Origin of the sequence: Synechococcus sp. MU1648, assembly GCF_023630615.1 — a bacterium.
GTDB lineage: Bacteria > Cyanobacteriota > Cyanobacteriia > PCC-6307 > Cyanobiaceae > Parasynechococcus.
In genome coordinates this window covers 161289-214788 of record NZ_JAKUHI010000002.1, presented here as the reverse complement: position 1 = coordinate 214788, position 53500 = coordinate 161289, and the positions used below count along the sequence as shown (strand labels likewise).

The 53500-nt window shown below is 58.9% G+C and carries 66 protein-coding genes, 1 tRNA gene and 1 pseudogene (2 of these 68 only partly in view); 27 read left to right on the top strand and 41 right to left on the bottom strand.

Annotation, left to right across the window (positions count from 1 at the left end; all coding sequences use genetic code 11):
• The 3 genes from NCN06_RS04740 to NCN06_RS04730 all read right to left on the bottom strand — a co-directional run.
• A protein-coding gene (locus NCN06_RS04740) for a DUF389 domain-containing protein (RefSeq protein ID WP_226423008.1) crosses the window boundary here: on the bottom strand, positions 1 to 791 show its 5' portion. 412 nt of this gene lie to the left of the window's left edge; only the first 791 of its 1203 coding nucleotides appear in the window; it begins with the start codon at positions 789 to 791; its stop codon lies beyond the left edge, outside the window.
• 13 nt (positions 792 to 804) lie between these two features.
• On the bottom strand, positions 805 to 1599 hold the full coding sequence (locus NCN06_RS04735; protein WP_226398336.1) for a prohibitin family protein: 795 nt from the start codon (positions 1597 to 1599) through the stop codon (positions 805 to 807).
• A gap of 320 nt (positions 1600 to 1919) precedes the next feature.
• Entirely contained in the window at positions 1920 to 2180 is a 261-nt protein-coding gene (locus tag NCN06_RS04730) for a hypothetical protein (protein ID WP_226423007.1), read from the bottom strand.
• A 582-nt stretch (positions 2181 to 2762) separates the two neighbouring features.
• On the opposite strand from NCN06_RS04730, the gene NCN06_RS04725 reads away from it, so the two are divergent.
• Complete coding sequence (locus tag NCN06_RS04725) at positions 2763 to 3056, top strand: hypothetical protein (RefSeq protein ID WP_115024152.1); 294 nt, start codon at positions 2763 to 2765, stop codon at positions 3054 to 3056.
• 6 nt (positions 3057 to 3062) lie between these two features.
• On the opposite strand, the gene NCN06_RS04720 is transcribed toward NCN06_RS04725, so the two are convergent.
• Positions 3063 to 3359 (bottom strand): DUF8638 family protein, encoded by a 297-nt coding sequence (locus NCN06_RS04720; RefSeq protein ID WP_115024151.1) that lies wholly within the window; start codon positions 3357 to 3359, stop codon positions 3063 to 3065.
• A 107-nt stretch (positions 3360 to 3466) separates the two neighbouring features.
• Here NCN06_RS04720 and NCN06_RS04715 point away from each other — a divergent pair, with 107 nt between their 5' ends.
• The 5 genes from NCN06_RS04715 (at position 3467) to NCN06_RS04695 (ending at position 5419) form a co-directional block, all read left to right on the top strand.
• The gene (locus NCN06_RS04715; protein WP_115024149.1) at positions 3467 to 3955 is read left to right on the top strand and encodes a cupin domain-containing protein; all 489 of its coding nucleotides are present in this window, start codon (positions 3467 to 3469) and stop codon (positions 3953 to 3955) included.
• Positions 3956 to 4149: 194 nt separating this feature from the next.
• Entirely contained in the window at positions 4150 to 4356 is a 207-nt protein-coding gene (locus NCN06_RS04710) for a hypothetical protein (RefSeq protein WP_115024147.1), read from the top strand.
• 81 nt (positions 4357 to 4437) lie between these two features.
• Positions 4438 to 4722 carry a hypothetical protein gene (locus NCN06_RS04705; protein WP_115024385.1) on the top strand — a complete coding sequence of 95 codons (285 nt, stop codon included), beginning with the start codon at positions 4438 to 4440 and terminating at the stop codon, positions 4720 to 4722.
• A 95-nt stretch (positions 4723 to 4817) separates the two neighbouring features.
• On the top strand, positions 4818 to 5009 hold the full coding sequence (locus NCN06_RS04700) for a hypothetical protein (protein ID WP_006850529.1): 192 nt from the start codon (positions 4818 to 4820) through the stop codon (positions 5007 to 5009).
• 92 nt (positions 5010 to 5101) lie between these two features.
• The gene (locus tag NCN06_RS04695; RefSeq protein WP_226398333.1) at positions 5102 to 5419 is read left to right on the top strand and encodes a DUF3288 family protein; all 318 of its coding nucleotides are present in this window, start codon (positions 5102 to 5104) and stop codon (positions 5417 to 5419) included.
• Positions 5420 to 6124: 705 nt separating this feature from the next.
• Here NCN06_RS04695 and NCN06_RS04690 read toward each other — a convergent pair.
• The 4 genes from NCN06_RS04690 to NCN06_RS04675 form a co-directional block, all read right to left on the bottom strand.
• A complete protein-coding gene (locus tag NCN06_RS04690) occupies positions 6125 to 6289 on the bottom strand; it encodes a hypothetical protein (protein WP_226398332.1) in 165 nt (54 codons plus the stop codon).
• A 170-nt stretch (positions 6290 to 6459) separates the two neighbouring features.
• Positions 6460 to 6645, bottom strand: coding sequence for a hypothetical protein (locus NCN06_RS04685; protein WP_115024146.1), 186 nt, complete (start codon positions 6643 to 6645; stop codon positions 6460 to 6462).
• A 124-nt stretch (positions 6646 to 6769) separates the two neighbouring features.
• Positions 6770 to 6955, bottom strand: coding sequence for a hypothetical protein (locus NCN06_RS04680; protein WP_250398708.1), 186 nt, complete (start codon positions 6953 to 6955; stop codon positions 6770 to 6772).
• Positions 6956 to 7102: 147 nt separating this feature from the next.
• Positions 7103 to 7303 (bottom strand): hypothetical protein, encoded by a 201-nt coding sequence (locus tag NCN06_RS04675; RefSeq protein ID WP_115024144.1) that lies wholly within the window; start codon positions 7301 to 7303, stop codon positions 7103 to 7105.
• A gap of 644 nt (positions 7304 to 7947) precedes the next feature.
• On the opposite strand from NCN06_RS04675, the pseudogene NCN06_RS04670 reads away from it, so the two are divergent.
• Positions 7948 to 8139: pseudogene (locus NCN06_RS04670) on the top strand (DUF1330 domain-containing protein); the annotation flags it as partial.
• Between the two features lie 436 nt (positions 8140 to 8575).
• The gene (locus tag NCN06_RS04665; protein WP_115024142.1) at positions 8576 to 8782 is read left to right on the top strand and encodes a hypothetical protein; all 207 of its coding nucleotides are present in this window, start codon (positions 8576 to 8578) and stop codon (positions 8780 to 8782) included.
• A 646-nt stretch (positions 8783 to 9428) separates the two neighbouring features.
• On the opposite strand, the gene NCN06_RS04660 is transcribed toward NCN06_RS04665, so the two are convergent.
• The 6 genes from NCN06_RS04660 to NCN06_RS04635 all read right to left on the bottom strand — a co-directional run bounded on the left by NCN06_RS04660 (position 9429) and on the right by NCN06_RS04635 (position 12950).
• The gene (locus NCN06_RS04660) at positions 9429 to 9608 is read right to left on the bottom strand and encodes a hypothetical protein (protein WP_115024138.1); all 180 of its coding nucleotides are present in this window, start codon (positions 9606 to 9608) and stop codon (positions 9429 to 9431) included.
• A 216-nt stretch (positions 9609 to 9824) separates the two neighbouring features.
• Positions 9825 to 10001 carry a hypothetical protein gene (locus NCN06_RS04655; protein ID WP_170952154.1) on the bottom strand — a complete coding sequence of 59 codons (177 nt, stop codon included), beginning with the start codon at positions 9999 to 10001 and terminating at the stop codon, positions 9825 to 9827.
• Between the two features lie 835 nt (positions 10002 to 10836).
• A complete protein-coding gene (locus tag NCN06_RS04650; RefSeq protein ID WP_170952153.1) occupies positions 10837 to 11001 on the bottom strand; it encodes a hypothetical protein in 165 nt (54 codons plus the stop codon).
• A 277-nt stretch (positions 11002 to 11278) separates the two neighbouring features.
• Complete coding sequence (locus tag NCN06_RS04645) at positions 11279 to 11974, bottom strand: ParA family protein (RefSeq protein WP_250398707.1); 696 nt, start codon at positions 11972 to 11974, stop codon at positions 11279 to 11281.
• A 565-nt stretch (positions 11975 to 12539) separates the two neighbouring features.
• The gene (locus NCN06_RS04640) at positions 12540 to 12719 is read right to left on the bottom strand and encodes a hypothetical protein (protein ID WP_115095021.1); all 180 of its coding nucleotides are present in this window, start codon (positions 12717 to 12719) and stop codon (positions 12540 to 12542) included.
• A 157-nt stretch (positions 12720 to 12876) separates the two neighbouring features.
• A tRNA-Arg gene (locus tag NCN06_RS04635) sits at positions 12877 to 12950 on the bottom strand.
• Positions 12951 to 13038: 88 nt separating this feature from the next.
• On the opposite strand from NCN06_RS04635, the gene NCN06_RS04630 reads away from it, so the two are divergent.
• Positions 13039 to 13785 carry a helix-turn-helix domain-containing protein gene (locus NCN06_RS04630; RefSeq protein WP_226398330.1) on the top strand — a complete coding sequence of 249 codons (747 nt, stop codon included), beginning with the start codon at positions 13039 to 13041 and terminating at the stop codon, positions 13783 to 13785.
• 19 nt (positions 13786 to 13804) lie between these two features.
• On the opposite strand, the gene NCN06_RS04625 is transcribed toward NCN06_RS04630, so the two are convergent.
• Positions 13805 to 14041 carry a hypothetical protein gene (locus tag NCN06_RS04625; protein WP_115095031.1) on the bottom strand — a complete coding sequence of 79 codons (237 nt, stop codon included), beginning with the start codon at positions 14039 to 14041 and terminating at the stop codon, positions 13805 to 13807.
• Between the two features lie 19 nt (positions 14042 to 14060).
• Entirely contained in the window at positions 14061 to 14918 is an 858-nt protein-coding gene (rsmI, locus tag NCN06_RS04620; RefSeq protein ID WP_226398347.1) for a 16S rRNA (cytidine(1402)-2'-O)-methyltransferase, read from the bottom strand.
• A gap of 26 nt (positions 14919 to 14944) precedes the next feature.
• On the opposite strand from rsmI, the gene NCN06_RS04615 reads away from it, so the two are divergent.
• A complete protein-coding gene (locus tag NCN06_RS04615) occupies positions 14945 to 15862 on the top strand; it encodes a 3'(2'),5'-bisphosphate nucleotidase CysQ family protein (RefSeq protein WP_226398329.1) in 918 nt (305 codons plus the stop codon).
• A 7-nt stretch (positions 15863 to 15869) separates the two neighbouring features.
• On the opposite strand, the gene NCN06_RS04610 is transcribed toward NCN06_RS04615, so the two are convergent.
• The 14 genes from NCN06_RS04610 to sppA form a co-directional block, all read right to left on the bottom strand.
• On the bottom strand, positions 15870 to 18035 hold the full coding sequence (locus NCN06_RS04610; RefSeq protein ID WP_226398328.1) for a polyribonucleotide nucleotidyltransferase: 2166 nt from the start codon (positions 18033 to 18035) through the stop codon (positions 15870 to 15872).
• A 107-nt stretch (positions 18036 to 18142) separates the two neighbouring features.
• Positions 18143 to 18445: a 30S ribosomal protein S14 gene (rpsN, locus tag NCN06_RS04605; protein WP_115024129.1), complete on the bottom strand. Its 303-nt coding sequence runs from the start codon at positions 18443 to 18445 to the stop codon at positions 18143 to 18145.
• Between the two features lie 57 nt (positions 18446 to 18502).
• Positions 18503 to 19585, bottom strand: a complete 1083-nt coding sequence (locus NCN06_RS04600) for a M50 family metallopeptidase (protein ID WP_226398327.1) — start codon at positions 19583 to 19585, stop codon at positions 18503 to 18505.
• A gap of 24 nt (positions 19586 to 19609) precedes the next feature.
• Positions 19610 to 20887 carry a serine--tRNA ligase gene (gene serS / locus NCN06_RS04595; RefSeq protein ID WP_226398326.1) on the bottom strand — a complete coding sequence of 426 codons (1278 nt, stop codon included), beginning with the start codon at positions 20885 to 20887 and terminating at the stop codon, positions 19610 to 19612.
• Positions 20888 to 20929: 42 nt separating this feature from the next.
• Positions 20930 to 21154, bottom strand: a complete 225-nt coding sequence (locus NCN06_RS04590; RefSeq protein WP_115024124.1) for a hypothetical protein — start codon at positions 21152 to 21154, stop codon at positions 20930 to 20932.
• Positions 21155 to 21169: 15 nt separating this feature from the next.
• Entirely contained in the window at positions 21170 to 22660 is a 1491-nt protein-coding gene (locus tag NCN06_RS04585; protein WP_226398325.1) for a Ycf46 family AAA ATPase, read from the bottom strand.
• On the bottom strand, positions 22657 to 23193 hold the full coding sequence (locus NCN06_RS04580) for a YceD family protein (protein ID WP_226398324.1): 537 nt from the start codon (positions 23191 to 23193) through the stop codon (positions 22657 to 22659). Before NCN06_RS04580 ends, NCN06_RS04585 begins: the two co-directional genes overlap by 4 nt.
• A complete protein-coding gene (gene yidC, locus NCN06_RS04575) occupies positions 23190 to 24320 on the bottom strand; it encodes a membrane protein insertase YidC (RefSeq protein WP_115024119.1) in 1131 nt (376 codons plus the stop codon). Before yidC ends, NCN06_RS04580 begins: the two co-directional genes overlap by 4 nt.
• Positions 24321 to 24376: 56 nt before the next feature.
• A complete protein-coding gene (locus NCN06_RS04570) occupies positions 24377 to 24784 on the bottom strand; it encodes a PH domain-containing protein (RefSeq protein WP_115024118.1) in 408 nt (135 codons plus the stop codon).
• Positions 24781 to 25167, bottom strand: coding sequence for a ribonuclease P protein component (locus tag NCN06_RS04565; protein ID WP_115024116.1), 387 nt, complete (start codon positions 25165 to 25167; stop codon positions 24781 to 24783). Before NCN06_RS04565 ends, NCN06_RS04570 begins: the two co-directional genes overlap by 4 nt.
• A 61-nt stretch (positions 25168 to 25228) precedes the next feature.
• Positions 25229 to 25366: a 50S ribosomal protein L34 gene (rpmH, locus tag NCN06_RS04560; protein ID WP_115024114.1), complete on the bottom strand. Its 138-nt coding sequence runs from the start codon at positions 25364 to 25366 to the stop codon at positions 25229 to 25231.
• A 46-nt stretch (positions 25367 to 25412) separates the two neighbouring features.
• Positions 25413 to 25988, bottom strand: a complete 576-nt coding sequence (locus tag NCN06_RS04555; RefSeq protein WP_250398706.1) for a DUF2808 domain-containing protein — start codon at positions 25986 to 25988, stop codon at positions 25413 to 25415.
• Positions 25989 to 26064: 76 nt separating this feature from the next.
• Positions 26065 to 26448: a chorismate mutase gene (gene aroH / locus NCN06_RS04550; RefSeq protein WP_115024111.1), complete on the bottom strand. Its 384-nt coding sequence runs from the start codon at positions 26446 to 26448 to the stop codon at positions 26065 to 26067.
• Complete coding sequence (sppA, locus tag NCN06_RS04545) at positions 26445 to 27257, bottom strand: signal peptide peptidase SppA (protein WP_115024373.1); 813 nt, start codon at positions 27255 to 27257, stop codon at positions 26445 to 26447. Before sppA ends, aroH begins: the two co-directional genes overlap by 4 nt.
• Positions 27258 to 27310: 53 nt before the next feature.
• On the opposite strand from sppA, the gene NCN06_RS04540 reads away from it, so the two are divergent.
• The 3 genes from NCN06_RS04540 to NCN06_RS04530 are packed head-to-tail and all read left to right on the top strand — an operon-like array spanning position 27311 to position 31162.
• Complete coding sequence (locus NCN06_RS04540) at positions 27311 to 28252, top strand: DMT family transporter (RefSeq protein WP_226398322.1); 942 nt, start codon at positions 27311 to 27313, stop codon at positions 28250 to 28252.
• On the top strand, positions 28249 to 29358 hold the full coding sequence (locus tag NCN06_RS04535; RefSeq protein ID WP_226398321.1) for a glycosyltransferase: 1110 nt from the start codon (positions 28249 to 28251) through the stop codon (positions 29356 to 29358). The genes NCN06_RS04540 and NCN06_RS04535 overlap by 4 nt, the downstream gene beginning before the upstream one ends.
• Positions 29333 to 31162, top strand: a complete 1830-nt coding sequence (locus tag NCN06_RS04530; RefSeq protein ID WP_226398320.1) for an ArnT family glycosyltransferase — start codon at positions 29333 to 29335, stop codon at positions 31160 to 31162. Before NCN06_RS04535 ends, NCN06_RS04530 begins: the two co-directional genes overlap by 26 nt.
• 11 nt (positions 31163 to 31173) lie before the next feature.
• On the opposite strand, the gene NCN06_RS04525 is transcribed toward NCN06_RS04530, so the two are convergent.
• Complete coding sequence (locus NCN06_RS04525; protein ID WP_226398319.1) at positions 31174 to 31695, bottom strand: DciA family protein; 522 nt, start codon at positions 31693 to 31695, stop codon at positions 31174 to 31176.
• A gap of 64 nt (positions 31696 to 31759) precedes the next feature.
• Here NCN06_RS04525 and NCN06_RS04520 point away from each other — a divergent pair, with 64 nt between their 5' ends.
• Genes NCN06_RS04520 through NCN06_RS04500 form a run of 5 tightly spaced genes read left to right on the top strand, consistent with a single transcriptional unit; the run spans position 31760 to position 35793 of the window.
• Positions 31760 to 32533 carry a PspA/IM30 family protein gene (locus NCN06_RS04520; protein WP_115024103.1) on the top strand — a complete coding sequence of 258 codons (774 nt, stop codon included), beginning with the start codon at positions 31760 to 31762 and terminating at the stop codon, positions 32531 to 32533.
• 56 nt (positions 32534 to 32589) lie between these two features.
• Positions 32590 to 32916, top strand: coding sequence for a thioredoxin (gene trxA / locus NCN06_RS04515; RefSeq protein ID WP_170952152.1), 327 nt, complete (start codon positions 32590 to 32592; stop codon positions 32914 to 32916).
• Complete coding sequence (locus NCN06_RS04510; protein ID WP_226398318.1) at positions 32903 to 34093, top strand: aminotransferase class I/II-fold pyridoxal phosphate-dependent enzyme; 1191 nt, start codon at positions 32903 to 32905, stop codon at positions 34091 to 34093. Before trxA ends, NCN06_RS04510 begins: the two co-directional genes overlap by 14 nt.
• Positions 34094 to 34100: 7 nt before the next feature.
• Positions 34101 to 34868, top strand: a complete 768-nt coding sequence (locus NCN06_RS04505) for a biotin--[acetyl-CoA-carboxylase] ligase (protein ID WP_226398317.1) — start codon at positions 34101 to 34103, stop codon at positions 34866 to 34868.
• 34 nt (positions 34869 to 34902) lie between these two features.
• Complete coding sequence (locus tag NCN06_RS04500; protein ID WP_502988824.1) at positions 34903 to 35793, top strand: M23 family metallopeptidase; 891 nt, start codon at positions 34903 to 34905, stop codon at positions 35791 to 35793.
• Between the two features lie 24 nt (positions 35794 to 35817).
• On the opposite strand, the gene NCN06_RS04495 is transcribed toward NCN06_RS04500, so the two are convergent.
• On the bottom strand, positions 35818 to 36546 hold the full coding sequence (locus NCN06_RS04495) for a response regulator transcription factor (protein ID WP_226398316.1): 729 nt from the start codon (positions 36544 to 36546) through the stop codon (positions 35818 to 35820).
• A gap of 85 nt (positions 36547 to 36631) precedes the next feature.
• On the opposite strand from NCN06_RS04495, the gene NCN06_RS04490 reads away from it, so the two are divergent.
• Both NCN06_RS04490 and NCN06_RS04485 read left to right on the top strand, forming a co-directional pair.
• Positions 36632 to 37018, top strand: coding sequence for a PAS domain-containing protein (locus NCN06_RS04490; protein ID WP_226398315.1), 387 nt, complete (start codon positions 36632 to 36634; stop codon positions 37016 to 37018).
• Positions 37019 to 37033: 15 nt separating this feature from the next.
• The gene (locus NCN06_RS04485; protein WP_250398705.1) at positions 37034 to 38224 is read left to right on the top strand and encodes a PAS domain-containing sensor histidine kinase; all 1191 of its coding nucleotides are present in this window, start codon (positions 37034 to 37036) and stop codon (positions 38222 to 38224) included.
• Here the strand turns inward: NCN06_RS04485 and NCN06_RS04480 are convergent.
• The 3 genes from NCN06_RS04480 to NCN06_RS04470 are packed head-to-tail and all read right to left on the bottom strand — an operon-like array spanning position 38166 to position 40834.
• Positions 38166 to 38552 carry a response regulator gene (locus NCN06_RS04480; RefSeq protein ID WP_226409477.1) on the bottom strand — a complete coding sequence of 129 codons (387 nt, stop codon included), beginning with the start codon at positions 38550 to 38552 and terminating at the stop codon, positions 38166 to 38168. The two genes, NCN06_RS04485 and NCN06_RS04480, sit on opposite strands and share 59 nt — an antisense overlap.
• 31 nt (positions 38553 to 38583) lie before the next feature.
• A complete protein-coding gene (locus NCN06_RS04475; protein ID WP_226398312.1) occupies positions 38584 to 39270 on the bottom strand; it encodes an ABC transporter ATP-binding protein in 687 nt (228 codons plus the stop codon).
• Positions 39263 to 40834 (bottom strand): NAD(P)H-quinone oxidoreductase subunit N, encoded by a 1572-nt coding sequence (locus NCN06_RS04470; RefSeq protein ID WP_115024090.1) that lies wholly within the window; start codon positions 40832 to 40834, stop codon positions 39263 to 39265. The genes NCN06_RS04475 and NCN06_RS04470 overlap by 8 nt, the downstream gene beginning before the upstream one ends.
• 111 nt (positions 40835 to 40945) lie before the next feature.
• Here NCN06_RS04470 and topA point away from each other — a divergent pair, with 111 nt between their 5' ends.
• Genes topA through NCN06_RS04445 form a run of 5 tightly spaced genes read left to right on the top strand, consistent with a single transcriptional unit; the run spans position 40946 to position 46904 of the window.
• Entirely contained in the window at positions 40946 to 43645 is a 2700-nt protein-coding gene (gene topA, locus NCN06_RS04465; protein WP_115024088.1) for a type I DNA topoisomerase, read from the top strand.
• On the top strand, positions 43645 to 44076 hold the full coding sequence (locus tag NCN06_RS04460) for a dihydrolipoyllysine-residue succinyltransferase component of 2-oxoglutarate dehydrogenase complex (protein WP_226398311.1): 432 nt from the start codon (positions 43645 to 43647) through the stop codon (positions 44074 to 44076). The genes topA and NCN06_RS04460 overlap by 1 nt, the downstream gene beginning before the upstream one ends.
• Positions 44073 to 44726: a DUF2232 domain-containing protein gene (locus NCN06_RS04455; protein WP_226398310.1), complete on the top strand. Its 654-nt coding sequence runs from the start codon at positions 44073 to 44075 to the stop codon at positions 44724 to 44726. The genes NCN06_RS04460 and NCN06_RS04455 overlap by 4 nt, the downstream gene beginning before the upstream one ends.
• Complete coding sequence (locus NCN06_RS04450; protein WP_226398309.1) at positions 44698 to 45897, top strand: nicotinate-nucleotide--dimethylbenzimidazole phosphoribosyltransferase; 1200 nt, start codon at positions 44698 to 44700, stop codon at positions 45895 to 45897. The genes NCN06_RS04455 and NCN06_RS04450 overlap by 29 nt, the downstream gene beginning before the upstream one ends.
• Positions 45894 to 46904, top strand: coding sequence for a type 2 periplasmic-binding domain-containing protein (locus NCN06_RS04445; RefSeq protein WP_226398308.1), 1011 nt, complete (start codon positions 45894 to 45896; stop codon positions 46902 to 46904). The genes NCN06_RS04450 and NCN06_RS04445 overlap by 4 nt, the downstream gene beginning before the upstream one ends.
• Here the strand turns inward: NCN06_RS04445 and NCN06_RS04440 are convergent.
• Positions 46893 to 48014 carry an aldo/keto reductase gene (locus tag NCN06_RS04440; protein WP_250398704.1) on the bottom strand — a complete coding sequence of 374 codons (1122 nt, stop codon included), beginning with the start codon at positions 48012 to 48014 and terminating at the stop codon, positions 46893 to 46895. The genes NCN06_RS04445 and NCN06_RS04440 overlap by 12 nt on opposite strands.
• A complete protein-coding gene (locus NCN06_RS04435; RefSeq protein WP_226398306.1) occupies positions 48011 to 48559 on the bottom strand; it encodes a bifunctional nuclease family protein in 549 nt (182 codons plus the stop codon). Before NCN06_RS04435 ends, NCN06_RS04440 begins: the two co-directional genes overlap by 4 nt.
• Before the next feature lie 49 nt (positions 48560 to 48608).
• Here NCN06_RS04435 and NCN06_RS04430 point away from each other — a divergent pair, with 49 nt between their 5' ends.
• Positions 48609 to 49262, top strand: coding sequence for a riboflavin synthase (locus NCN06_RS04430; RefSeq protein WP_226398305.1), 654 nt, complete (start codon positions 48609 to 48611; stop codon positions 49260 to 49262).
• Here the strand turns inward: NCN06_RS04430 and NCN06_RS04425 are convergent.
• The 4 genes from NCN06_RS04425 to NCN06_RS04410 are packed head-to-tail and all read right to left on the bottom strand — an operon-like array spanning position 49247 to position 52768.
• Positions 49247 to 49618 carry an AbrB-like transcriptional regulator gene (locus NCN06_RS04425; protein WP_226398304.1) on the bottom strand — a complete coding sequence of 124 codons (372 nt, stop codon included), beginning with the start codon at positions 49616 to 49618 and terminating at the stop codon, positions 49247 to 49249. The genes NCN06_RS04430 and NCN06_RS04425 overlap by 16 nt on opposite strands.
• 54 nt (positions 49619 to 49672) lie before the next feature.
• Positions 49673 to 50272 carry a cytochrome c oxidase subunit 3 gene (locus NCN06_RS04420; protein ID WP_226398303.1) on the bottom strand — a complete coding sequence of 200 codons (600 nt, stop codon included), beginning with the start codon at positions 50270 to 50272 and terminating at the stop codon, positions 49673 to 49675.
• Positions 50269 to 51936, bottom strand: coding sequence for a cytochrome c oxidase subunit I (ctaD, locus tag NCN06_RS04415; RefSeq protein WP_226398302.1), 1668 nt, complete (start codon positions 51934 to 51936; stop codon positions 50269 to 50271). The genes NCN06_RS04420 and ctaD overlap by 4 nt, the downstream gene beginning before the upstream one ends.
• A gap of 1 nt (position 51937) precedes the next feature.
• Positions 51938 to 52768, bottom strand: coding sequence for a cytochrome c oxidase subunit II (locus NCN06_RS04410; protein WP_115024072.1), 831 nt, complete (start codon positions 52766 to 52768; stop codon positions 51938 to 51940).
• Between the two features lie 202 nt (positions 52769 to 52970).
• Here NCN06_RS04410 and NCN06_RS04405 point away from each other — a divergent pair, with 202 nt between their 5' ends.
• Positions 52971 to 53500, top strand: the 5' portion of a protein-coding gene (locus NCN06_RS04405) for a COX15/CtaA family protein (RefSeq protein WP_370629818.1). 400 nt of this gene lie beyond the right edge of the window; 530 of the gene's 930 nt are visible here — the first part of the coding sequence; it begins with the start codon at positions 52971 to 52973; its stop codon lies beyond the right edge, outside the window.

Genomic DNA, 53500 nt, shown 5'->3' with positions numbered 1-53500 from the left:
GATTCAATCTGTTCTTTGGCTGCCTCCTGCTTGAGTTTGAACAGGTGTCGCTCATACCTCTCATAGAGTTTTTGACCCACCAGAACTGCCAAGCCCACGGCTAACAGCACTGGCAGGCGTGAGCGTCGCCGGCGTCTGAGTTTCTCGCGGAAATACGGCTCTCGAATCGCCAGCACACTGATTCCACCAATCAGAATTCCCAGCAGGTTGGCGGCATAGAGAAGTGCAGCCCCTTGAGCGCCGCTCAGATCCTGGGCGGAGAGCATCAATCCCATCACGCACACCGGTGGAACCAGAGCTACGGCGATGGCTGTGCCCGCCATGGAACTCACGGCACCAGGATTCACCTTGGCGTAAGTCGCGACAGCACCCGCTGCCAGCGCGATCCCCAAATCGAGAATATTGGGTTCAAGTCGAGCTGTGACCTGTTCAGGCAGGGCCTCCGCTAAAAGCAAGCCTTGGCTTCGTGCGATGAGGCCCAATCCCATCGACAGGAGCAGGGTGATACCTGCACCAGCTGCCAGGGTGATCAGGGATCGGGACAGCAGCCTGGCTTGCCCGATCAGAACAGCAAACACCGCCACTCGCAGCGGCAGGATCCAGGGGGCAACGACCATGGCCCCGATGACCACAGCGGCGTTGTTGGCAAGCACCCCCAAGCTGGCGATCAGGCTGGCGCCAATGGTCAGAACGATGAAGGATTCGTTCAGCCGTGCTTCGCCGTCGTAACTGCGGTGCAGTGCGTCAAGACGATCTTCCTCTTCGAGAAGCGATTGTTGATCAACCACCACGGCTGTCGTTCCATCAGCTGCGACGCCCCACAATTACTGGAGGCGTGCTGCCGTTGCTTCCCGGAAGTGCCGGTACCACTTCCGTTTGCCCATCCCATTTGTCGAGGAACAGTTTGTAGAGCACTTGGTCGTCAAGGCTGCGATTGAGCGTGTCGTAACGGAGGGCTTCCTGTTCAGCGATCTTGACTTCGGTCTGGGCGCGGAGCAGTTGCTGCTCTGCAATCTGCTTCTGCTCAATGGCGGCGCGATATTCCTCGGCGATCTGCAGCCCTGTGAGGTCCAGACCGCGGACTTCCACGTAATCAAATTTGTCGAGCTCTTCCGCCACAGTTCTCTCCACCAATGCGGAGATGTCGTTCCATTCGGTGGCAATGGTGACGAGCTCGTATTGGGAGAACACTGACTTCAGTGCTTTCAGCAATGACGGCTGGATGATGCGGGGGTAGATCTCACGGTCATTACCGGCGATTGTCCGGTAAATCCGTCCGGCTTCATTGGGACGAACGGCGTATTTCACGGTCGCGGTGGCCTCAATGACTTGGAGGTCCTTAGTGAGGGTGGCGAATTCTTCTGGTTTGACCTGGGTGCGCACATCAAAGGGGTACACCGCTTGAATAAATGGGACCTTGAGATTGAGACCAGGCAGACGCGATCCTCCGCTCACCTTGCCCAAGGTGGTGACCACGGCAACTTTGCCGGCCGGAACGATGAACAGGGCCTGCCCCAATAACAACAATGTGCTGAGAACGACGGCGACCAGCACGGCGAGGCTGTTGGCGGGGTCGTTGATCCGTCTAGGGCTTTGCATCCTTAGGCATGTGCTTGTGCTGATGATGTCGGGTTTGGGCGTGCACCGTTGTCTCAGTGCCTGGTTTTCCACTGAATCGACACCGTCTGGAACTGACTTTCAGGATTCATGCAATCAGAAACCTTCCCAAGACTGGAGAAATTTGGAGAGGATGAAAACACTCGAGATTGTTGATATTGGTGCTGATCCTGATGGTGCAATTAACACTCTGTGTGATCAGTATCCTTGATGAAATTGAGTTTGCCGCCTCTGATGGTGATGCACTTAATGCCTGATTTAGTCCATTTGTCTCGAGTATTGGCCTGGTGTCTGACTGCTTCTTAGTTCATCCAGAGTGATTTGAAGGCGCTTGGATGTGCATCACGCATGGTCATGGAGGTTTCACGGATGAATGTGATGCATGCCTTTGATCCGTCAAAGACTTTTGCTTTGATCATCATCTCCATGGCTTGCTGGAGTGTTTTTCCTTCTCTGAGCGCACCATCGATGACCTTCACCGCCTTGGTGGGTTCACAACGACCGAGCTCCTGAGCGCGGGAGGCAGACGAGATAGCACTTAGGGCAATCGACAGCAGCAGCAATCCGACGAGCGCACGCATTTTGCCTGAATGTTGTTTTGGCTGGATGGAGCCTATGGGGTGTAGATGGATTGATCTAACTCTTTTCTGGTGGAGTTGTCTCAGGATGTCACTGGATTGCTTCACTGCTGAAGCGGTAGTCGGCTCATTGAGCTCAGATCACCAAACACGGTGATCATCTCAACGCCCTGCATGCTGGCCAGGACAAGCTTCTTGGTCTTGAAGGCCATTAACACTGTGTTGGTTTGTCGTTGAACAAGCCATAAAAAAACCTCCGTTGAACGGAGGAATATGCCAAGTAATCCCCATCACCTGGCGTTTCCATAAGTGTAGTGCTTCTCGTCAAGTTTCTGCAGCTGATCCACCACACCTAGTGGGATCAACTTTACGGCGCGCCACGTCTTGGAGGCTTATCCACAGGGCGGTGGAAAAGTCCGTAGAACTTTGTTGTCGCCGTTTCTTCAAATGGCCTGCAATCACTAGGTCTTTCAGGTAAGCTGTGGATATCCCCATCACCCGGCCGCCCGTTCGAGGCGGCTTTTTTGTGTCTGCCCTGTCAGTCTGGGCCTGTATTCCACAAGCCCCATGACGGTGAACCGTGAGCAGGCCAGGGACGCACTGGCGACACTTCTCGAGGTTTTCGCAGGGCCGAACTACTCCGGTGCTTTGCGCGATGGCGATCTCACGACCCGACTCGAGCGATGCACAGGCTGGGTCAAAGCTGAAGCATCAGAGGCAGCATCCCTGATCGAATCTTGCGTTCCCCATGGCAAGCCGATGCTTGCTCAGGCCAGGCAACGACTTGCTGCTCTTCAATCGTTGAAGACTCTGCAGGAGGTTGCTATCCATCATTTCGGCCCGCTGGACGATTCCTGTTGATGGTCGTCAGTCGCGACGCAGCCAAGGGGAAGCATTGCTGAACCAGTCTCCGAGATCATCTTCTGGGTGCTCGGGATCCTCTGGATGGCGTCGCCCCAGGTCGAGGTCGGCGATCAAACCGTCGAGCCCGTGTTGTGCGCCTTCCCGTTGAAAACGTTGCGCTCTGTTCACCCATGTGCTCACGCTGCGATCGCGTTCGGCAAATTTTTGAAGGTAAACACGTTCCTGGAGCGACACAAATTGTCCCTGGGCCAATCGACTGCAGATGTCTTGAAGTTTTAATCGTGTTGATGTGGTCAGCATGATCAGTTCACCTTTCTCAGGTGATAGGGAGTTCCGTTCTTGGCTTCAGTGGCCCAAGACACCATTTCTTGTCCTGGGAAAGGACCTGATTTTCATATCCTGACGGGATGGATCACGATGAAATTTCGAGCCTGACGCCGATCCCATCGCATACGTCCTGGTTGGAACGCTGTGGAACTCTCTTGTGTCCGCAGGACGATCCAGCATTGTTTGGCTCAGTAGATGCTGACCTGTATTTCGATCCCGCAGGTCGGCCGCGTTTTTATGTGATGCGGATCCGCCGCCGTCCGCCTGTTCTCAAGGCGATGACGCGACATCATCGCGTGAGTCAGTGTTTGGGGTCTGCAGATGCACAACCCTGGTGGCTGGCGATGGCCCCCTCAACGGATCCTGGCTGTCCGCCTTCTGCGACCTCCATTGCCCTGATCAAGTTCCAACCTGGTGAAGCGTTCAAGCTTCATCCGGGAACTTGGCATGCCGGACCCTTTATTCATGACCGATCGGCTTTGTTTTTCAACCTCGAATTAAGAACGACCAACGAAGACGATCACAATTCTCTGTCGTTGGGGAAGTCGTTGCATTTGAAGTTGATTTGATGGCCCATGGCCAGGACACCACAGTTGGTTCGCGATGGATTGCCCAGAGCTGTAACAGGCTGAACAGCAGAAAAGAACCTGCATGGCCTAGTATTTACTTGTAGCAATAGCTACAAGCGTTCACTTCGCTACATAGCGAAGCGCAGTTCGACTCAGGGCATGGAACGGGGCCTGAGCTTTCTACGAGGAACACCATGAATGCTCTTCAGCTCCTGAAAGAGCGTGAGCTGCGCGCGCAGCTCCGCAACAACTCCAAGAAGGCAGTGGCCCGCGGATCTGAATCAAGTGATTACACCTCCGCTCACCTCTCTCCGGTCAAGCTGGCTCAAGAGAAAGTCTTCTCAACCCAGTTGAAATACAGAGGGGTGTCTTACGAAGCGATGCGTGCCAATTGGCTTTGATCCCTGTTTCATTCAAGGGATGATGCCCCGCCTAGGCGGGGCTTTTTGTTTGGATGGTCAGACTTCGAATTCAAGTTGACAGTGCCATTTGATGTCGCGACCACAGGATCAATGTCCTATCTGGATGTCAGAGATCAATTGCCATCGATTGACCCCGAAAATCTCTCCCCTCAAGATGTTCTGACCATTCTTCTTCATCTTTTCCATCAACAGCCCGGTTTTGTTGATCGTGGCCATGAGGTGAACAACAAAGAGACGGCGTGGGTCAATGGTTTTCTTTTTCGCCTTCACAATGATGCTGCTACTGAACGGCTCTCCATCGAAGAGATTGGCTCAAGCGTTGACAAAATCTCTGCTTTGCGCTGATTACAACAGCTGATCAAGCGATCCCAACGAGTTTCTGTTGATCCTACTCATGATCGGCATGGCCCTCGAACCTTTGTGCAGTTCGAATGAATGTCATGTTTGCGGTTCAGGAGTTGACAGTGGATGGCTGGTCGAATCGTGCGGAGCATGCCTCCAAAGACAATGCGTTTTGGCATGCACGTGCCCGTAGTGATGCTGATGGGCACACGTATCGATTGATCAGCGAGGAGAAGCATGTTGTTTGCCTGCTCACCAGCCGCGGTTCCGAGTGCTGGGAGCTCGACTGACGTCGTCCTCAGGCTGTCGGGTGCTGTTAGGTGTCATTAGTACTTCGATTTGATGTGCTGCTTTGATCGCCCTGATCGGGCATGATCTTTGCATGACCGACGACACCCAACAGACGCATCCGCTCTACGCCATTGATCGCGATCAGATCGATGCTGTGTTGGGCCACGATGGCGAGCCAGGCCCTCAGCAGCTGACAACGATCGCCGCATTGTTTTCTCGATATGCGGATTTTCCTGGAGCAGATGACATCCGCGATGACTTGCAGAAATGCCTCACGCTTTGGGGGCTTTCTCGCGAAGATCTAAACATCAAGACACGAGAGATCTGGAGAAGCGGCTGGCGTCCAGGACAAGATCCTGTCGCTGAGGGTGTTGGCTCAGGGGCTGACGTTGAAGATGCTGAATCTTGATGCTTTCTGCGATTGGATCGCAGTGAACTTGCTTTAAAGGTGAATATGGAAACTTATTGATTTTCGATGTTGTTTGAGGGCTCTGAATGAAAGCTAAAGCTGGTGACTCACGTTTCTTGCAGGCTTCTCAAGTCAAAGCCAGGGTTCAAGTCTCCAAAGAGGAAGGCCGCCCTTCCCGATAGAAAGACGGCCTAGCTCGCTCGTTTGTGCATGGTTCAACCCATCACTTCAGTAAAGAGAGAGGAGCGAAGCTTCTGGCTCGAGGCGCCCTGGGGCCATGTGCTCTAGGTGTTGGGTCGTTTTCTCCGAGGGCACCTAAGGCGGTGCAAGTGGAGCGTCGATTGGCGTGGCGGACCATTGCGCGCCTACCAAAGGACCAACCCAGGTCATTTTTGAGACTGTTGGAGCAGGGGCCAGAAAGTCAGTCTGCTTCTGGAAACTGCTCGGTTGGACCGTCGTCTTTCATGAACGCCTCCGATCTCAATGCACTCAGTTTTGTGCCTTGAAGGCACAAAGTCATCGGCATTAAGGCGCATTGCCTTGATGGCCTGCGCCATCGATTGTTGGGGTGGCTTGCCTAAAGCAGGCTTTTCCTAGGTGTTCAACATGGGCAGGGACGCCTCCAGCTCTGTCGCGAGACTCCAAGCAAGCTTGAGCTGCCATGGCCAGGGTTGATTGATCAAGGGACTGGGTGTCGACGAGCGATCAGTCGCTTAAGGCAGTTCTCTTGTTTTTGTTTAATCCTGGTTTTCTTGTCGTTGCGTTCGTGCTGCCGGGTTTCGTTGCAGCTTTGACTGCCAGAGAGGCCTCGAGGTGCTGCAGGTGGGCTTCGCGCAATGCAGCTGAGATGTCGAGGGTGTGGTCAGTCATCGATTGGCGTTCCAGGCAGCGTGCGCGGAGCAGCTGGCTGCCTGGAGTGGGCCTACAGGGCTGGAGTCCTTTAAACGCTAGGAAACTGTCAATGGAGCACAAGCTGTCGACAGACCTCGGTCTGGACTTCGACACATCACTGGGCTCGACCTGTTGAGCTGCCAGGCCTCTCAGCGTTGTATCGATGCCTGTTCTGATTCTGTGAGGTACTCCTCAATGAGGGGCGAGCAATCGCCACGCTGAATGGCTGCAATCTCACGTTCAATGTTCTGGATGAAGAGCTGGTTTCCGTTCTTCTTGGCCACCGCAAGCACACGGTTTAGGCGTTCCAGTTCGCTCTGCTGCTCGTCGTTCATGATTGGCTAATGAGCCCGATCCTCAACCTGACAGAGATTGCTCAAGCCGTCTCTGTGCATTGGCTTGATGTGTTGCTGATCTCTACAGATTTTCAGGCCGGTGGTCTACGTCAAGAGCCGCCGCTCATGCAGCTTCTGATGTTGTGTCGTCATACAACGCTTTGAGTTGGTCGAGCTCAACCATCAGATATTGAATTTCCAGCCAGTCTGTCGAAAGGTCAATGGCGGTTTCCAGGCGGTCAATCTGACGCTTGAGAAGCTCCGGCATCGCGCCAAGTTGCTGAATGGTTCTCATGTAACCGTGCTTCACGCTTGACGCAAGATGACCTGCTTACAAGTCATCTTGCGCTGTCATGCTTCGGACTCGAAACCGTTGATTTGTCGATTCAAGATCGATCAGCTCTTGTTTTGTCGCTGGTGTGGCAGTGGTGGCCCTGCTCCCATGAGCTTCTTCGCGTCAGGTGAAGCTTTTGCGGTAGTTGGTTGCGTAGGGGAAGACATATCCACATTCCATCCCCTTGAGTTTCTCCTCCGCCAGGTAAAGGCTGTGCGTCAAGTGGCACTGATTTTCGGCATCGCACACCAGGAATTGGCCTTCTTCAGTTTTTTGGATGGATGAGCCTCGTGGTGTCTGCACAATCAGATCTGCTGGGGGCATCGGACTTGCTTAAGGCGCTCTTGTGTCATGGCCTCGGTGGCTCTCGTCTTGGGGTAGTGAATGCAACGTTTTCAGGTCTTCGTCGCTTCGCACTCTGCAAACACGCCGTCACGACCCCTGAGGAAACCCTGGAGTGGGCAAGTGCTGATGCCGTGAAATCTTCATTTAACTCATCGACTACCCAGTTTTAAAAGCTTTTCTAGCTTCAGCGCTTTCAATAGTTTTAATCCCCATCCTGCTGGAGCAGGTCGGACTATTGACTGCTCAACTTGTAATTGATTGGGGTTGTTTTTTGAGTCAGTCATGATTAATAAAAGGAGCTGTGATGGCAGGTCCCCTATGGATCCCGATAGACCAAAACAAAGCTATGCGGTTTCTCGAATTAACACTGATCAATGTATAAAAGTTCAGCGAGAGAGACTTGCCTTCATGAAGCTGGGTAAGCAAGCTCGCATCGATGTTGACGCCGTGGCACAGCACTGGGATGCCGGACCTGAGTCATGCATTGCTGCGGACATCTCTTGTTGAGCGAAATGGTCAAGGGCTACTGGAGCGTTTCTGGCGCAATCACCAACCCTGAAGGAATGGGGGCGTACATCTCAGCTGCCGAGCCCTATCTGGCTAAGTGCTGAGCTCGATTTCTCTGCAGAGATCTCCAGACGGATGTTCGCGAAGGCAATGCCGGAGATCTGACCGTGATCCTCGAGTTCGAATCACTGGCTGCAGCGAAAGCTGCCTATGAGGCGCCCGAATATCAAGAGATGCTCCAGCTTCGTCAACCCCACAGCAATGTCTCGCTTTCGATCCTTGAAGAAGGTGATCGCGCCGCTCACTAATGAGAGGCGTCGTCGGGGTGGCAGGACTTCCTTTCAGTTCTGTTGCAACCGCGACAGGCGGTAGGGGCGGGGAACGGGAATGATTCCCTCAGTCACCTCAAACCGATGGGATTCCTCGCTGTTGCAGGCTGCATGCTCTTAGCCACTGCCATGTCCGCAGCTTTAACCAGCAAGCCTTCTAAAGCCTGAGGTTGGGAGGGGGCGAGCTTGGCGGCGGCCCCCAACAGATCAGGCCAGCTTCACAACGAAGCGCTGAACAGACCTAGGGCCAACCTAGGTTTTTTTTGTGCTCATGCGTACCAAGCATTAACGCCTAATTAGGCGTCGAGTGGATGCAGCGCCACGCCATTGAGGCGTTGAACAAGATGTTGAACAGGCTGGCGACGGTGTTCACCACCAGTGAGATAAAGCTGTTCCACGGCGTCAGAATGGCGGCATGGGCAAGACCAACGATCTGCATTCATGGCATGAGGGCCTGCGTCAGCCAATGGGAGGTAACCCTCTGCATGAACCCGTCATGGCGGCGATCCACGGCTACAGGTTCAACGATGAGTTCTGGCGTCTTAACGACCAGGGCTATCCAGAGCCTTTGTTGGAGCCCATCCTCGGCCGATGGGAACAGCTGCACGATCCCGAGGATTGAACCTGGCGCAAGTGCTCACTACACAGCGCTCACTACTGAGTACTCACTACAACGTGCGATAACGCCAACCTGACTCCCCCCGTTCAGAAGAGGAGTCAGCTTTTGCTTCGGCGCCCAATGGCAAGGGTTAGGCCATTGGATGGAGGTTTCCTGCGGCGGGAACTTCCTTTAGCAGCTTGGGTTGAAGCAAGGGGGCGTTGGCTTCAGATGACGCGGAGACGCGGTTCAAATGAGCAACGGCAAGGTTGCGAAGTGAGATTGCGCTGATCTGACTCCTCCCCTTCATAAGAGGAGTCAGGCTGTGCATTGCTGTGTCGGCGTTTAGGACGCTGTTCTGACTCCTCCGGTTGAGAAGAAGAGTCAGCTGACACTCAGCGCCCAATGGTTATTGGAGGAACCATTGGATGGAGAGCTCGAAGCTCCAAAGTCACCATCACCCCGGTCATGGTTTAGGTGCCGTTCGAATGAGGCGATGGCAGCGACCAAATGAGCGGCAACGACGTTGTGGCGTTGGTTTTCACCCCCAGTCCGATCGGCACAAAAAAACCGGGTTGTCACACCCCGGCTCATGCGCAGATGAACCTGTTGATCGGCTGACATCCGACGCTCTGCTGGTTCGTGTCTTCTCCCTCAGCCTGATGGTCGATTAGTTGAGGAGTTCCGTCTCGTCGGCCAGCCTCTTATTGATGTGGCGGCGAGTTTCTGCAACGTGGCGATGTTGCGCCCACAACTCCATCACGAACTTGGCGAGCCGTTCCTGTCGCTTCCCTGGCTGCTCCGGCAGCGAAGGGTCCTGCTCTGTCACTTCTGGAAATCCAGCGTTCATCTAGATCGGCTGCTCGTACTCAACCCCTAGCTAGATCTTCCATTCAGGACCACATTCCAATGAGAAGCCCCCGCCAAAGGCAGGGGCCACGGAACGCGTTTCAGGAGTGTCACCTTGTTTCCACTCCCGTGAGGCGATCCTCCTCACAACTTCAAGCTGGCAAAGCTGCTGGCACTGTGACAACAAAAGTGGACAGCTGCTGACTCGTCCAGGCCATCAGCCCTGCTGGTCGGCCTCCTCTTCCTCTGATCGCAGAAATCTCTTGCGTTGAGCCGATTCCAGGCCGGATGTCTCTGCTGTTTCGCGATTAGGTGTGTTGGTGCTGCTCTTCTCGTCCTGCTGCGCAGGTTTGTCGAGCCCCATCAGTAGGGGGTGAATTCCTCTTCGGCTCATTTGTCGTTGGTCGTTATTCAGATCTCGCGTGGTGGCGTTCCGGCCCAACCGCGTGGGATGACGCTATCGACACTTGCGTCGGTCTGTTGGCCTCCGTCTGTTGGCCTTGGTCGGGTGCTGGTCAGGGGGGGCGCTTGCACGATCCCGGTGCGACGAGGTCGCCTAAGAGAGTTACTCGCTATGAGCCCCTAGTTCGTTGGGGGGAGCGACGGAATTTGCAGCGACTTTTCAGGCAGTTTTCGGTATCCGGAAAATCTGCTGAGAGTCAGTCCATTGCTATCGCTGGCAACTAACGAGATGCCTGCCGACCCATAAGTGGGAGAACTCCCAACTGCTCACAAATGTCGATCACGGTGAGCTGTTCTTTCTGTTTGACGAAGGCCGCGAAGCTCTCTACTGGTGGCCGACGAATTAACTCTCAGTGCTATCTGCGATCTTGTCGCGCCAATCAGGCCCCAGCTCTGTGGCCAGATCCTGCTCAACAGAACGGAGGTAACGCTTCCGTTGAGCTGACTCCCAACCCAACCATTTGGGAGCTTGCTTTCGCTGTGTACTTGTCATGCTCAGAGAATCTCAGATCGTTAACCCCGTGCGGGTTAAGAGCAGGTTCTTACCTGGAAAAGCTTTGTCAGCCACTTGCCAACCAGCGCAGAGGCACCCATCACGCCCTTAAGTGCATAGGAGGGGGGCAGCTCCTCATGAAGACACTGTCGGCTCGCCATTGGCAGATGCACTCCAGCTTCACCCGCAGCCCATCCACGTCAACCAAATGCTGTCGCATGTGCTGCAGCCTTATCCCCCCCCAAAAAAAAATTGGGTTGAAGCGCCCGCACCATTAGCCATTGCTCTGCTTGCAAGGGCTTTCACCCCGCTTCAACTTCACCCACATCGCCTTTTCAAGAGCCGTGAGTTTTGGACAGGTTTCATTGAGCACTTCGAGGGCACGAGACTTGGCATCCCGGATGTATCGCGTCGTCCGGTCGAGTTCGTCAAAGGCCATAACTATTCGATAGGTATGGCTATCAAGTTAAAAACTCTGAACAATGCGACTTGCATCAAGTGACACAGAATTGACTCCCCCTGGAGGGATGCTGTGGAAGATCACCTTAAGAAGATGCTATCGATGTGATGCCAACAAAAGCTTTGCAGCGAATGCTCGACTTTGATGAATTCATGAAGACGCTTCAGGGTTCATGCCAGTGGCATGTTGATAGTGTTTTCCTAAGGCGTTACTGGCCAGGCGGTCAGTCGGTTTTGCAGTCAATTTGCAGCCATATTTAAGCGGCTATACGCTGTTCAATGGGTGTGAAGTCCCATCCAATCGGTGACTGAATTTGATTCAGCTTTCGGTGCTCTTCGAATAGATCTTCAATTTCCCTGCAGGCTGTGCAGTATGCCGCCCAACCAATCATTCTTCGTGGATTTGCTCGCCCACGCTTGTCAATCGCTTGATCAACGGTGACTCCTTCTGTTTCCGCTTGTTCAAATGCGCTAAGCAATGGAATTTGTGCATCTATAACCTTTATGTCGAATCCTTGCAGCAATTCTTTGGCTTTTTCTGCTGCAGCTTCTTTGCGTGAATCAACTTTCACAAGTAGTGCAGCGTAGGGGATCTTGTATTGCTTCAGCATCTGTGACATTTCAACAGTTAATTCGATGGATCTGCTCTGCGTAGTAGTGGGCAGCAGAATGAAATCGGCTCCCTCTACTAAGTTTTTCATTTCTTCTTCGTTGCTGCTTGCTTGTCCATCTGTGACAATAATCTCTGCCAATCGAGTGGCTTTGGCTGCCGCTTCAATCGGCACGACTGGGCAGGGCAAGAGTCCTCTGGCGCCATAAGCAGTGGCCGATCTATTGCGGTCGGCATCAACCAGGACTACCCGTTTTTGTTGATGGCTCCAGGTTGCTGCTATGTGAACGCTGCTACACGTCTTGGCAACACCACCTTTCTGGCCAAAAACAGTGATGAACATCGCGCAGCGACTAATGACTCCTTAAAGGGTCGCGTTTTTTTTCTGGAAGGCAATACGTGGGTTGTTGCTGCTTCCGCGATGACAGCGTCAGTCAGCTACGAGTCCCCAAGTCATTTTCAGACAGCACAACCACCTTCCTTAAGAGGTAAGGGCGACTTTTGCGAACTGCCAAAAAAAAGGAGAGGTCCCACCCTCTCCCTGCACGACGCATCACCCCCTCGCCAAAAGGGAGCGATTACACATTGACGTAAGAAATACCTATTAGTGGTTGCCATGACGACCAAAAGAGTACTGAGGTCAGGAACCCACGAAAAAGGAGGCTCCCTATTCCCACCTCTGGTGACCTATTCGCCCCTCCTCGAAGGGATGAGCTGATGGTCGCTATGCAACGGCTCCTATCCCATCGGTAGAAGAGTCCATTGGTTAGTCGTTCCGGAGATTCCTCTCAGGTGGAACCACCGGTCAATTGACCATGTCGTTCCTCGGGCAATGACGTCGTAACCCTGGGCTTGATCGGCTCAGCGCGTGACTTGTTACTGAACTGATCGATCTCTTCGCGGTCTGGTCAGAACAACCAGGCCCCCAACAGCACGCCGATCACCAGACCTTTCAGCCAGACCAGCGCAGCCATCTGGTACTCAGAGAGACCGAGCTTTCCCTTGATCCAGAAGAAGACCTTCTTGTCTGCGAAGACGACAGCGCGGACCGGTTTCCACGGAGCAAGACCATTCAGACGCCAGCTCATCAGCATTTGACGGCAGTTAGTCGCTGTATAGCGACGGCCCTCACAAATCAACCAGTTGGTGGAAAGCAGCTACCGCCAACACCTCAAGAAGCGATGCAAGCTCTGGGCACCCACCTGGCAGAAGGAAATGGGTTGGGCACCTGAGGCTGGAACTGAACGCCCCCTGATGGATTCGAACCATCGACCGACTGCTTAGAAGGCAGTTGCTCTATCCAGCTGAGCTAAGGGAGCAAGCGATCTCATTTTGGCAGGCTGCTTCAGGCGGGCTGGATTTTCATGCCTTTTGCCTCCTAAGGTGATGAGCTGTTGGTCGGCATCAATGGCGCCGCGTCGTCTCAGCGACAGCGAGAAGCAGGATTTGGTCGGTCGCTACAAGGCCGGCGAGTCAACAGCTGCTTTGGCTGAGGCCTACGGCTGCAGCCCCAATACCGTCAGCCGCACGGTGAAGTCACTGCTGCCAGCTGATGCTTATGCCGCGCTGAAAGCCACTCGCCTCAAGGGATCGACGGCCTCTCCCCCGGTCAATCCCGTCATTCAGGCTGAACCGGAGCCCCCTGCTGTTGCATCCCCACAGAAGGAGCCCGAGGATGACTCCCTCACAGCTGATGAAAGCAGTCTGGCCCTCGATGACGCTGATGATTTCGGCGAGGACGCTGAAGAAGAGCTCAACGAAGACGACGACATCGGCATCACTGAGACCTTCACAGAGCTCGTGCCCCTCGTCGGTGTTGGCGACCTCACTGATCGACCGCTGAATCAGGCGCAACCGTTCAGTGTCGATTTGCTCCCCGACAGCGCCTACATGCTCGTCGACAAGGTGGTCGAGCTGGATGCCCGGCCCCTCAAGGAGTTTCCAGAGTTGGGCTTTCTGGATGACGCCGAGCAGACACGCCAGGGGCTGTGTCTGTTTGCGAGTCCTCGAGAGGCCAAACGCCAGTGCGGTCGCAGTCAAAGAGTGATCAAGGTCCCCGATACCGCTGTCTTTCAGCGCACCAGCAGCTATCTGCTTGCCCGAGGCATCACAAGGCTGGTGTTGGATGGAACGCTGATCGCGCTTGACGCCTGAGCGATCCAGCTGAACACCACTAATCGAATCGATCGCGTTGATCGGGAAGCAAGACAGCGGTGCTTGTTCCGCCACTGATCACGCCAATCACCAGCGCTATCCCTACGAGAAAACCGGTGGGAAGAGGAACGGAGCGCTGCCCCCCAAGCTGGAGCGCTTGGCGATCCTGAAGGTTCTGCGCTCCAAGGCAGAGCAGCAGCAGAAGCAGCAGACCACTCCCCAGGCTGATCAGCAGAAGACGCAGGCGAATCAACACAGCACAACCGTCGACAGGCTCAGTTTGACGTGCCCTGGTGCAGGAGGGAATACAGCCGTCGTCTTGACAGGCCTGTGGCCTGGGCCAGTTGCCGTGCCGCGTCACTGGCGGTTGCGCCGGCATCCTGCAACGCCTGCAGTTGCTTGAGCAGGTCACGGTCGTCGGGTTCCTCCGGCTCTGCCGGTTGTGCTCCTCCCAGCACAACAGTGCATTCACCCTGCGGGGGGTGATGCTGAAAGTGCTGCAGGGCTTGTTCCACCGTCGGCCCTACCTGCTCTTCGTGGCGTTTGGTCAGTTCTCGTGCCACCTGAAGGGCACGGCTTCCTCCGCAGTGTTGCTGAAGTTCCTCGAGCAGCGTGATCAGTCGGTGTGGTGCTTCGTACAGCACGGTGGTTCGGCTTTCGTTGCTGATGGCTTCGAGGCGGGCCCGTCGCTCCTTCCCCTTGGCAGGCAGAAATCCTTCGAAGCAAAAGCGTCCGCTGGGCAATCCACTGCTCACAAGAGCAGTGGTGGCTGCGCAGGGGCCTGGAATACAGATCACCGGATGGCCGGCCTGGTGCGCAGCGGCCACCAGTTCTTCGCCGGGGTCGCTGATGCCAGGCAGGCCTGCATCACTGATCACGGCGAGGCTTTGCCCTTCAGCCAGAACATCCAGAAGTTGGGGCAAGCGTGTGCGGGTGTTGTGCTGATGAAAGGACACCTTGCGGGCGCTGGCGCCAAGGTTGCTCAGCAGCTGTCCGCTGTGCCGGGTGTCCTCACAGGCGATTACATCGACGTTCTTCAGCAGATCGCGGGCTCGCGGGGATAGATCCCCCAGATGACCAATGGGGGTGCCCACCAGATAGAGGCTGCCGCCGCTTGGTTCATCCCGCTGCATCACAATGGCGAGCGCCTGCATTGATCATGATGCCCAGCTCTGCCGTTCTCCCCTCCGGCGTCAACCAGGAGGCTCTGCTGACGGAACTTCGTCGCCTCAGCTGGGGAGCAGCCGACATCTTGCGGGCCTATGCCCGCGGTGAGCAGCCCCCTCACGGTTTTCCCAAAGCTTTGAGTGTTGATGACGGCGGAGAGGGGCCGGTTTCTGCGGCTGACCTGGCCGTGAACAAGTGGTTGCTGGATGGTCTGTCCAGCTCCTTTGCGGATGCCGACTGGACGCTGTTGAGTGAGGAGACTGCTAAGGAGCAGCTCACTGAAGGCCAACCACTGCCTGCAGAGTGGCTCTGGATCCTCGACCCCCTGGACGGCACCAAGGATTTCCTGCAGGGCACAGGCGAATATGCCGTTCATCTGGCTCTGGTGCGGGGGCGGCGCCCCGTTCTTGGGGTTGTGCTGTTGCCGGAAGCCGACGAACTTTGGATCGGCATCGTCGGCGAAGGAGCATGGTGTGAAGACCGCCAGGGTGAGCGGTCGCCGGTTCGCTTCAGCGACAGAACCGCGGTTTCGGATCTAATCCTGGTGGCCAGCCGCAGCCACCGCGACGACCGTCTGGTGAAGTTGATTGATGCACTCAATCTCGGCGGTTCCAAAGCAGTGGGCAGCGTTGGCTTCAAGGTGGCCACGATCCTCAGGGGCGAGACCGACCTCTACGTTTCCCTATCCGGCAAGAGCGCTCCCAAGGATTGGGACATGGCGGCTCCGGAAGCGGTGCTGCTGGCGGCCGGTGGTCGCTTCACCCATGCGGATCAGGCCGACCTCACCTACAACACCGGCGATGTCCGTCAGGCCGGTTGTCTGATCGCCAGCCATGGAAAAGCCCACGCCGAGCTCGGAGAGCGTGCGACGCGGGCCATGGCCGAGATCGATCCCGGCTTTCAGGTCTGAGACCTGATCAGCTGAGCGGTGCTACTGGGGTGGGCTGAGGCTCCACCTCGGAGGTCTCACCGGCCTGGGGAACACCGCGCAGGGTGAGGTTGATGCGTCCGCGGTTGTCGATTTCTCGGACCCGCACGGTGACTTCGTCGCCCACCTTCACGACATCCTCGACCTTTTCCACCCGCGCTTCGGACAGCTGCGAGATGTGGATCATGCCTTCCTTGCCAGGAAGGATCTCCACAAAGGCACCAATGGGGATGATGCGGGTGATCGACCCGGAGAACACCTCGCCTTCGTTGACCTTGCGGGTCAGGCCTTCGATGATCTTCTGGGCTTCTTCAGCTGCAGCACCATCGTGGGACGCGATGGTCACGATGCCGCCGTCCTCGATGTCGATCTTGGTGTTCGTGCGTTCGGTGATGCCCTTGATGGTGCGTCCGCCGGGACCGATCACGGTGCCGATCAGCTCAGGATCAATCCTGAAGCTGAGCAGGCGTGGGGCGTGAGGAGAGAGGTTGTCCCGCGGAGTGTCGATCGCCTCGAGCATCTTCTCGAGGATGTGGAGTCGCGCCGGGCGCGCCTGATTGACGGCTTCGGCCACCGTCTTCACTGGCAGGCCGGTGATCTTCATGTCCATCTGCAGGGCTGTGATGCCCTTTTCGCTTCCGGCCACCTTGAAGTCCATGTCGCCGAGGAAATCCTCGATGCCCTGGATGTCGGTGAGGATCCGCACCTCATCGCCCTCCTTGATCAGACCCATGGCAGCGCCACTCACGGGGGCTTTCAACGGCACACCAGCATCCATCAGGGACAGGGTGCTGCCGCAAACAGAACCCATGGAGGTGGAGCCATTGGAGCTGAGCACTTCGCTCACCACACGCACCACATAGGGGAAGGTGTCTTTCTCAGGTAGAACCGGAAGAATGGCCCGCTCGGCCAACGCTCCGTGGCCGATTTCACGACGTCCGGGTGAGCGCATCGGCCGGGTCTCACCGACGGAGTAGGGAGGGAAGTTGTAATGGTGCAGATACAGCTTCTCGGTATTGGGATGGAGGTCGTCCATCTCCTGGGCATCGCTGGGAGTGCCCAGCGTTGCGGTGGACAGCACCTGGGTCAGTCCGCGCTGGAACAGACCTGAGCCGTGCACTCGGCGCGGCAGGACTCCGGCCATGGCACTGATCTGACGCACCTCGTCGAGGCCACGTCCATCGACGCGCTTGCCGTCCTTGAGGATCTGTTGACGCATCAACGTCTTGGTAAGCGCCTTGAAGCTGTTGCCGAGCAACTTCGAGCTGCTGGCCAGAGCCTGGCGGACGGCATGGTCGTCCTTGAGGGCTGCGATGGCTTCTGAAACCTCGCCCTTCACTTTCTCAAGGGCTGTATCCCGTTCCTCCTTGCTCTGATCAAATTTGCTGAGGACAGCGCTGATGGCTTTGGTGCACTGCTTGGCCAGATAGGCGGGAACTGTGCTGTCCTGTTCGGGGGTCTCCGGCTTCACCTGGGTGATGCCCAGATCCTTGAGGAGTTGTTCCTGAGCCTTGATGAGTTCGCAGATCGCTTCGTAGCCGAAATCAATCGCTTCGATCACGTCCTGTTCCGGCAGCTGGTTGGCACCGGCCTCGACCATCACCACGCCGTCAGGGGTTCCGGCGACCACGAGGTCCAGATCACCCCGTTCAATTTCCCGGTAACTCGGATTGAGGACGAAATCGTCCCCCAGCAGACCCACGCGCACCGCCGCCATGGGGCCGTTGAAAGGGATGCCTGCCAGAAGGGTGGCAATGGAAGCGCCCGTTACCGCCAGAACATCGGCGGGGACCCTTTCATCGAGAGACAAGCAAGTGGCCACCACCTGCAGGTCATCACGCATCCAGCTGGGGAACAAGGGCCGCATGGGGCGGTCAATCAGCCGAGCCGTGAGGGTGGCCCGTTCTGGTGGGCGGCTTTCACGACGCATGTAGCTGCCGGGAATGCGCCCAGCCGCATAGAGGCGCTCTTCGTAGTCGCAGATCAGTGGCAGGAAATCAATGCCCTCACGGCCCCCGGAACGGGTTGCTGTGACAAGCACGGCGGTGTCGCCACACTCCACCAAGACGGATCCTCCCGCCTGAGGGGCAAAGCGCCCGGTGGTCAGTCGAATCTCACGTCCGTCAAAGGAGATCGACTGGGTTTGTCCTTGCACGACGTCTTATGTCCTTTTGTCAATCCCAAGTCTGACATTTCATGGCTGCTCTTCACAAGAAAGGGGAGGTCAAACCTCCCCGTGACAACGCCATGGCGAGGAATGGATCACCAGCTGGACTTAACCACGCCGGGCAGTTCTCCTTTATGGGCGCGCTCACGAAGCTGGTTGCGGCAAAGGCCGAAATCCCTATAAACACCGCGGGGCTTGCCTGTGGCCCAGCAGCGGTTGCGAACACGGATGCGTGCACTGTTGCGGGGGAGAGCCTGAATCTTGCGGTGGATCTCAAGACGATCCATCGGATCTTCGGCTGCATTAAACGCTGCCATCAGTGCTGCGCGCTTCGCCGCATAGCGCTCAACCATTTTCTTGCGCTTCACATCGCGAGCGATCATCGACTTCTTGGCCATGCAGCGGGGGGCAGCGAGCGATTGAATCGTCAACGATACACGGGCGCCCTCTCTGCCTCAGCGACCCATCAATTGCTGAACCACGGGCAGCTGACTGGTGTCACGCACGATCAGCACAAGGGTGAGACCCACCAGAAGAAGAAAACCAGATTGTGCAAAGGCCATTTGAATCCGTTCCGAAACAGGACGACCGCGAACGGATTGGATCGCAAGCATCATCATCTGCCAGCCATCGAGCAGTGGCAGCGGGAGCGAATTGAGCACCGCCAGATTGATCGAAATGAGTGCTGAGAAGAGCACCAACCCCGATCCCCCCTGCTGGCTGAGCTGAGCCCCCATTTCAACGATCTTCACCGGACCACTCACCTGGCCTGCCGTGGCTCTGAAGTTGATGAACAGACCGGCGTAGCCACGCACGGTTTGCTGCAGCAGTTGGCTGAACTGGGAGCCGGTGGTGAGAAGGAGTTCCCCGGGATGACGCACTGGGCGCATCGTTCCGCTGATGTTGGCTTGCAGTTGGGCCCCGATTTTCCCCATGCCCTGCTGATCGTCGGGGATCAGTTGAACGGTGGTCGTCTCGTCCCCCCGTTTTCGCTCCACACGGATGGATTGTTGCGGTGCTGCTTTCACATCCCGCACCATTGCCTCGACGCCGCGTTGACCTGCAGTGAGGGGTTTGGTGTTCAGACTGAGGATCTGGTCGCCGGCACGGAGGCCGGAGCGGGCGGCGGCTCCACCAGGTTGCACCTGAACCACCAGGACCCCCGGTTCCGGCGCGGCAGGAACACCGACAAAAGCTGCCTGACCCAACAGCACCACCAGAGCCAACGCCAGATTGGCCATCACCCCCGCTGCAACCACCAGGGCTTGCTGGGGGATCGGCCGGTTGCGCAGCAAATCCGGATCATCCGCTGGGATCGTGCTGTCTTCGTCGTCGTCAGGGAAGGCGACGAAGCCACCAAGGGGAAACAGCCGCAGGGCGTAGGTCACACCGCGACGTTGCCTCTTGATCAGTGCAGGACCGAAGCCGATCGAGAAGCCGCTGACGCGGATGCCCTGGAGCGTGGCTGCAAGGAAATGTCCTGCTTCATGCACCACGATCAGCAGAGCAAGGACCAGGAGGGCCGCCAATACGTTCATATCCCCGTCAGGATTCTGATCGGATCATTCTGGCTGGAGTCGCTCGCGGCCGACGTAAGGCACTAAGGCTTTGGGCAGCAGAACGCTGCCGTCTGCCTGTTGACCGGTCTCCAGCAGGGCCGCCATGGTTCTGCCGATGGCCAGACCGCTGCCGTTCAGGGTGTGGACCAGTTTCGTTGCCTTGCCTTCTTTGGTGCGGATGGAGGAACGTCGCGCCTGGAAATCGCCACAGACGCTGCAACTGGAGATTTCCCGGTAGGCACCCGCCCCAGGCAGCCAGACCTCGAGGTCGTAGGTCCGGCGCGCTGAGAAGCCAAGGTCGGCGGTGCACAGGTCTAAGACTCGATAGGGGAGCTCCAGGGCTTGCAGCACAGCTTCTGCATCAGCGGTGATCTGCTGGTGGGCTTCCTCGGAGTGATCCGGATGTACAAACCAGTACAGCTCCACCTTGTTGAACTGGTGCAGGCGAATCAGACCTCGGGTGTCGCGGCCATAGCTGCCGGCCTCACGGCGGAAACAGGGGCTGTAGGCGGCGTAGCGCAGCGGCAGTTGATCCGCCGGGATGATTTCATCCCGGTGTAGGGAGGTCACCGGCACCTCGGCGGTCGGTGTCAGCCAGAGGTCGTCATCCGCGCAACGGAAGCTCTCCTCAGCGAACTTGGGCAGCTGTCCCGATCCGGTGAGGCTGGCGCTGTTCACAAGCACCGGCGGCAGCACTTCCCGGTACCCCTTGCTCCCATGGAGGTCGAGCATGAAGTTGATCAGGCCACGCTCCAGGCGTGCTCCCTGGCCCAGCAAGGTGACGAACCGGCTCTGAGCGATGCGGACGGATCGTTCGGTATCGAGCAGCTGCAGGCGTTCAGCGATCTGCCAGTGCTCTTCCAGGTTGTCTTCAACCCTTGGGCTGCCCCAGCGGCGCACCTCAATGTTGTCCTCCTCACTGCGGCCGTCAGGGCAGGCTTCGGCCGGCAGGTTGGGGAAACCAAGCAGCTGTTGCTTGAGCTCACTCGACAGCTGCTTTTCCTCGTCCTCAAGAACAGCCACCTTCTGCTTGATGGCATTGCCCTTTTGGCGCAGTTCGGCGACGTCCTCGCCTTTGGGATCGGCACCTGCCTTGATCCGCTGGCCGACCTCTTTGCCGATCTGGTTGCCTTCCGCCTGAAGGCTGCTGCGTTGTTGCTCCAGATCACGCTGTTGCTGAGCGATCAGCTGCAGTTTGGTGAGATCAACCGCCTTGCCTCGTCGCCCCAGTTGCTGGGCGATCGTTTCGGGGTTGTCACGCACAAGGCGCTGATCGAGCACGGTTTCAGGGGGGTCAGCGCCGGCAGCCTATGGCAGGCCGTTTCAGAGCACCTGGCCAACCATCACCGCTGCGATGCCTGAAAACAGGGTGATGCCAAGGGCGGTAAGGGGGCTCTGACCCTGAGCAACGGCCATGGTGGTGATCACACCAGCGCCGAGGCAGGCCACACACAGCTGGGTGGCGATGTCGTTGTGGCGCTCCACGGGAGTCAGGCAATTGGTTGGACCGTAGGGAGAGCGCTGGCTGTCGCCTTGATCCAGCGCCACGTTCGTTACGCCGCGTCAGGCTTCGTTACCTGCAGCAACAGAAGCGGGGCGGGCGCGGCCGCCGGCCGCCCACTGTTTCAGCTTCTCCAGCTGTTCGCTGGCTGTGCGTGAGAGAGGGATCAGCTGGGAGGCGGCACCAATCAGATCCGGTTCCGTCAATTCACGGTTGTCGGCAAAGGCCAGGTGCATCGCCTCGATCACGGTTTGCTCCAGCTCGGCTCCAGAGAACCCATCACTACGGCTCACCACGGTCGCTAGGGGAAGCTTCAGCCCAGGTCGTCTCTGTTCCAGATGCAGCTGAAGGATGCTGTTGCGTTCAGCGCTGCTGGGCAGATCAAGCATAAAAATCTCATCGAAACGCCCCTTGCGCAGCAGCTCTGGTGGAAGTTTCTCGACGCCGTTGGCCGTGGCGACGACGAACACCGGTGACTGTTTCTCCGCCATCCAGGTGAGCACGTTGGCCAGAACCCGCTGGGTTGTGCCGCCATCGCTGCGGCCATCTCCCCCGAAGCCCTTGTCGATTTCATCGATCCAGAGCACGCAGGGCGCCATCGCTTCAGCGCGTTGGATCATTTCGCGGGTGCGTGCCTCGCTGGCCCCCACCAGACCTGCGAACAGACGCCCCACATCCAGACGAAGCAGGGGCATGGACCAACTGCAGGCGATCGCCTTGGCGGTGAGTGACTTCCCTGTTCCCTGGGGGCCAACAAGCAGCACCCCACGGGGGAGAGGCAGTCCGAAGCGCCGCGCATCTTCCGAGAATGCCCTGTGCCGTTGTTGCAGCCAGGTTTTGAGACCCTCGAGGCCACCAATGGCTTCCGTGCCCGCGTCGCTGCGGCAGAACTCCAGCACCTCACTGCGGGCAATGGTCTGGCGTTTTTCCTCGAGCACGTCTTGAAGATCGTCCGGCCCCAGCTGGCCGCGGCGGGCCAGGGAGCGGGCAGCGACCTGGCGAACCCGCATCTCACTGAGCCCACTGCAGGCCTGCGCCAGTTCATCCAACACATGAGCTGGGAGGGGACTGCCGCTGCTGGTGCTGATGCTGCTGATCAGTCGGCGCAGGTCGTCGTTGTCGGGAAGGGGGAGATCCAGAAGGGTGAGGCTTTCTTCGAGATCGCCTGGGGGTGTCCATTGCCCACAACACAGCACCAGAGTGTGTGGTGTTGTGCGTAGCGATCCTTCGAGATTGCGCAGCATCCGGGCGACGCCAGGGTCATCGCAAAAGCGATGAAAATCCTTGGCGAGCAGCAGGGTCGGACTGCCCGCATCCCGTTGCTGGAGCCACTGCAGCATGGCCATCGGTTGACGACTTCCCTGGCCATCGGCATTCACCGGCCCGCTGATGCCATCAATGAAATTCCAGCAGACCAGCTGGCGTGCAAGTCGCTGAGCGGCTTCTCCCAAAAGGCTTTCAACCCGTGCTTCCTCGTTGCTGCGGACCCAGATCAGTGGCGTGCGTGCACGGACCAGAAGGTCGATCTGGTGTCCCCAGGCTGCACTGCTCATTGCTGCTCCAGCCGCTGTTGGAGCTGTTGAAGGGCCTGCCAGCGCGGATCAACCTCCTTCGATGTGGAGTCTGAGGTCACGGGCGTTAGGTTTAAGCCAGGTGGTCCTGGACAGTGATCACCGCAGTGATTCACGACGGGCAGCATCAGATTGAGCTGCTCGAACGCCCATTGCTGGGGATCGAATTCGCCGCGTGGATCGAGAACATCCACCAGACCTTCCATCTCGGCGACCTCTCCAGAATGCTCTAGCTGGTCTGCCGTTGGTGGGGCTGCGCCCAGCCAGATCAATTCAGAGGGGGCGCAGCTGAGGTTTTGATTGAACTGGTTCAGACAGCGATCACAACAGAGGGTCACGATCGTGCTGAGTTTCCCCTGAACCGCCAAGACGTTGCCGCGGTGCTCTGCAGAGACATGGCCTCGTACTGGTGTGAGAGAGGGGAGCTGATCGAGCTCTCCCTCAACCTCCCAGACCTTCGGTGTGCCCAAGGCCCGGAGCTCCTGGAGGGGAACAGGCTCCAGTGCCTCGATCACTTGCCCTTCGGTTCAAACGGCAGCCGTGAACCGCCCGAAGTGGCCGAAACCGTCACCGTTTTCTGAGCCATCTGCTGGTCCAGGATTTTCTGAAGGTTGTCGGGCAGTGCCTCTTTGCTGAGGATGAAGGTCTGCAGTGCCTGGAACACGTTGGCGATCAGCATGTAGAGCAGAACGCCGGCCGGGAGTGGGAAGAACAAAAACATTCCCGTGATCATCACGGGGGTGATTTTGTTGGCTGTGGACTGCTGGGGGTTGGCAGGCATCCCCATGCCCGACAGCAGTTGGGAGATGAACAAGGTGATGCCGAAGCCGGCAACAAGAATGGCGATATCCCAATTGATTGCACCATCGGCATAGAAGCCGACCTGGCCCAGGGCTTTGATGAACAGGAAGCCGCTGCGGGCTGCCAGGCCTGGAATCTTCGCTTCAACGGTGGCATCGCCGGCGGCGATTGCCTTGATCGTGCCGTCATCGCTGACGCTCACGATGTCATCACCCTTGGTCACTTCCCACCTCGGGGCGAAGCGTCCAGAGTTTTCAACGCCGGTGAGAACGTCACTGAAGGCTCGACCATCCTTCGTGTGAAGGTTCACCATGGCACTGTCGCCAACGCCTATTTTTGTGCCCCGGGGCAGGCTGGCAATCACCGGAACGTGGTCGGTTTCGCTAATGAAGATCGAATGGCTGGCGCTGTTGAACGGCTTGGGTTCAACCGCAGCGATCTGGTCCGCCGGCATCACCTTCATGTTCAAGGTGTACGGAACGTCCGCGAACGGCGAACCCCGCAGCGTTGCAAACAAAGCGAACAGGATCGGCATCTGCACCAACAGCGGCAGACATCCCGCCAGGGGGCTGCCGAACTCCTTCATCACATTGCCCAGTTCCTCTTGCTGCTTCTGAGGGTTGTTGGCAAACCGGCTCTTGATTTCAGCCTGTCGTTTCTGAATCACGGGCTGAGCGATACGCATGCGCCGGGCGCTGCGAATCGATCCTGCGCTCAGGGGATAGAGCGCGATCCGAATGACGAGAGTGAGGGCGACGATGGCCAAGCCATAGCTGGGCACCAATCCGTAGAAGAAGTCCAGGATTGGAATCAGCAGGTTGTCGGAGATGTATCCGATCACGTTGAAGAAACGGGGGGGCGGGACGTTGTGAGGCCAGTGTGCATGAACAGCTGCACTCAGGCGGCGAAACCTTCAGTCGATTTCTGCTGGGCATTTGCAGCCCGGCTGCTGATTCGCTCGAGGATGTAGGCCTCCACCTCCCGGAAACGAGGCATCGAGCGCATTTCGAGCCTGGCGCCATCCTGGAGAACCAACACCATGTCTCCCCAGGCGCCAAAGCCTCTGGGAACGGTGCGGACCTCGGTGATCTGGGAATAAACCACTTGGGTTTTGTCTTTTCCCATCCAGCCGCCCGTCACCGAGATCCGGCGACTGGTGATGCGGAAGCGCAGCCACAGGGCACGCACAACGGCGCCGATGGTGAATGGAAGACCGATCAGCGTGAAGCCGAGCAGAATGTTGAAGATCAGGTCTCCGCGGGCTGGTCCACCGTCGTAGTGGACATCTTCCTGAATGCTGGTCATGGATCCAGTCCGGCGCTTCTCAGAAGACTGTCGCATTCTTCGAGCAACTGTGTGGGTTCGGCTTCCGCGGCTTCCGGACGAAGGCTGATCAAAAGCCAGCGCCCTGCCAGATCGCTACGTCGTTCGAAACGTCGACGCAGGTGCGTGTGCAGAAGTCGCCTGAGACGGTTTCGCTTGACGGCGCGCTTGCTCACCTTGCTGCTGATCACCAGAGCGCAGCGACAGGACTGATCCTGGATGCCCCGCAGCTCTCGACGAAGCAGATTGGAGTCTCCTGCGGCAACGCGCAGAACCATCAAGGTTCCGTGTTGGCGCTTTGAGGATCGGTGCAAGCGGTTGAAGCATCGATGCCCGCGCAATCGCATGGAGGCGGGAAGGACCATCAACCAATCCTGTTGAGTGGGGTCGAAGACGGGATGAACCCCCTGGATTCATCCCCAACGATCAGGCTGCGAGACGAGCGCGGCCGCGTTTGCGACGTGTACGGATCACGCGACGGCCGGTGTGGGAGCGCATGCGTACACGGAAACCCGAGACGCGCTTCCTCTTGCGGCTTGTTCCTCCGAGGGTGCGCTTAGTCATGGACGTCTCCTGGCTACCGGCCGATCTGAATCTGGGATTTTATCAGTCAGTCCACATCAATCAGCCAGCTGCCGCGGTAGCCGGACATCGGCACATCTCCGGGAGCCTGCACCAGGGCGTTGAACTGATACATGCGCTTCCCCTGGGGATTGAACAACTTGATGGAAAGCGAGTAGTCGCCGTCTGAAGGCAGCGGTGTGTCGGGGAAGACTTCAATCGCTGTCTGGTCTTCGTTGACCTGGATGACGGCTGGGATCTCTTCGAGGCACTTGCTCCGGCTCATCATGCCGCCAACGGTGGTACGGCACAGGCGCATGCGGTGGGGTTTCAGCTTGGAGTCGAAGTAGTCCGGCACGGTGATGGTGAGTTTGAGGATCGCTGTCTTGCGGTCTTTTTCACGCAAGGTCAGAAACCATTCAGAGCGGTCGCTCTCGATGTTGGAGGTCTGGTAGTAGTACAGCTTGCGGTAGTCGCGGTCCGTGTCCCAGCGGAATTCCATCAGGCCAGGAGTGCCCTGTGCGTTCGCGGTCTGCTCTGAAATGCCGGTCAGTGTTGAGCCAATCAGCAGGGCCGCTGCAGTGCCGGCTCCAGCGAGCAAACGTCTTGTAGTGGAACGGGCCATAGGAAACGTCTCGTTAAATGGGATTCTCCTGAGTCCAATCGCTGGGCGGTGAATTCAGGGGCCGGAGGGTGATCTGTCAGTTGTGACCAGATCTATCTGGTCGTAGCCGCTGTGCGTCGCCTTGATAGGGGTGCATGGGCGTCTGGTCCTGAGGAATCCAGGCGTGGGCCAGAACACGGATGCAGCGAGGGAGATCTCCTTGGACGGCCATTTGTTGGCAGTCGAGCAAGGCCACCGTGTCCCAGCCGGGGCGTCGCCGGGCGATGGCGGCTGGGAAGCAGGCGTCCAGGTCGGCTGTAACCGAGAAGGTCACTGAAACCAACTGGTCTGGGGTTAGCCCATTGCGATCCACCAGGGCGTCCATCAACGCGCTCACAGCGGCTTTGATGGCGTCCGTGCTGTTCTCCGTGCAGGTGGTGGCCCCACGCAGGCCTCTCAGAACGAGGGGAGAGCTGGTCATGGGCGGTAAAGCCAGAGCACCTGACCGCTTCCCATCAACTCGAGCGACAGGCGCTGCTGAAGTTGATGCAAGAGCTGGGATCCCGGCAGCAGACCGCTGAGTTTTCGGCGTTGTTTGCCCAGGGTGACGGGACGGATGTCGTCCTCGTCGAGCTCTGCCAGCTTCGCCGCGAGGCGCCGGGCATGGTCTTCGTCCCCGAGTTCATCAACCAATCCCAGGGCCTGCGCCTGTTCACCGCTGAACACCCGTCCATCGGCGAAACGCTTCACCGTCTCCACCTCAAGGTTTCGCCCCTTCGCCACAACGCCCACAAATTGGCCATAACTGCTGTCGATGAGTTCCTGAAGCAGAGCGCGTTCCGCATCGCTGAGCGGGCGATCAGGGGAAAGGATGTCCTTGAACGGACCACTCTTCACTGTGTCGAAGCGAATTCCAATCCGTTCGAACACCTTGGAGAGGTCGTTGCCCCGCAGGATCACACCGATTGAACCGGTGATCGTGCCTGGATTGGCAACGATCTTCTCCGCTGCGACGCCGATGTAGACACCACCGGAGGCGGAGATGTTGCCAAAGCTGGCCACCACGCGACAGCCCTGTTCTCTGAGCCGCAGGAGGGCCGCATGAATTTCCTGGCTGTCTCCAACCGTGCCGCCTGGGCTGTCAATTCGCAGCAGCAAGGCTGGAAATTCCCTCTGCTTCACCTCCCGCAGAGCTTTCAACACCCGCTGCCGGGTGGCACCCGTAATGGGGCCGTCAACAACGATGCGAGCCATTCGTCGTCGGGATTTGCGCCGCCAGGGCCAGAACATGTTGCGCATCTGCATCACTCCAGATCTTAAAAAGAGCACCCAAGCGCCCATTCATGCCGTCACTGCGACTCTGGTTTCTGATGGTGCTGCCCTTCGCGCTCTGGGGAACCGCCATGACTGCCATGGCTCCTTTGCTCGATAGCGCTGGCCCATGGCTTGTCGCTGGCTTGCGACTGGTCCCAGCAGGTTTGGCCCTTCTGCTCTGGGGGCAGTGCACCGGTCGTGGCCTGACGATCGATTCGCGCGACCTGGTTTGGTTCGTCCTGTTCACCTTGGTGGATGCCACCTTGTTTCAAGGGCTTTTGGCGCGGGGGTTGGAGGGGACTGGTGCGGGTCTCGGTTCTGTCTTGATTGATTGCCAGCCTCTGCTGGTGGCCTTGATGGCTCGCGTTCTGTTCACGGAGTCGATCAATCCCATCGGCTGGATGGGGCTGGCCATTGGTCTGGCAGGCATCGTCTGCATCGGTTTGCCCGCTGAGCTGCTGGGTCACTGGTGGCTGCTGGCTGACCCGCCATTGGTGCAGCAGCTGTTTCAGCCCGGCGAGGGCTGGATGTTGCTGGCGGCCGTCGCCATGGCCGCTGGAACGGTGTTGATTCGCTTTGCCTCACGCCACAGCGATCCGGTCACCGTGACGGCATGGCACATGTTGCTGGGGGGACTTCCTCTGCTTTTGGTCCATGCCCTGCAGCGAACTGATGCTGGTCTGGCCTGGACGGCAACAGACTGGACGCGTATGGGCTACGCGAGCCTTCTCGGAAGCGCTTTGGCCTATGGGCTGTTCTTCTGGTTCGCCAATCAACGCGATCTCACCAGTTTCAGCAGCCTGGGATTCCTGACACCGGTTTTCGCGCTGGCCACCGGAGGTTGGTTGCTGGGCGAGCGCCTTGATCTGCTCCAGTGGATTGGTGTTGTGATGGTGCTGGTGTCGGTGATCTTCGTGAGTCAAAGGCGAAGAATCTGGGAGCCGCTGTCGATCACGGACGCCTCTTCATGACGGCTGCTCCGCTCCATCTCGTCGTTGTCAACACGCCAATCGGGGCCCTCGGCAGTGGCGAGGGAGGTGGTGTGGAGCTCACCCTGCGATCGCTGGTTCAGGGGCTAGTACGGCGTGGTCACAGGCTTACCGTTGTGGCCGCCAAAGGCTCAACACTTCCCGACGATTGCAGCGGTGTTGAGTTGCTGGAGGTGGAGGGTGTGAATCAGCCGAGCTGGCAGCACGTCGCAGAGCTTGCACCGGTCGAGATTCCCCGCAATGGTCTTTTGCCTGCTCTTTGGGAGACCGCCCTCGATGCAGGTCAATCAGCCGATGCCGTGATCAACGGTGGCTACGACTGGCTGCCGATCTGGCTGACGCAACGGGTCAGCGCCAAGCTCTTTCATCTCATCAGCATGGGGGATGTGGCTGCGGTGATGCGCGATGTGATCGAAGCTGTCGCCGCCTGGGACCCGCACCGCCTCGCTTTCCATACGCAACGCCAGGCCGCTGATTTTCAGCTGCCAGCTCCCGCCAATGTTGTGGGCAACGGATTTGACTTGGCCAACTACACCTTTCAGACGCAGACGAATGGCCCCCTGGGCTGGGCGGGGCGCATCGCTCCGGAAAAGGGGCTGGAGGATGCGGCTGCTGCGGCCGCTGCCCTAGGAGAACAGCTTCTTGTTTGGGGGTTGCGAGAGGATGAGGTCTACGCCCGGCAGGTGCAAGCGAGTGTTCCTGAAGGCACGATCGATTGGCGCGGTTTTCGATCGACCACAGAGCTTCAGCAGGAGTTGGGGCGCTGCCGCGCTCTGGTCAACACACCGAAATGGAATGAGGCCTACGGCAATGTTGTGGTGGAGGCCCTGGCCTGTGGTGTTCCGGTTGTCGCCTATGACCGCGGCGGACCGGGGGAACTGATCTGTTCAGGCCGCACGGGCTGGCTGGTTCCTCCCGACGATGTTGACGCTCTTACGGAGGCCTTGCGACATGTCGGCAGCATTGAGCGCTCCGCCTGCCGCAGCTGGGCTGAGGCCCATGCCTCCTGCGAGGTCTTTAGCCAGCGTGTTGAAGCCTGGATTCGAACAGGACTGATGGCGGATGTCAGCATCACCCCCAGGCGCTGAGAGTTCCTTGTCGGTCAATGTTTCAGGACGACAGCGACACCAGGTTCTGGCGTTTGTTCTGGCCCTGGGACTCGTGATCACGCTCTGGGGGCTGGGATCCACCGGCGTCGTGGATGAAACACCGCCATTGTTCGCCGCAGCGGGGCGGGCCATGGCCGACACCGGCGACTGGCTGACGCCTCGGGTCAACGGCTTGCCTCGTTTCGATAAACCGCCCCTGGTGTACTGGCTGATGGGGTTCGGTTACGCCCTCCCCGGACGTGAAGTTTGGGATCCTCTCGGAAGTTGGGCGGCACGACTTCCTTCCGCCTTGGCCACGGTCGGGCTGATGCTTGGCATCGCCGATACCTTGCTGCGCTGGCCGTTCCCCGGTGATGCGCGTCCCCGCTGTACAGCTCTGATTGCATCGCTGGCATTTGCCTTCTCGCCCCTGGTGCTCGTCTGGAGCCGCACCGCGGTGAGTGATGCCCTGCTATGTGGCCTGCTGGGTCTCAGCCTGTTGCTGCAGTGGCGTCGTTTTGCCGCCCCTCAAGAGGTGGCGTGGTGGCCGGCTTGGGTGATCCTCGGTTTCGCGGTTCTGGCCAAGGGGCCGGTCGCTGTTGTGCTTTCAGGACTCGCTCTGCTGATGTTCGCAGCGTTGCGACGGGATCTCGTTCAACCCTGGCAGAGGCTGCGACCGTTGCCTGGGTTGCTGCTGACGGCCCTGATCAGTCTTCCCTGGTACGTCCTAGAGCTGCTGGTGGAAGGACAGCCTTTCTGGGACAGCTTTTTCGGCTACCACAATCTTCAACGGTTCACGTCCGTGGTGAATGATCACCTCCAGCCTTGGTGGTTTTTCGGCCCGGTAATGCTCGTGGCTGCGCTGCCCTTCACGCCATACCTGTTGTTGGGGCTGGCGCGGGTGCCTCGATCGCGGATTGCACCGGAGGATTCATTGCAGCAATTCGCTGCCTGTTGGCTGTTGGCGGTTCTGCTGCTGTTCACCACAGCAGCCACAAAATTGCCGAGTTATTGGTTGCCCGCCACCCCTGCGGCGGCCCTCCTGGTGGCCCAGGCCACGCTGGGCTCATCGCGTTGGCAACGGCTGGCCTGGGGCACCAGCCTGGCTCTGATCGCCGTCCTGGCTGGTGGCTTTTGGCTGGGATCGCTCTGGGTTCCGCTGATCGACGATCCAGAGATGCCGACGTTGTCGGCGGATCTGTTGGCCAGTGGTCTTTTGGGGCATGCCGCCATCTGGTTCAGTGCAGCAGCAACTCTTGGGACGTTGCTGCTGCTGCAGCGACGCTCCGCTGGTCAGGCGTTGCTGGCCATGCAGGCCTGCCTGCTGGGCTTTCACCTCACGGCTCTGGTGCCGATTGCCGAACTTGCAGACCGTCTGCGTCAGCGTCCGGTCCGCGACGCTGCAGCATTAATGCTGTCGCAACAGCGCAGCGGAGAACCAATGGCCATGGTTGGCGCCATGAAGCCTTCGCTGCACTTCTACACAAGACAGGTGATCTTGTATGAGGGGCAATCCGATGGCGCCCTGGTCAACATTGCGGATCGCCTGGCCCATGAACAGCGGCGGGGATGGCGGGGATACCCCCTCGGCAGCCCGGGTGCATCCAGCACCGTGCTGGTGCTGATCGATCGCGGGACGGCACAACGTGATCACTGGAGCGACCTGCAACCTGAGCGGCTGGGACGCATTGGGATTTACGACGTGTGGCGTCTGGACCGCAGTCGCCTTGAGCAACGGGCAAGAACCCTGCAGGACGAAGGTGTTGAGGCCGACTGGCGAGAGCCGCGTCCTGAGCGTTTCTGAGCAGTAGAGCTCTATGACTCAGACAACGTCTGACGGTGGCAGAACCCGCAGTGCCCCCAGAGCTTCATTTCGCCGTTGGGTGCCGGTCTACCGCAGTCAGGGCAGGCCCCCATGCCATGGACATCCGTGCGACTTGGATGTTGGGCCCAAATGCTGGCTTCGCTCTCCAGAACTGGGGCTTTATTGGAATGGTGTTGCTGGATGCGCAGATCACGCACCGCATGGCCGGCTTGATGCAGGGCGCTGATCAGTTGGGGGCGGTTGTAGAGGAGAGCCTGGCGCCATTGGGGATGGCTGGCTCCCACAGTCAGCACTCCACGTTGCAGCGATAAGGGGCGGCAGTGAGGAGCCAGTTGGGCGCCTGCCACCCGGGGCCAGTCCTGCCACAGCGCGGCCAGATGATCGTCTTTGCGCCACTCCCTCTGAAGCGCGCCCAGACAGGTTTTCAAAGGTTCTGCAGGCGGCGGGGGCGCTGATTGGAGCAGTTCCAGGCCCGGGAGACGCCGCCGTTGGGAATCAGGTGCAACCGCCATCAATTAATCCTAGGCAGAACCGTTGCGAGAACCTCGCTAATCTCAGCGCGTCTGAGGCCAAGTAATGGGTTTCTTTGATCGGCTGAGCAGGCTGGTTCGCGCCAATGCCAACGCTGCTGTCAGCGGTATGGAGGACCCGGCCAAGATCCTCGACCAGTCCGTCTCCGACATGCAGGCGGATCTGGTCAAGTTGCGTCAGGCCGTTGCTCTCGCGATTGCAAGTCAAAAGCGTTTGACCAACCAGGCTGAACAGGCCGCTGCCCAATCGAAGACCTGGTACGAGCGTGCTGAGCTGGCTCTTAAAAAGGGTGAGGAATCCCTCGCTCGTGAAGCACTCACCCGTCGTAAGACCTTCCAGGAGACGGCGACGTCACTGACATCCCAGGTGCAGGCCCAAGACGGGCAGGTGGAATCCCTCAAGAAAAGTCTGGTCGCCCTCGAAGGAAAAATCGCCGAGGCCAAGACCAAAAAAGACATGCTCAAGGCCCGAGCGCAGGCCGCCAAGGCTCAGCAGCAGCTGCAGAGCGCCGTCGGCAACATCGGCACCGATTCAGCCATGGCTGCCTTCGAGCGGATGGAGGAAAAGGTGGAGGCCATGGAGGCCACCGGTCAGGCCGCGGCTGAGCTGGCTGGATCTGATCTTGAGAGCCAGTTCGCAGCCCTGGAAAGCGGTGGTGGCGTTGATGAGGATCTCGAAGCGTTGCGCGCTCAGCTGAAGGGAGGCCCTGAAGCGGTCGCTCTGCCGGCGGCCGATGCGGCCGAGGCTGTGAAGCCAGTGCAGGTGGAGGAAGTGGATGCCGAGCTCGAAGATTTGAAGCGATCCATCGACAAGCTCTGACCATCCGGGGAAAGTCATCCGGTTTTCCATAGGATCGGTTCAGTCATTTGAGTGCCTTGGCTGGAGCTGTTGCCGATTTCACCGACGCTGGTTTTGAAAGTGAAGTGCTGAAGGCTTCCGGCACTGTCCTTGTGGACTATTGGGCTGCCTGGTGTGGTCCCTGTCGACTGATCGCCCCTCTTATGGATTGGGTCGCTGATGCCTATGGCGATCGCCTGAGCGTTGGCAAGATCGAAGTTGATGCCAATCCGAAGACCCGTGACGCCTATCAGGTGCAAGGGATTCCCACGCTGATCCTCTACCGCGACGGTGAGGTGGTGGCGCGGCATGAAGGTGCCATTGCCAAAGCGCAGCTGCAGTCCTTCCTGGATGCCAACCTCTAAGCGGCTCGCGTCGCTGGGCAGCGCCGTTTTCGCCCGCGTTGATGCTGCCAAGCATGCTTACCGGGTCCAGGCGTCGTCATCTGCGCGTCCAGATCTGGTGGATCTCTCCATCGGATCGTCCGATCTACGGCCACCCACGGCCCTGCTCGAAACGATGGCCTCAGCGGTCATGGACCCCAGCAGCGGTTCCTATTGCCTTCAGACCGGTCTGAGGCCTCTGCATGTCGCCGTCGCGGACTGGTGTCGCCATCGCTTCGATGTTGCTGTGGATCCCGAGCAGGAGGTTCAGTTCCTGGTGGGATCCCAGGAAGGAACCGCCCATCTACCGCTGGCGGTGCTCGATGCAGGTGACGCTGCCCTGCATCTGGACCCCTGTTATCCGTCCCACACCGGTGGGCTGCATCTTGCGGCAGCAAGAACCAAGGCCTTGCCGCTTTCCCCGGAACAGGACTGGCGACCGGATCTGACGGGACTTACCTCCTCGCTCTGGGATCAGCTCAAGTTGTTCGTGCTGGGCTATCCCCACAACCCTTCAGCCAGGGTCGGGGATCAGGAAGACCTCAACCAAATCATGGCCACCGGTGCCCGGCACGATGTGGTGATTGCTCACGACAATCCCTATGTCGATCTTGCCCTGGATGGGCAGCCTCCCTGCCTGTTGCAGGCTCCGAACTGGAGGACGTCCGGCATTGAATTTTTCTCCCTGTCAAAGGGCTGGTGCCTAGGAGGGTTCAGGCTGGGTTTTGCGGTTGGTGCAGCGCCAGTGATTGCCGCATTGCGTCGCACCAAGGCTGTCATCGATTTCAATCAGAGCCTGGCTCTGCAGCAGGGTGCGATCCAGGCGTTGCAAGCCTTCCCTGATTGGCCGCAGCAGTTGCATCCGATCTATCGCGAGCGCAGGGATCGTGTGGTGGAGACCCTCACGGCACGTGGATGGTCGGTTCCCTGTCCAGAGATGGCGATGTACCTGTGGTTCCCCTTGCCTGCTGCGGCCCGTCGTCAGGGCTGGAGTGATGAGGATGCCGCCAGGGAACTGCTCCAGCGCAGCGGTGTCGCGCTGACCCCAGGGTCGGGTTTCGGTGCCGGCGGCCGCCAGTGGCTGCGTATGGCGCTGGTACGGCCCGTCAACGAACTGGTGGAGGCCGCATCGCGTCTTGCGGATGCAATGGATGGCTGATCGATGGATGACCAAGCATCGACGCCCTCAACGGGGTGGTGGTCGTTTGATGGCGATCTACCGCCGCATCGCAGGTGCATCAGCGCGCCCATGGACCATTCGTCGGGTGCCTGTGTGCAGCAGTACAGAGGACTTGCTGGCGGTTTGGTTGCGGGATCAGCCCTCGTTGACGGGGCCGCGCGCTGTAATCGCCACCCACCAGCGCAGGGGAGTTGGCCAGTTGGGTCGAACCTGGCTTTCCCCTGAAGGTGGTGTCTGGATCAGTGCCGCTTTGCCCTGGAGGAGTCATGCATCTGGTCAAGCCGGTCTCCTTGGCTTGGCGCTGGCACTGTCAGTGACGCAACGGCTTGAGCGGCGGGGCCTTTCGATTCAGATCAAATGGCCCAATGACCTGTTGGTTCAGGGCCGCAAATTGGCCGGTCTTCTCCCGGGGGTGGTGCAGCGTGGTTCCCAGCTGCGTTTGCTGCGCATCGGACTGGGCCTGAATGTGCGGAATCCTGTTCCTGGCGAGGGCATTGCCCTGCGGAGGCTTGAAGGGCAGCAGGCTGCGGATCCGATCCGTTGGACAGCGGAGGTCCTGCTTGCCTTGGATCACTGCCACGGCCTTGGAGGCGATGGTGCCTGGTGCATCGATGGAGTTCAGGCCCGTCTCTGGTCGGATCAGCTCCTTCATCCTCAGGATGGTCAGATCTGGCAAATCACTGGTCTTGAAAACGATGGTGCTCTTCGGTTGCGTCAGGGTTCAAGGACCGAAAGCTGGCGACGCTGGCCCTGAGTTGCGCCGCCGTCCATAGGATTTGTCCTAGACGATGTCTCATCCAGTGCTGAGCTGGTTAGCGGCGATCTGGATGCTGATCCCACCAGCGGCTGCTCAGGGTTTTGACCAGTCTCTTGATGCTCTGGAGCGCCAACGGGTGATCACTCCCCAGGAGCGCAAGATGCTCCAGCGTGGTGGTGCTCCAGCGGTTCCCATGGGCCGCAGTCGTTTCGAAGACGCCTGTCGCAGTGGGGCTCTGTCGCGTCGTGAGTGTGCCTCCGGTGTGGCTAGGCGTTCGCCTGGGGCACCGTCCTCTGCCCGTGTTCGCTTGATCCCCTCCAAGCAGCCGCTGCGTATTCCCGTGTCAGCGCTTCTCGCCCGCGATGGCGGCAGATTCCGGTTGGAATCCGTCTTTGCGGTCACGCCGCGTCCTCTGCCAAGCCCTGGAAACGGCGATAGCCGACTGCTCTTCCCTGTTGCTGGAGACGCCTTCAAGAGCAGTGGGTTTGGCTGGCGTCTGCATCCGATCCTGGGGAGTTGGCTGATGCATGCCGGTCGGGATTTCGCGGCACCTGAGGGGACTCCCGTCGTGGCGGCTCTCTCCGGCCAGGTTGTAACCAGTGGTCTTGCGGGGGGCTATGGCGTCGCCATCGAACTGGAACATGCCGATCCATTGCGTCGCACGCTCTATGGCCACCTCTCGGAGATCTACGTACGACCCGGTCAGCAGGTGCGCCAGGGAGAGGTGATTGGACGCGTTGGCAGCACGGGCCTAAGCACGGGTCCGCATCTGCATTTCGAGTTGCGCACACCATCGCGGGCTGGTTGGCAGGCCGTTGATCCAGGGGATTTGGATTTGTCCTCTGTGATGAGTCTCGAAAATGATCCTGTCTCGGTGCTGCTTGGCCAGGTGTTGCGAAGCCTTGAACGGCAGCAGCCCTAAGGGCACCTGAGCGAAACAAAGTTCTCAGCTCGATTGTTCCCTGAGGATGAATCCAACGCCGCGGACGGTATGGATCAGGGCTGGAGCATCGTCCAGTTCGACTTTTTGACGCAGATAGCGGATGTAGACATCGAGGAGGTTGTCGTCTCCATAAAAGTTTTCTCCCCAGACCCCATGCATGATCTCCTGACGTTCCAGCACCCTGCCGGCACCTCGCATCAGGAAATTGAGCAGGTCGTATTCCTTCACGGACAGTTTGATGGCTCGATCTCCACGTTTCACATCCCGGGTCCGGGTGTTCATGGAGAGGTCGGCGACCTGGAGAACTTCGTTGACGTCGGATCCATTGGCAGGCCCTGAGAACGTTTCAGCGCGGCGGTGCATGGCACGCAGCCGTGCCATCAATTCGTCGATGGAAAAGGGTTTGACGAGGTAATCATCAACCCCGGCATCCAGAGCTTTGACCCGATCGGTGATTTCGTCGTGCCCCGTGAGCATCAGGATTGGGATGGTGATTCCCCCGGCTCGGATGCGCTGACAGATGTCGATGCCGCTGAAGTCCGGCAAGTTCCAATCAAGGATGATCAGGTCGGGAGCAGGTTCGGAGCGGCTGCGGATCAGGCCGCTCGCTCCATCAGAAGCGACATCAACGTCGTATCCCTCAACATCAAGCTCCAGACGAAGCAGATCGGTCAGTTTGTGTTCGTCGTCAACAAGAAGGACACGGAGACGGGGCTGGGATTCCAGTGACATCCGGCCTCAAAACCTCACTCCACTCTAGGCACAGAAAGTAATTTCAAAGATTTTGTCCCTACATTGAAATTGGCTGCTTTTCGCTATGTCGTCACCAGGAGCCTGGACAGAGGATCGAATCCGAGCACTCCGAGAGCAGGAAGACCTCCCGTTTGTTCGTGCTGATGCTTCGGGAATCGTGCAGGAAATCAACGAACCTTTTAAGGCCGTTTACGGCTGGACCGAAGCAGCTCTACTCGGTCAATCCCTCGGTCTGATCCTGCCTCCAAGCTTTCGCGATTCCCATCACGCCGGGTTTGCTCGTTTCAAATTGACGGAGGTGTCGAAGGTGCTGAATCACCCGTTGAAACTGGCAACGTTTTGCTCGGATGGCCATGCCATTGAGAGTGAGCATTTCATCGTTGCTGAGAAACACGATGACGGCAGCTGGTCGTTTGCAGCAACGCTGCGACCCTTGATGGAATCGAGCTGAGATGAGCCGTCTGGCATGAACAGCTCAGCTTCTTCTTCGTCATCCTCCAGTGACAGCGAACTGATCGCGCAACTGCGGCAGTCCCTTGGAATGCTGCAGGTCGCTTTCGATGCGGCCAGCGAAGCCATGGTGATCGTCGATGTGGATCGCAGGATCCACTGGGCCAATCAAGCCTCTGCTGAACTGTTCGTGGGAGGGGTTCCGATTCAGGTGGTGAATCAAACCCTGGCTGATGTTCTGAAGCTCAGGCCCTTGGATGCTCACGCCAAAACAGCTCTTCAGCTGTTGGATCCTCAGATGCCTTTGCCGCGAACCTCTGGAGAGAGTCGTTGTCATGTGCTGTCTCGGGATGGAGATGGATCACAGGTGCAGTTGTTGCGTTGGCGGCCGGTCGAGTTGATTCAGTCGTCGTTCCTGTTGCTGTCGTTGCGCGACCTCAGCCCTGAAGAACGGGCTCTGGTTCAGCAGCAGCGCTTCATGACTGATCTGACCCATGAGCTGCGCACGCCCCTGGCGATCGTGAGCGGAAATCTGCAACGGATGGCTCGGTTGAAGAACCTTCCCAACCCAGTGAGCTCCAGCCTCACGATGGCCCGAGAGGAAATGGCCCGGATTCAGAAGTTGCTCGGTCATCTCTCGCTGCTCACGCGCCTGGAGGTGGATCCGGATCTGGTCTGCTGTGGCGACCACCCCTTGGGGCCTCTGCTCCAGCGCTGGTATGACGCCTCCCTGGAGTTGGCTCCGAATCTCACGCTGCAGGGTTTGGAATGCGGGGATGACGTGGTGGTCCAAACCGATCCAAGGGCCTTGATGCTGGCGTTGGATCAGTTGCTCGACAATGCTCGCCAGCACGGCGATCGATCCATGCCGATTGAGCTCAGCCTTGCTGGGGGCGATGGGCTGGACCACTGCATCCTGGAGTTCACCAGTCAGAGCCTTGATGCCCCTGTGGCTTCCAAGGATCTGGAACGGTGGTCGTCACCTTTTTTCCGGGGCAAGCCTGACCGGGATGGCGACAAGGTGGAGGGTCCTGGATTGGGGCTCGCCTTGGCGCGCGAACTGGTCAGTGGGTGTGGAGGAATGCTGACCCTCCACCAGCAGCCCACATCGCAAGGAACATCCACGATCGTGCGGTTGCTTCTCCGGCTCAGGGCATCGAAGGCATCCGGAGCAGTTGCGGCAGTTGTTCGAACAGATCCGGCTTAAGCACGTAGGCCTCTGCTCCGTTGGAGAGAGCCTCGCGTCGCTTGTCGTCATCATTGAGAGCCGTCACGATCACCACCCTCTGGGCTGGTCCTGAGGCTGCCTTCAGCTGCAGCTGTTTCAGACAGGTCAAGCCGTCCATGCCCGGCAGCATGAGGTCCAACAGCACCAGATCAAAGTTATCGGAGCCTGCTGCGTTGAGGAAATCTTCTGCGGAACCGAAGCTGGTGCAGTCGTGCCCCTCATCGGTGATTTCAGCGCAGATCAGCTGCTGAATGCGTGGGTCATCTTCAACGAGTGCAACACGAAGAGCCTTAGGGGTCTCCTCCATTACCACTGCAGCATTGCACTCATTGTGGTCATCACCTGAGCACCCGACCATCCTGGAACTGCGCAATCCGCTGCGCTCGGGCCGCAACGTCGTCTTCATGGGTGACCATCACCAGGGTGATGCCCTGCTGGTGAAGTTCATCAAATAGCTCAAGCACCTCGGCGGTGGTGCTGGAATCAAGGGCCCCAGTGGGTTCGTCCGCCAGCAGAAGGCTGGGGCGATTGATGATGGCCCTGGCGATGGCCACCCGTTGTTGCTGCCCTCCAGACAGCTGGTTGGGCTTGTTCTCAAGACGCTGCGCCAGGCCAACGCGGCTCAGGGCCGCTTGGGCGCGCTCAATGCGTTCGTCCTTCGGAACTCCCGCGTAGATCATCGGCAGCATCACATTCTCCATGGCGCTGGCATGACCAAGGAGATGGAACTGCTGGAAGACAAATCCGAGCGAGCGGTTACGGACGTCCGCGAGGGCATCGTCGTCCAACTGTTCCACGGCCACTCCATTCAGCCGGTAAGTCCCACGAGTGGGCCGGTCGAGACAGCCAAGAATATTCATCGCCGTGCTTTTGCCGGATCCACTGGCTCCCATAACCGCCAGGTAATCCCCCTCGCGGACGGTGAGATTCAGTTGATCAAGTGCTTTGACCTCGAGATCACCGGATCCATAGATCTTGCTGATTTCATTGAGTTCAGCGACTGCCGCTTGTGATCCCTTAGCCAAGGCCTTTCAAGCTGGACAGAGCGATGGCTTGCTGCAGCAGTGGTGTGCCTGAAACTGCTGTGTTGGCCCACTGGAAGAGGGGGTTGGAGAGGATCCCTCCAACAGCGGTGATCGCTACACACCCAATCAGAGCAACACGCAGAGGCTGCATGCCCATCAAGGACCAGTTGACCTCTGGGTAGGCCTTAACGACATCGGAAGCTTCTTGGGGCTCCTTCACCACCATCATCTTGATGACGGAGATGTAGTAGTAAATCGAGACCACAGAAGTGACCAGGCCGACCACCACCAACAGGTATTGGTGGTTCGCCCAACCGGCAAAGAACAGATAGATCTTTCCGAAGAAACCAAGCATCGGTGGGATTCCACCCAGGGAGAGCAGACAGAGGCTCAGGCCAAGAGTGATGAGGGGATCTTTTTGGTAAAGGCCTGCGTAATCCGAAATCCGATCACTGCCCGTACGGATGGAGAAGAGAATGATGCAGGCAAAGGCCCCGAGGTTCATAAACAGATACGCCGCCATATACAGAACCATCGCGGCGAAACCGTCTTCGGTGCCGCAGACCATGCCGATCATCACGAAGCCGGCCTGGCCGATGGAGCTGTAGGCCAGCATTCGCTTCATTGAGGTCTGTGCCAGAGCCACCACGTTTCCGAGGGTCATGCTCAGAACGGCCAGCACTGTGAACAACAGCTTCCACTGGCCATCGAAGGCACCAAAACAGCCAACGAGGATGCGGAGAGCCAAAGCAAAACCCGCAGCTTTGGAGCCTACGGACAGGAAAGCCACCACAGGGGTTGGAGAGCCCTCGTAGACGTCTGGAGTCCACTGGTGGAAGGGAACTGCAGCGATCTTGAAGGCAACTGTGGCCAGCACAAATACCAATGCCAAGGCGGCGAGAGGAGTGGTGCTGGTCTGCAGGGCGAGTCCGATGGTGTCGAGGCTTGTGCTGCCGCTTAGGCCGTACAGCAACGAGGAGCCATAGAGAAAAACAGCCGCAGCTGCCGAACCCACCAGTAAATATTTGAGCGCTGCTTCGGAGCTGCGGGCATCCCGCTTCATGTAGCCCGACAGCAGGTAGCTGGCCACGGAGAGCGTCTCCAGTGAAATGAACACACTCACCAGATCTGTTGCGCCGCAAAGCAGCATCGCCCCGAGTGTGGCTGCGAGAAGGATGGCTGCGTATTCGCCAACAGGCGTACCGCTCTTCTCGGCATAGCGCCAGCTGATCAGCAGCGACAGCAGGGTGGACAGGGCGATGACAGCCCTGAAGGCCACCGCAAGGTTGTCGGCGAGAAAGGCCCCGAGGAACGAGGGCTCTAGGGGAGCATTCCACTGCAAGGCCAGCAGGACAAGGGAGCTGCCCAGGCCGAGATAGCAAATCGGGGGTACCCAACGTGTGGCGACCTTTTCACCGGCCAGGTCCACCAAGAGGGTGGCAATCATCGCCAGCAGCACTGCGCCTTCAGGCAGTACTGCGGAGGCATTGAGAGAGAGATTCAGCAGCTCACCAGGGGCGGCCATGGCCTGGGTGGCGAGAAGGAATGCACCCATGTCGGGCATGGCAGCCTGGAACCGTTGCGCTGCGGCGACTGTAGCGGCGCTTGACGCGCAGACGGACATGCAGAGAGATGCTTGGTGCGATAAAGAAGGGGAACGGTTCACTTGCCGCTAGTGGCGCACACCCTCGTCATCGTTGAAAGCCCCACGAAGGCCAAGACCATCCGTGGCTTCCTTCCCAAGGGATTCAAAGTTGAAGCCTCTATGGGGCATGTCCGCGACCTTCCCAACAACGCCAGCGAGATTCCGGCATCTGCCAAAGGGCAGAAGTGGGCCAACCTTGGCGTGAACACGGAAGCGGATTTTGATCCGCTGTATGTGGTCCCGAAGGACAAGAAAAAAGTGGTTCGGGAGTTGAAAGACGCCCTCAAGGGTGCTGATCAGTTGCTGCTGGCAACGGACGAAGACCGGGAAGGAGAGAGCATTAGCTGGCACCTGCTGCAGCTTTTGGCTCCAAAGGTGCCTGTGAAGCGGATGGTGTTCCACGAAATCACCAAGGAAGCCATCGGCAAAGCGCTGGATCAGACCCGCGATCTCGATATGGAGCTGGTCCACGCCCAGGAGACCAGGCGCATCCTCGATCGCCTTGTGGGTTACACCCTTTCTCCTCTCCTCTGGAAAAAGGTGGCCTGGGGGCTCTCCGCGGGACGTGTGCAGTCCGTTGCGGTTCGGCTTCTGGTGCAACGGGAGCGGGCCCGCAGGGCCTTCCGCAGCGGAAGTTACTGGGACCTCAAGGCCAAGCTCGAGCAGTCGGGCAGTGCCTTTGAGGCCAAGCTCACTCACGTGGGTGGACAGCGCATTGCCACCGGCAATGATTTTGATGAAAGCACCGGTGGGCTGAAGGCGGGCAGTGCCGTTCGGCTGCTCAGTGAGAGCGAGGCCAAGGCCTTGGCTGAAACCGTGCGATCGAACGCCTGGACGGTGGATGCGGTGGAGGAGAAGCCCACCGTGCGCAAGCCGGTGCCTCCCTTCACCACCAGCACCCTCCAACAGGAGGCCAATCGCAAGCTACGCCTCTCAGCCCGGGAAACCATGCGCTGTGCCCAGGGGCTCTACGAACGCGGTTTCATCACTTACATGCGGACCGACTCGGTGCATTTGTCTGATCAAGCGATCAATGCATCGCGCAGCTGTGTTGAGAGCCTTTACGGCAAGGAGTATCTGAGCAAGGGGCCGCGGCAATTCAGCACCAAAGCCCGCAACGCCCAGGAGGCTCACGAAGCGATTCGTCCCTCAGGCGAAAGCTTCCGCACCCCCGGCGAAACCGGCCTCGATGGGAGAGACCTGGCGGTCTACGAACTGATCTGGAAGCGCACCGTTGCCAGTCAGATGGCCGAAGCAAGGCTGACGATGCTGTCGGTGGATCTCAGTTCAGGAGAAGCCAGTTTCCGATCCAGCGGCAAGCGCATCGACTTTCCCGGTTTCTTCCGTGCCTACGTGGAGGGAAGTGATGATCCGGATGCAGCACTTGAAGGTCAGGAAGTGTTGTTGCCGGCGCTGAGCGTTGGGGATGCACCAAAGCCGAAGGCTGTTGAGCCGCTGGGTCATCAGACCCAACCCCCGGCACGGTTCAGCGAGGCTTCCCTCGTGAAGATGCTGGAAAAAGAGGGCATCGGTCGGCCCTCGACCTACGCCTCGATCATCGGAACGATCGTTGATCGTGGTTACGCCACGCTCCTGGGCAATGCACTCACCCCCAGCTTCACCGCTTTTGCTGTGACGGCGTTGCTGGAGGAGCATTTCCCCGAGCTGGTCGACACCAGTTTCACCGCTCGGATGGAGAACACTCTGGATGAGATCTCCCACGGCAAGGTGCAGTGGCTTCCCTATCTGGAGGGCTTTTATAAGGGTGATGAGGGTCTTGAAACCCAGGTTCAGCAGCGGGAAGGGGACATCGATCCCGGTGCATCCCGCACCATCGACCTCGAGGGTTTGTCCTCCGTGGTGCGCATCGGCCGTTTTGGCGCCTATTTGGAGGCCAAACGAGTCAGCGACGATGGTGAGGAGGAGCTGATCAAGGCCACCTTGCCCCGGGAGATCACCCCGGCTGATCTGGATGAAGATCAGGCCGAACTGATCCTCAAACAGAAGGCTGACGGCCCCGAATCCATTGGCGAGGATCCGGAAACGGGTGACCTGGTCTACCTGCTGTTTGGTCAGTACGGCCCGTATGTGCAGCGGGGGCAGGTGAGTGATGAGAATCCCAAGCCCAAACGCGCGTCCCTTCCCAAGGGACAGAAGCCTGAGGACCTCACCTTGGAGGATGCGCTTGGACTACTGCGGTTGCCGCGTCTTCTGGGCGAGCACCCGGATGGTGGGCGCATTCAGGCGGGGCTGGGCCGCTTTGGCCCCTACGTGGTTTGGGATAAAGGCAAGGGCGAGAAGGACTACCGATCTCTGAAGGGCGACGACGATGTTCTGGGGGTGGGACTGAGCCGTGCTCTCGAGTTGCTGGCCATGCCCAAACGTGGGCGGGGTGGACGCACCGCCCTTAAAGACCTCGGCAAGCCGGAGGGTAGTGATGAAACGATTCAGGTCTATGACGGCCCCTATGGCCTTTATGTCAAGCAGGGCAAGGTGAATGCTTCGCTGCCGGAAGGCAAGGGTGCTGATGATGTGACCCTCGAGGAAGCGGTAGAACTGCTCGCCGCCAAGGCGGCCTCGAAAAAGGGCGCGCGCAAAACCGCCGCCAAAAAAACAGCGGCAAAGAAGCCAGCAGCCAAAAAGCCTGCGGCTAAAAAACCCCCCGCCACCACAAAGACTGGTCGTCTTAGGGCCAGTGCGGTGCGGGTGATCAAGCCAGCTGAAAACTGATGCCCCGTCTGCTTTGGATGCTGCCCGTCGGGCTTCTGCAGGCCTGTGCAGGGACACCGGTCGCCGAGCAGTTGGAACGGTCCTTTGCGGTGCCTGAAGACAGGCCGATGCAGGTTGCGCCAGTTCAGGCTTCCAAGACCAGCCCAACGGGGGACCGTTCCACTGGATCGGCACCTGAGGCTGCATCACCTGCAGAGCCGAACTCCCCAACCCCAGCGATCTCTGCCCCTGTTTCTCAGGATTCGCAGGAGACAGTGCCGGAGACAACACTTCGGCCAACCGCATCACAACGTCTGCCCCAGGCGCCTTACCGGATCACCATCCGTTTGGCCGGAGCCGATCCTGCGGCTCCGGCTGAGGCCGTCACCCGAGCTCTGCGTGAGGCGGATGTCGGCTTTGCGGTTGAACGGATTGAGCGGGTCGAGCCATGACCGCAGAACCCCCCCGGTTGAGTCGCCAGCAGGCACTGAGGCTGGTTGAGGGGGCTTATCTCGCTGCTGCGACGGGTCTGATTTGGCTGGCTCTTTACTACCTCCCGGTGGGTGGTGCTCTCTTCCGCCTGGCCCTGCCTCTTCCACTGATCCTGCTGCAGTTGCGCCGTGGCAGCCGCTCCGGTGCCGAGGGTCTGCTGCTTTCTGTGCTGCTGCTCACAGCGCTGATGGGTCCATTGCGTGGCCCACTTCTGCTGTTCCCTTACGGGCTTTTATCACTGTGGCTGGGCTGGAGCTGGTGCCGGGGTGTCAGCTGGTGGCTGAGCTGGTCGGGCGGAGTCGTTCTTGGAACAGCAGGCTTCCTGGTCAGAGTTGTGGTGCTCTCGTTGCTGGTGGGAGAAAACCTCTGGGTCGTCATCACCCGTGCAGGTTCTGCTCTGCTCGACCGAGTGATCGTGGCGCTTCATCTTCCGATCACCCCCGATCTCACCCAGGTTCAGTTGATAGCGCTTCTTTTGGTAGTGGTTCAGGAGGTCATCTACGTCCTTTCGCTGCATGCTCTGGCGTACTGGATTTTTCCCCGCCTGCGATCACCGATTCCGGAGCCTCCGAGGCTGCTGCATGGACTCGTTGCCCTCGACCCCCTCTGATCCGTCCGTGTTGCCCCAGGGCTGTCAGCAGCTGGGACGTCTCGGAGCAAGCCCTCTGCATGAGGAGTCCCTCCATCCTTGGAAGTCCAGGGATCAATCCGTGGATCTGTTACTGGTGCTGGCTGCCACGCAGACGGCGGAGCATGAGGGAATCTCTGCCGCAGGCGCCACTGCGGCCTCGCGTCGCTTTACGGCCCTTGCTGATGCGGAGCTCCTGATCCATGGGCCGGCTGGGCAGCGCCGTTGGCCTCTGCCGCCGCTGCCCGCTGGTGTCTCCCCCGCCCTGCTCAGCCATGTTGCGGCGCGCCGATTGAAGTTGAACCCGCAGGTGGCGGCTCTCGGCCTAACGCAGAGACCCGATTTCCCCCACCTGGAGATTGAAACCCTGGATCAGGGGCCATCGGCGTGTCTGTCGAGCGGAGCGGCGATGCCGTTGCCGCGGGTGCAGCACCTTTGGCGACGTGGAGAGCTCTTGGGCAGGCGGTTGCAACGCCCCCTAGTGCTCGCGGAATGTGTGCCGGGAGGGACCACAACCGCTCAAGCGGTGCTGACGGCCCTCGGCGTGGAGGTCGCCCATCTGATCAGCGGCAGTGCACGTCACCCCCCTCAGCAGCTCAAGCAAGAGCTGGTGACCCAAGGGCTGCAGCGGGCGTCCCTTGGGGCACATCCTGCGGCTGAGCAGATCCTGGCCGCTGTCGGTGACCCCTTTCAGGCCTTCACCGCAGGGGTGTTGGTGGGAGCGGTGTCGTCGGGACAACCGCTGTTGCTGGGTGGGGGGTGCCAGATGCTGGCTGTTCTGGCACTGGCGATGCAGGCCCTGCCCGCCAGTCAGCGGCAGCGCCTGGCGGACCAGGTGCTCATCGGCACAACCGGTTGGCTCGCTGATGAGGGGGCCGCTGCCACAAGCCAGTCCCCTTTGGGGGGGCTTGTGGATGCCACCGCAGGCCTTGTGGATACTTCACTGTCCGTCCTGGCCTGTGGCGTGCGCTTTCACAGCAGCATCCATCAGCCGTTGCTGGACTATGAGCGGGGATACGTGAAAGAAGGTGTGGGGGCCGGTGCACTGTTGCTGCTTGCCCAGCTGCGCGGATGCACTTGTTCCGACCTGGTGCGGGATTGTGAGCGTGCTTTGGAGCAGCTGCTCAACCGCCCCGTAACGTCAACGCCATGAACGTCTGGAGTGAGCGGTTGGGTCCCCTGAGCCGGCGCCATGTGCTCCAGATGATCGGGGCGACGGGGTCAGTTGTGCTGGCGGGCTGTCGTCAGGCGACAGAGGCTCCAACCCTGATGGCCCCGGCTGGAGTGTTGCCGAAACCGTGGGCTGATGCTCTGCCCAAGCCATGGCGGTTGACGCTTGCTCCATCGCAGCAGGACTGGACGCCGCAGGATCGGGCGCGCGCCGATCTTCTGGTGATGGGGGATGGTTGGCTCGACGCCCACTCGCCTGACACGCTGCAGCCCATTGCCTCTGAACCGCTTTTCCGTCAGTTGGATGGCCAGGCCAAGTCTTTGCTGGGAGCGCTGGGGGCGCTGCAGGGTCGGGTGTTGCCGCTGGCCGTTAGTCCCTGGGTGATGTTGCTGCGGGATGACGGGGCCGTGGCGCAGGAGGGTTGGCCCCTGTTGCTGGATTCCGCCTTGGCAGGGCGTGTGGTGCTGCCCGCCAGCCCCCGACTGGTGCTGAGCCTGGCGGACCATTTGGGTGGGGGGCAGGCTTTGAGCCAGCTCCGTCGACAGGTGCTCACCTTTGATGATCGTCAGGCCAGCAATTGGCTGCTCAAAGGTGATGCCCGGGTGGTTGTTCTCCCGCTCAACCGTTGCATCGCTCTGCTGAGACGGGATCCGCGTCTTCGGGCTGTTCTGCCCAAATCCGGCGCACCCTTGCACTGGACCGTTCTGCTCCGACCGGAAGCCAGCCGCGAGCCGGTGCCCCAAGGCTGGGTTGAACAGGGTTGGCGGAATCCCCTGCGCCGCCGCCTCGTGCAGCTGGGTTGGCGGGCTCCCATCACCTCGTCAGATTCGATGCCAGGGGCAATGGCGGATCAAAACGCTCTGCCTGCTCGTCTTCAGCCCCTGCTGTTTCCTCCCGCCGACACCTGGTCGCGCTGTTGGTCCCTGCCGCCGCTGCCGCCGCAAGGGCGGGAGGAGTTGGAACGCCTCTGGAGTGAGTCAGCTCCATAGGCGCCGTCGCGGTGAAGCCACCAACCGTTTGTGGGTGTCCGCCAGCAGATCAGGGATGGGCAGTTGATGTGGGCATCGGGGCAGGCACTCCCCACAGCGTTCACAGGCCGAGGCATCGTGCTCTTCCCACCAGTGGCCTGCACGGCCGATCAGGTTGTAACGCTCCTGCGCAAAAGCGTTGAGCTCATGGCCGATGGCCAGGTTGCGCAGACGCAACAGTTCGGGAATCGGAACCTGCTTTGGACAGGGGAGGCACGCCTGACACTGTTTGCATTGCTCTTGGCCGAGTCGTTCTTCCTGGCGCCCCTGTGCCGTGAATAAGGCCTGTTGCTCTGCATCATTGAGCGGGCCATCTGCTTGCGCCAGCCTTGCAGCGAGTTGGAGATCATCGGGAACGGCAGCACCAACAGTCAGGGTGCTGATGCCTTGCGACAGCAGGAATCTGTAGGCCAGTTGCAAGGGCTCAAACGGGGTGCAGTCCTCCACCAGCGTTGGGCTCGGTGCCTGTAGGCGCCCTCCTTTGTCTGCGGGAGAGATCGCCATCACTCCAAGCCCATGGCTCAATGCCCAGTGAGCTAAGGGCAGCCTCTTGGGGTCAAGCCAATGCAAGTGCAGGCTGCAGAAGGTGAATCGCTGGCTGCGCAGTGCCCGATCGATCAGCGGATTGCTGCCATGGCTGCTGAAGCCCACCTGGGTAACGCGGCCGCTGTTGAGGGCCCAGTCGAGAAGTTTGGAACCGTGCCCCACCAGAGCCCAGTCAAGGTGGTCCTCCAGGTTGATGCCATGGACTGCAAGGTTGTCGAGGTGTGGGCAGCCCAGGCGCTCCAGGATCTGGTCAAGGCGACGTTGCCCCTCCTCGAAGGTCAACCCCGGCAGCAGTTTGCTGGTGATCACCCAGTGGTCTGAAGCTCTCCGGGTGTTCTGTCGAAGAGCCTCTCCCAGAAAACGTTCGGCAGGTCCATAGGCAGGGGCGGTTTCAAGGTGGTTGATCCCCGCTGCCGCTGCCGCTTCGAGCACCTCCGCCATCTGGGACCCTGAGTCGAGGGCTCGCATCGTTCCCAGGCTGAACAGGCTGACGGGGCGGCCGCTACCAAAGGCGCGGGTTTTCACTCCTCCGAGGGGGCTTCGTTGTCCTGGTTGCGCAGATGGCGCACCAGTGCGGCAGGGCTGAGGTCGTCGACAAAACGGCTGAAGGCACTTTGATCTTCTGCATCGGCCTCCGCATCCACCGGGATCGATGCTTCAGCTACGACTTCCTCCAGCATCCAGATGCCGCTCCCAGTTCTGATCGCCAGCGCGATGGCGTCGCTGGGTCGGGCATCCACTTCAATGAGTTCCAGCGCTTCGTCTTCGGCTAATTCCCCTTCATCCAGATCAGGTCGCAGCTTCAAGACTGCGTGAAAGGTGCTGTCTTCGATCGCATGGACAATCACGCGCTCCAGCTCGAGCCCCCCAGCCACCAGCAGCGCTGCCATCAGGTCATGGCTGAGGGGCCGCGGTGGTGCTCCGCCCTGCAGGCCGGCCATGATGTTGTGGGCTTGTGCCTGGTCGATCCAGATCGGAACTTGTCGTCGACCGCTTGGATCCCGCAGGAGCACCATGGGGGTTCGACTGGCGGCATCGAGGGCAATTCCGGCGACGCTCATTTCGACCATGTCGTCGGCGCGGCTCTATCCGATTATGGCTAAGTAGCCGCTGCGAGCGATGTTCACGGGGCTGGTGCAGTCAGTGGGAAGAATTGAGCGTCGTGCCGGGGCTGTCGTGGTCTGGGGATGTGCTCCCTTTGCTCCCCTGGCGCTTGGCGATAGCGTCGCCGTTGATGGTGTCTGCCTGACGGCGGCTGAGCTGATGGCGGATGGCTTCCGCGCCGATGTGAGTGAGGAAACCCTGCGCCGCACCACCCTGGGACGAAAAGCGGACCGAGGTGGAGCTGTGAACCTCGAGCCCGCGCTTCGGCTGAGCGACCGGCTTGGGGGACATTTGGTGAGTGGCCATGTGGATGCCACCGGTGAAGTCACCTGCGTGGAGACCCTCCCCCATTCCTGGGCTCTGTCGATTCGCTGGTCTGAAGCCCGATTTGGCCGTTACGTCTGTGAGAAGGCCAGCATTGCTGTGGACGGCATCAGCCTCACAGTGGCGGAGTGTTCAGCGGATGGAACGACTTTCTCCCTCGCCGTCATTCCCCACACCTGGGATGCAACAACCCTGAGGAACCTGGCCGTTGGAGACACTGTGAATCTGGAAGCCGATCAACTGGCTCGTTATGCCGAGCGTCTGCTGCATGCCGATCCTTCCGATGGCCGCAGCACGGAGGAGGGGCTGTCATCCGACTGGCTGGCCGCTCACGGCTGGTCTTGATCCATCTGCTGAAGAACAATCATTCCGGAGTCCCGCTGGAGTTCGATCTTGAATTCCTGTCCGGGCTCAAGGCCAAGCCGACGGGTATAGGCGTGGCCGATCAACAGGTTGCCGTTGCCATGAACACGGGTTCGGAAGTCGGCCTGCCGACCACGGCTGCCGCCTGAGGAACTGCTGTTGCTTTTCGGCAATTGCCATCCCTGGGCCGCCGCTTTGGCCTCCACCAGGGCGCGATAAAAACTTTTTTTGAGCAGACGTCCACTCGGACCCACATAGCCACAGCCGCGGGCAATGTCGTCTTCCGGCCGATTGCTGAGCGATCTGGCCTTGTCTAGCAGTTCCTTGCCGACCAGCATTTCAGGAATTAATTCAACTGAATTCTGGCCACGCCCGCCAATCAAGGCAAGGGATCAGAGCAGATAAAGGATCACGAAAAGAACCACCCAGATCCCATCCACAAAGTGCCAGTACAACTCCGCTGCCTCCAGGGGGAAGTGGTCGGCTGCGGTTACACGGCCCTCCGGTTGCCTTGCCTGCCACCAGACAATCAGGGTCATCAGGGCGCCGAGGGTTACATGGAGACCATGAAATCCCGTGGCGGCGAAAAAGGTGCTGGCGAAAAGGTTGTCGGTCAGGCCGAAGGGGAGAGTGAAATATTCGACCATCTGACTCACCAGAAAGGCCAGTCCGAGGCCTGCGGTGATCAGAAGCCAGCGTCGGCAGCGCCTGTGGTCGTCCTGGCGGATGGCCTGGCCGGCACGGTGGAAGGTGGCACTGCTCACCAGCAGCAGAACGGTGTTCAGGATCGGCAGGGGCAGTTCGAGTTCATAGATGGCCCCGTCCGGGAGTGGGTTCACCGCTTTAAAGGTGAGGTAGGCCGCAAAGAAGCCGGCGAAGGTCATGGCGTCCGCCACTAGAAAAGTGGCGAGGCCGAACATGCGGTGATCGGGATGCTCGGCATGCTCCGTATGGCCGTGATCCTGATCTTTGGTGGTCACTGTGGTGGTCATTTGCCGCTTCTCCAGAGATCACGACCGCTGGTTGCGGTGAGGTCAAGCTCGTCTGGTGGGACGCCATATCCGTAGGGCTCTTCCACGAGAGGGGCTTCGCCGATCCAGTTTTCAACTGGTGGCGGAGAACTGGTCAGCCATTCGGGAGTCAGCGCTTCCCAGGGGTTGTCTCCTGCGACAGGACCGCTCAGGGCGCTGTGGATCACATTCCAAAGGAAGGGCAGGGTGCTGATGGCCATCAGCAGGGCTCCGACGGAGCTGATCTGATTGATCAGGGTGAATTGGGGGTCGTATTCAGCAACACGTCGCGGCATGCCGTTGAGGCCCAACCAGTGCTGCGGACCGAAGCACAGATTGAAACCGATGAAGGTGAGAGCACAGTGCAGCCGACCAAGATCCTCATTCAGCATTCGGCCGGTGAATTTGGGGTACCAGTGGTAAATCGACGCGAAGATTACAAAGACCGAACCACCGAAGACGATGTAGTGGAAATGAGCGACGACGAAGTAGGTGTCGTGGACATGGATGTCGAAAGGCACCTGTGCCAAGGCGACGCCTGTGATGCCTCCAAGAACGAAGTTCACAATGAAGCCGCAAGAAAACAGCATGGCGCTGTTGAGGCTGATGCGTCCGCCCCAGAGTGTTGCCAACCAATTGAAGAATTTAATGCCGGTTGGAACAGCAATGAAGGCTGTGGCAATGGTGAAAAACAGTCGCATCCAGGGAGGTGTTCCGCTGGTGAACATGTGGTGGGCCCACACGATCAGGCCCAAAACAACAATGGCCATGATCGAGTACACCATGGTCACGTAGCCGAAAAGCGGCTTGCGGGCATGAACCGGCAAGATTTCGCTCACCAAGCCAAAGGCTGGCAAGACCATGATGTAAACGGCTGGGTGAGAATAGAACCAGAACAGATGCTGGTAGACGACAACATTTCCGCCAAGGGTTGGGTTGAAAAATCCTGTGTGGGCAACAATATCGAAACTTAGTAACACCAATGTTCCGGCGAGAACTGGTGTTGAGAGAACCACAAGAATGCTGGTTCCCAACATCGCCCAGCAATACATGGGTAGCTGCATCAACTTCAGGCCGGGGCGACGCAGCTTGAGAATTGTGGCGATGAAATTAATGCCTCCGAAGATCGAGCTTCCGCCAAGCAGCAGCACGCTCAGGATCCAGATGACTTGTCCTGTGGCTGGCGTCGTGATGCTGAGTGGTGGATAAGCGGTCCAGCCAGATTGAGCAGCACCTGTTAGGAAATAGCTGGTGATCAGCATTAATCCGGCTGGAGGAATCAACCAAAAAGCAACAGCATTAAGGCGTGGGAAAGCCATGTCCCGCGCTCCAACATAAAAAGGGATTAAATAGTTCCCAAAGGCACCATTCACCACAGGGACGATCCAGAGGAAGATCATCACAGTGCCGTGGAGGGTTAAAACCTGGTTGTAGACATCCCGTGCCATGAAGTCGGAAACGGGGCTGGTGAGTTCCGTTCGAATCGCACCCGCCAGTGCTCCGCCAATGAGATAAAAAGCAAAGCCACAAACGAGGTACTGCAGCCCGATCACCTTGTGATCAACGCTGAAGCTGAAATACCGCAACCATCCGCTGGGTTGAAGACGTGGGGGACTGGATGTTTCAGGGGGCAGGCTGATGGTCATGTCAGGCGTTCGCGATGTTGATGGGCTCGTCTTCCGGTGCTGCTTTGGCGTTTTGTTTGTACCAGTTGTTCCAGTCTTCCGGGCTTTCCACTACGACAGTGGAGCGCATTCCGCCGTGGTAAGGGCCACAGAGTTCGGCGCAAACGATCGGATAGCGTCCCGTGCGGGTTGGCGTAAAGCTCAGCTGGGTTGGTTGGCCTGGGATGACATCCTGTTTCAAGCGAAATTCAGGGACCCAAAATGCATGAATCACATCTTTTGCTTCCATGCGAAGGGTGATTGGTCGATCGGATGGAACATGAAGCTCGCCTGAAGTGATATCCCCATCTGGGTAATGAAAGAGAAAGGCAAATTGCATGGCCGTCACTTCAACGGGTAAGACATTCGTTGCTGCCGCTGATTCAATCGATCCGGAACTGATGCCTCCCCATATCTGCTCCTCGTGGGCCCCACCCATATGGTCATGGGCCAGTGGCACCATGCCACCCATCCGGTCGTAGATGTCGTAGCTGTATAGGCCAACAAAAAGAACGACAACAGCTGGAACTGCTGTCCAGAAAATTTCAAGGGGAAGATTGCCTTCAATGGCTAAACCATCACCAAGTTGACCGCTACGCCGTCGGAATCGAATCAAGCTGAAGACGAGAAGACCAGTAATTCCAACAAAAAGAATGCTGCCAATCGTGAACAGAACCTTAAACAGTTCGTCGTAAATTGGCGCGTTGGCGCTCGCGTCGATGGGAAGGAGGTTGATGTTCTGGCCGATCCAAAGACCGCCCAAAGCAAGGACCATCCCAATCACTAACGTGAGAATGGCGGATGGGATCTGCACCCGATGAATCCCAGGTTTTCATCAGCGTATGGGCCTGGCTGCGTATCTCCATGAAGTGATTGTTAAGGCCTCATTTCTGTCAGGGAAAGGGGATGATCTTTCCCTCTTTTGTTTCGCAGATGGCCATAAAGCATGACGCCATGTTCTGCATCGCTACGGTCTGAGCAATCCCTTCTGGGTTGCATCGGATGGAGCTTGTTCGATGATCCTTTCTTCAATGTCGACCCTTCGTCGACGTCTTGGGTTGTTATCGGCGCACTTGGTAGTCGCCGTCATCGCTTTGGTGGTGATCGGTGGCGCGACGCGCGTGATGGAGGCCGGCTTGGCCTGTCCCGACTGGCCTTTGTGCTTTGGCTCATTTCTGCCGGGTCGCCAAATGAATGTTCAGGTGTTTCTGGAGTGGTTTCATCGCCTTGACGCTTTCGTCGTTGGCGTCGCCCTGGTGGTGATGGCTGTGACGACGATGGTTCGGCGGCGTCAGCTGCCTTCATGGCTGCCCTGGCTGGCGGCTGGCCTGATGATTCTTGTGGCCATGCAGGGAGGGCTGGGTGCTTTGACGGTGACCCACCTGCTCCCATCGGATGTCGTGACTGCCCACTTGGCTCTTGCTCTAACGCTTGTTGCACTGCTCAGTGGGTTGACGCAACGCCTGCTTCATCCCGCTGCCGTCGCCGCTCCGCTCTGGTGGCGCATCTCGGCACTGCTTGGACTGTTGTCGGTCTTTTCCCAATG

Bases quoted from the DNA above. Each gene is read 5' to 3' on its own strand.
- NCN06_RS04735 (WP_226398336.1), bottom strand. From the start codon at position 1,599: ATGCAAAGCCCTAGACGGATCAACGACCCCGCCAACAGCCTCGCCGTG.
- NCN06_RS04725 (WP_115024152.1), top strand. From the start codon at position 2,763: ATGACGGTGAACCGTGAGCAGGCCAGGGACGCACTGGCGACACTTCTC.
- NCN06_RS04720 (WP_115024151.1), bottom strand. From the start codon at position 3,359: ATGCTGACCACATCAACACGATTAAAACTTCAAGACATCTGCAGTCGA.
- NCN06_RS04715 (WP_115024149.1), top strand. From the start codon at position 3,467: ATGGATCACGATGAAATTTCGAGCCTGACGCCGATCCCATCGCATACG.
- NCN06_RS04710 (WP_115024147.1), top strand. From the start codon at position 4,150: ATGAATGCTCTTCAGCTCCTGAAAGAGCGTGAGCTGCGCGCGCAGCTC.
- NCN06_RS04700 (WP_006850529.1), top strand. From the start codon at position 4,818: ATGTTTGCGGTTCAGGAGTTGACAGTGGATGGCTGGTCGAATCGTGCG.
- NCN06_RS04695 (WP_226398333.1), top strand. From the start codon at position 5,102: ATGACCGACGACACCCAACAGACGCATCCGCTCTACGCCATTGATCGC.
- NCN06_RS04690 (WP_226398332.1), bottom strand. From the start codon at position 6,289: ATGACTGACCACACCCTCGACATCTCAGCTGCATTGCGCGAAGCCCAC.
- NCN06_RS04685 (WP_115024146.1), bottom strand. From the start codon at position 6,645: ATGAACGACGAGCAGCAGAGCGAACTGGAACGCCTAAACCGTGTGCTT.
- NCN06_RS04675 (WP_115024144.1), bottom strand. From the start codon at position 7,303: ATGCCCCCAGCAGATCTGATTGTGCAGACACCACGAGGCTCATCCATC.
- NCN06_RS04665 (WP_115024142.1), top strand. From the start codon at position 8,576: ATGGGCAAGACCAACGATCTGCATTCATGGCATGAGGGCCTGCGTCAG.
- NCN06_RS04660 (WP_115024138.1), bottom strand. From the start codon at position 9,608: ATGAACGCTGGATTTCCAGAAGTGACAGAGCAGGACCCTTCGCTGCCG.
- NCN06_RS04655 (WP_170952154.1), bottom strand. From the start codon at position 10,001: ATGAGCCGAAGAGGAATTCACCCCCTACTGATGGGGCTCGACAAACCT.
- NCN06_RS04650 (WP_170952153.1), bottom strand. From the start codon at position 11,001: ATGGCCTTTGACGAACTCGACCGGACGACGCGATACATCCGGGATGCC.
- NCN06_RS04645 (WP_250398707.1), bottom strand. From the start codon at position 11,974: ATGTTCATCACTGTTTTTGGCCAGAAAGGTGGTGTTGCCAAGACGTGT.
- NCN06_RS04640 (WP_115095021.1), bottom strand. From the start codon at position 12,719: ATGAGCTGGCGTCTGAATGGTCTTGCTCCGTGGAAACCGGTCCGCGCT.
- NCN06_RS04630 (WP_226398330.1), top strand. From the start codon at position 13,039: ATGGCGCCGCGTCGTCTCAGCGACAGCGAGAAGCAGGATTTGGTCGGT.
- rsmI (WP_226398347.1), bottom strand. From the start codon at position 14,918: ATGCAGCGGGATGAACCAAGCGGCGGCAGCCTCTATCTGGTGGGCACC.
- NCN06_RS04615 (WP_226398329.1), top strand. From the start codon at position 14,945: ATGATGCCCAGCTCTGCCGTTCTCCCCTCCGGCGTCAACCAGGAGGCT.
- rpsN (WP_115024129.1), bottom strand. From the start codon at position 18,445: ATGGCCAAGAAGTCGATGATCGCTCGCGATGTGAAGCGCAAGAAAATG.
- NCN06_RS04600 (WP_226398327.1), bottom strand. From the start codon at position 19,585: ATGAACGTATTGGCGGCCCTCCTGGTCCTTGCTCTGCTGATCGTGGTG.
- NCN06_RS04585 (WP_226398325.1), bottom strand. From the start codon at position 22,660: ATGAGCAGTGCAGCCTGGGGACACCAGATCGACCTTCTGGTCCGTGCA.
- NCN06_RS04570 (WP_115024118.1), bottom strand. From the start codon at position 24,784: ATGACCAGCATTCAGGAAGATGTCCACTACGACGGTGGACCAGCCCGC.
- NCN06_RS04565 (WP_115024116.1), bottom strand. From the start codon at position 25,167: ATGGTCCTTCCCGCCTCCATGCGATTGCGCGGGCATCGATGCTTCAAC.
- rpmH (WP_115024114.1), bottom strand. From the start codon at position 25,366: ATGACTAAGCGCACCCTCGGAGGAACAAGCCGCAAGAGGAAGCGCGTC.
- NCN06_RS04555 (WP_250398706.1), bottom strand. From the start codon at position 25,988: ATGGCCCGTTCCACTACAAGACGTTTGCTCGCTGGAGCCGGCACTGCA.
- aroH (WP_115024111.1), bottom strand. From the start codon at position 26,448: ATGACCAGCTCTCCCCTCGTTCTGAGAGGCCTGCGTGGGGCCACCACC.
- sppA (WP_115024373.1), bottom strand. From the start codon at position 27,257: ATGTTCTGGCCCTGGCGGCGCAAATCCCGACGACGAATGGCTCGCATC.
- NCN06_RS04540 (WP_226398322.1), top strand. From the start codon at position 27,311: ATGCCGTCACTGCGACTCTGGTTTCTGATGGTGCTGCCCTTCGCGCTC.
- NCN06_RS04535 (WP_226398321.1), top strand. From the start codon at position 28,249: ATGACGGCTGCTCCGCTCCATCTCGTCGTTGTCAACACGCCAATCGGG.
- NCN06_RS04530 (WP_226398320.1), top strand. From the start codon at position 29,333: ATGTCAGCATCACCCCCAGGCGCTGAGAGTTCCTTGTCGGTCAATGTT.
- NCN06_RS04525 (WP_226398319.1), bottom strand. From the start codon at position 31,695: ATGGCGGTTGCACCTGATTCCCAACGGCGGCGTCTCCCGGGCCTGGAA.
- NCN06_RS04520 (WP_115024103.1), top strand. From the start codon at position 31,760: ATGGGTTTCTTTGATCGGCTGAGCAGGCTGGTTCGCGCCAATGCCAAC.
- NCN06_RS04510 (WP_226398318.1), top strand. From the start codon at position 32,903: ATGCCAACCTCTAAGCGGCTCGCGTCGCTGGGCAGCGCCGTTTTCGCC.
- NCN06_RS04505 (WP_226398317.1), top strand. From the start codon at position 34,101: ATGACCAAGCATCGACGCCCTCAACGGGGTGGTGGTCGTTTGATGGCG.
- NCN06_RS04500 (WP_502988824.1), top strand. From the start codon at position 34,903: ATGTCTCATCCAGTGCTGAGCTGGTTAGCGGCGATCTGGATGCTGATC.
- NCN06_RS04495 (WP_226398316.1), bottom strand. From the start codon at position 36,546: ATGTCACTGGAATCCCAGCCCCGTCTCCGTGTCCTTCTTGTTGACGAC.
- NCN06_RS04490 (WP_226398315.1), top strand. From the start codon at position 36,632: ATGTCGTCACCAGGAGCCTGGACAGAGGATCGAATCCGAGCACTCCGA.
- NCN06_RS04485 (WP_250398705.1), top strand. From the start codon at position 37,034: ATGAACAGCTCAGCTTCTTCTTCGTCATCCTCCAGTGACAGCGAACTG.
- NCN06_RS04480 (WP_226409477.1), bottom strand. From the start codon at position 38,552: ATGGAGGAGACCCCTAAGGCTCTTCGTGTTGCACTCGTTGAAGATGAC.
- NCN06_RS04470 (WP_115024090.1), bottom strand. From the start codon at position 40,834: ATGCCCGACATGGGTGCATTCCTTCTCGCCACCCAGGCCATGGCCGCC.
- NCN06_RS04460 (WP_226398311.1), top strand. From the start codon at position 43,645: ATGCCCCGTCTGCTTTGGATGCTGCCCGTCGGGCTTCTGCAGGCCTGT.
- NCN06_RS04455 (WP_226398310.1), top strand. From the start codon at position 44,073: ATGACCGCAGAACCCCCCCGGTTGAGTCGCCAGCAGGCACTGAGGCTG.
- NCN06_RS04450 (WP_226398309.1), top strand. From the start codon at position 44,698: ATGGACTCGTTGCCCTCGACCCCCTCTGATCCGTCCGTGTTGCCCCAG.
- NCN06_RS04445 (WP_226398308.1), top strand. From the start codon at position 45,894: ATGAACGTCTGGAGTGAGCGGTTGGGTCCCCTGAGCCGGCGCCATGTG.
- NCN06_RS04435 (WP_226398306.1), bottom strand. From the start codon at position 48,559: ATGGTCGAAATGAGCGTCGCCGGAATTGCCCTCGATGCCGCCAGTCGA.
- NCN06_RS04430 (WP_226398305.1), top strand. From the start codon at position 48,609: ATGTTCACGGGGCTGGTGCAGTCAGTGGGAAGAATTGAGCGTCGTGCC.
- NCN06_RS04425 (WP_226398304.1), bottom strand. From the start codon at position 49,618: ATGCTGGTCGGCAAGGAACTGCTAGACAAGGCCAGATCGCTCAGCAAT.
- NCN06_RS04420 (WP_226398303.1), bottom strand. From the start codon at position 50,272: ATGACCACCACAGTGACCACCAAAGATCAGGATCACGGCCATACGGAG.
- ctaD (WP_226398302.1), bottom strand. From the start codon at position 51,936: ATGACCATCAGCCTGCCCCCTGAAACATCCAGTCCCCCACGTCTTCAA.